Here is a 40758-nt window from a genome sequence, read left to right as displayed (position 1 = left end):
CGCTGGGCCGGTTCACCCGCTTCGGCGAAGAATTTTTCGATACCGCCCGGCGTGTAGGTGATCAGGAGCCGCACCGTGCTGGTGGGCTCGAACCGCTCCAATGTGCCCTCAGGGATATGGATAAAGGACCCGGGGCGGCCTTCGACCGTCTGGTCGCCGATGTGGAAGCGCAGCGTCCCCTCGATGACGTAGACGCTCTCGGTTCCGGGGTGGGTGTGGGGCGGTGGGCCCATCCCCTCCGGAATGGTCAGCTCCATGACGGTCATCGCGCCGTTGGTTTCGTCGCTCGATGCCTTGACCTCGTAGAGGCCGTTCAGCATCCAGAATGCCTTCCCGTCACCGCTGTGGCGCACGTGGGCGTTCTTCGCCATGGGGCCGCTCCTTTTCTGGGTGGACGTCCCAGGTGTTCCCACGGGCGGGCCGGCGGAAGGCCGCTATCCGGGTGCGTGTGACTCCAGTGTCACGAGTCCGGCATGATCGGCCGAACAGGACCTAACTAATCGATGACAGAGGTTGCCGGCCGACGGATTACGAGTCTTGGTCGTCATGGGCAGCCCCACCAGGTCCTTCGCGCTCCAGTTCCCCTGAGAAACTGTCGGGTAACTGATCAACTTCCATTCGTTCTGGCGTCGACCCGACCTCCAGGCTTGGCGATGGCCTCGGAATGATCATGGTGTGTGCCAGTGTGATAACTCCGAGGCCAACAGCGGCCCATGGAGCACAGCAACCAGCCAGCCCGAGGAGCTGTAGCCATCCGGTTACCCGAGATTTCTAAGGGCCGACCGGCCCTGGCGAGACGCCCGTCATCCTCCCTGCGCCTTGATGTGCTCGATGACCTCGTTGAAGTCCTTGGTCGGCGAGAAGTCGATGTACTCGCAGTCTTCGAGCGCCACCGGGACGTGTCCGGGCGACCAGTAGAATGCCTCACGCGCTTCGTAGAGCTCGTCGCCGTCCGGCGTCCGCATCTTCAGCCGTCCCTTGAAGAGGTAGCCCCAGTGCGGGCACGGACAGAGATCACCGGCCAGACCCTTAAGAGCCGGCCCCATGTCGGTGCCCTCGGGCAACCTCACAAAGGCAACGGACATGTCTCCGCCGACCTCCTGAATACGCAGTTCCACTCCGCCACCTTCGATGGCGACAGGAGTGTCCTTCCGCGTCGTTGCCGTCATAGCTCCTCCCTGCTCACATAACCGAGGGACACAGGTCCCTCCCCTCCAGGCTGGACCCGGCAGCTACACAGCGCGATACGGAGTTGGGGTCGAGATCAGAATCGGAGCGCACCTTCAGCTGGCTCGTCCGCAACCGGCGCCTCACCCGCGACTACGAGCGGCTCACCGCGACCTCCGAGGCCATGGTCAAGGTCGCGATGATCCGACTCATGCTTGCCCGGCTGACCTACTCGGCGCCGCACTGGAGCACAGCAACCAGCCAGCCTGAGGAGCTGTAGCCACCCGGTTACCCGACAGTTTCTGAGCTAGGACGGATTGCGAGCGATCCTGGTAGAGCCATGCGGATCACCCTGGTCGTCGCCGTCACCAGCACGGTCAATCACCGGCTGCCGCCGGAGTCGTACGTGCCGCTCTGCGCGGCCGTCGCGGCAGTGCTGGGTGTACGTACCGGTCCCGGGATCGGTACGGGCTGCCTATGGGAGCCAACTGCACCGTTCAATCCCGCCGTTTGTCGCTGCCGGCGCGGTGGCGGAACCCGTCGGCGTGGATGATCTTTCCGTGGGGATGCCTTGGCGGGGGCGTGCGGCGGATGGCGACGAGGGCTGCGTCGTCGGCGAGGCTTCCGCCGGTGTGGGCCAGCAGATCGCGCCGGATGTGCTGGAGCAGGGCGTCGGGAGAAGCTCCGACCCATTGGGCGGTACGTTCCGCGAAAGGATAGAACTCGCCTTTCTGATTGCGGGCCTCGACGATCCCGTCGGTGAAGAGCAGGAGGGTGTCGCCGGCTTCGAAGGTGAACACGTCGAGGGTGTAACCCGCGGGGCCCACGCCGACGCCGAGCGGGGGCGCGGGGTGCAGGCTCGGGACGGTGACGGAGCGGCCGGGGCTGAGGAGCAGGGGCGCCAGGTGGCCGCAGCTGGTCATCCGGGTGACGGGGTCGTGGTCGGGGATTTCCATGAGCAGGGCGGTGACGAAGCGTTCTCCGGCCTCCTCCTCCGGTTCGAAGTCGTCCAGGTAGCGGCCGACGCTCTTTTCCAACGCGCCGGCGAGAGCGGGCAGGGCGGTGTGCTGGTGGGCGGCTTCGCGGAAGGCGCCGAGCAGGAGGGCTGCTTCTCCGATGGCGGCCAGGCCCTTGCCCCTGACGTCGCCGATCATCAGGCGCACCCCGCCCTCGGTGCGGGTCGCGGCGTACAGGTCACCGCCGATCTGGGCCTCGTCCTCCGCTGCCAGATACATGCAGGCGATCCGCAGGGGGCCGATCTGCTCCGGGAGCGGCCACAGCAGGACGTGCTGCGCGGCTTCGGCGACCGAGCGCACCTGCGCCAGCTGGCGTCGGCGTCGTTCGCGCACCACGCAGAAGAAGACGATCAGGCACGAGAGCACTGCGATGGCGAGGATCTGGACCATCACGTTGCGTGAGAACAGCACGCCGAAGTGCCAGCCGATGAACGCCTGGGCCGCCACCGCCATGAGCCCGATGGCCCCGGTTGTGCGGGGGCTGGCGAAGGAGGCGGTGAGGGCGGGGGCGATGACCAGCAGCGGACCGAGGTGTACGTCCTCCGGGACCAGGAGGTCCACGATCGTGATCACGACGATGAGCACGACCGGGATCGCGACCAGCGCGTGGCTCGTCTGCCACGGCTGCCGCGGACCCGCCCGGCGCGGCCACGGCCCCATCTCTCCACCATGCACCGTCTCCGAGCGGTCGACGAGCGCAGACCACGGCTGCCGCGGATCTGCACCAGCGGAGAGCGGCCCGTCGGTCACGGTCGCTGTGAGTGTCAGCGGTGGTGTGGAGGGTGAGGTATGGGTGGGTGAGGTGGCGGTGGCGGGATGTGGACCGTGCCGGGTGCGGATTCGGGCCACAGCAGGACGGGGCAGGGGGCGTGGTCGACGATGAATCGGCTGGCGGGTCCTGGGCTGCAGGGCCCGAGGTGGGTGCGGTCGCCGTCGCGGGGCGCCTTCTGCCCTGACGTTGGTGTGCAGGTAGATGCTGTCGTAGCCGGGGGTGGTGGCGGCGAAGTCGGAGGCGATGCGCACCATGGTGCGTGCCAGGCCGTGCCGTCGGTGCTCTGCCTTGACGTAGACGCGGACGAGCTGTGCGGTGGTCCCGTGGGGGTAGCGCTCGGCGAGCCAGCGGGGGTGTGGCGGGTGGACCGGGCCCGCCGAGCGCACTCCGGTCGTGGCGAGGTGCTGACGGCACGATGACGGCAAGCCCGCGGTCTCAGACCATCGCGACGCAGGAAGTCACCCTCCTCGGGCGCTTCACCCAGCAACGCGCCATGGTGCGGGAAGCCTTCATCGCGGCAGACGAGGCGGAGGGGTTCGTCAGCGCACAGTCCCTGCACGCCCGGCTGCTGACCACCGACTCGCCGGTTGGTCTGTCCACGGTCTACCGCACGCTCAGCGCACTCGCCGAAGCCGGCCGCGCCGACGTCGTACGGTACGGGCATGGCGAGCGACTCTTCCGCTTCCGTCCCGGCTCCGACCACCGTCACTACCTGATCTGCACCGAATGCGGTGTCAGCGTGGCGCTGGACTCGGTGGCGGTGGAGAAAGGGGCTGCTGGTGTAGCCCGGACAAGCGAATTCACCGCCGTCCGACACACCGTCGAACTCACCGGCACGTGCCCCGACTGCGGCCACTCAGCGGGCAGTTCTCCCCGGGGCTGACGCGACTGCCCCGGCACCGCAGCGAGCCAATGGCGGCTTCCGTGCGGCAGCGGGGCAGTGAGCGAACTGCTCGGGAGCGGGCTACTTGGGGGCGTAGGGGAGCAGAGCCATCTCGCGTGCGTTCTTTATCGCGCGTGCCAGCTGTCGCTGCTGTTGCGCGGTGACTCGGGTGACCCGGCGGCTGCGGATCTTGCCGCGGTCCGAGATGAACTTCCGCAGCAGATCGGTGTCCTTGTAGTCGATGTACGTGATGCCGGCCTGGTCCAACGGGTTGGGGCGAGCCTTGGCGGGCTTACGGGGATCGGGGCGGCGGGCCATGGGAATTCCTTGTCTCGGTCGATCGGTAAGCCGGTGGGAAGTCGGCCTGTATGCGGTGAGAAGCTGCGGCCAGGGTTCAGGAGACGGGATCGAGGAGCGCGTCGAAGGAGGCCGGAAGGTGCTTCCATGCCTCGCGCCCGCCGGCGAGTTCGGCTTCGGTCAGCAGGCAGGAATCGAGCAGTCGCTCCAAGCCTTCGCGGTCGAGGCCGGGTGCGGTGAAGACCAGGTGCTGGCAGCAGTCGCCGTGTTCGGGATGCCAGTCGAGGGCGGCGGCCGCTCTGCGCATCGGCGGAACCATGTCCCAGGCGGCGTCCGGGAGCGACGCGAGCCACGGGCCGGCATTCTCCACGCACAGGGCACCGCCCGCGGCATCCCAGGACAGCAGGGTGTCGGGACGGTCGGCGAGCCAGAAGCGGCCACGGCTGCGGGCCGCCGCGCATGCCAGGTCTTCCAGTGCCTGGTAGAGCCGTTCCGGATGGAAGGGGCGGTGGCGGTGCCACACGAGGGTGGCGACTCCTGACTCGTCCGCTTCTTGCGGCAGCAGTGCGCAGGCCGGGTGCTGGGCAGCGCCAGCTGCCTCGACGTCGAATCCGGCGAATGCGACCTCCGCGAGCTGCCTGGAAGCCGCGGACACGCGGCGTGCGGTGGGGTGCAACTGCGCGAGGAGCGCACGGTCCTGGTCGTCCGCCGCCTCCTCCGACCCGTCGACGAGTGCGAGGACGGGGGCGTACTCCAGCTGGCGCGCCCAGGTGTCCCCGATGGTCCGCTGATCGGTTGCGGCCGCCGCGAGGCCCGCCTCCGCCAGGTCGTCCCCGTTGGACAGATACGGCAGTACGAGCGCGGGGTCCACCGCGGTCATCACATTGGAGAGCGTCAGCGTCTCGCCGCCGTACGACGCAATGACCTCGGCCATCGCTCGGGGCTCGACGGAGTCCCAGAGTTCGACCACCGCCAGCCGGTACAGGCCGCTGTCGGCCAGCCGCTGGAGTTCGGGCACCAGGTCCTCGCGCAAGGCGCAGCACGCGCAGTCGTTGACGAGGGGTGTCTCGCCGGAGGACAGCTCGCCCGAGGCGTCCCGCACGGTGCGCCGTACGGTTCCGTCCGCTGCCGTCGAGAGGTCGTGGTGCAGCGCGACACTGCCGCGCACGGTATGCAGTAGCCGCAGCACGACCTCCGCGCGGGCGTCGGAGTGCAGCCCGCCGACGATGACGACGGGGAGCTTGTGGTTCTCCGCCATCACTGTGCCCCGCGCCGTCCGTACCGCCGCTCGAAGCGCTCGACACGGCCGGCCGTGTCAAGGACACGAGCCGTGCCCGTGTAGAAGGGGTGGCTCTGTGACGAGATCTCCACGTCGATGACGGGGTAGGTCTTGCCGTCCTCCCACTCGACCGTCTTGTCGCTGGTCGTGGTCGACCGGGTGAGGAAGGCGAAGTCGGCTGCCTTGTCGCGAAAGACGACGGGCCGGTAGGCGGGGTGGATCCCAGGCTTCATGAAGGTGTCCCTGTCTGCGAGGTCGGTCTGCGAGGTCGGCTCATGGGTCAGCGTTCTTCTCGGAAGTCGACATGCCGGCCGGCCACCGGGTCGTACTTGCGCAGGACCAGGCGGTCGGGGTCATTCCGCCGGTTCTTGCGGGTGACGTAGGTGTAGCCGGTCCCCGCGGTGGAGCGGAGCTTGATGATCGGGCGTAGTTCGTTGCGTGCCATGGGCGCTACTATATGGCAATGAAATCCATTGTCGATAACGTCTCCGAGGAGAGGTAGCCAACACCATGTCCGCCCACTGCCAACTGACCGGCGCCAAGCCGGGCTTCGGCAAGACCATTTCCCACTCGCACCGGCGCACCTCTCGCCGGTTCGACCCGAACATCCAGCGCAAGCGCTACTGGCTGGCGAGCGAGGGGCGCCACATCCGGCTCACCCTCAGCACCAAGGGGATCAAGACGGTCGATGCCATCGGCGTCGAGGCCGCAGTGGCACGTATCCGCGCACGAGGGGTGAAGGTCTGATGGCAAAGCAGAGCAAGATCGCGAAGAATGAGCAGCGCAAGGTGATCGTCGAGCGGTACGCGCCCCGGCGTGCCGAGCTGAAGGAGATCATCCGGCGGCCGTCGTCCACCGACGCCGAACGCGTCGCCGCCCAGGCCGAATTGCGGCGTCAGCCGCGCGACGCCAGTGCCACCCGCGTGCGAAACCGCGACAGTGTGGACGGCCGGCCCCGCGGCCACCTGCGGAAGTTCGGCATGTCCCGAGTGCGCACGCGCGAGCAGGCGCACGCCGGGTTCCTCCCCGGCGTCACCAAGTCATCCTGGTGACGTCCTGCTGTTGATGCCTCGTCGGTCTCGCGCAGTGCCGGCTGGACTCGTGGGTGCGAGCGCGAAGCGCGTGCGACGGTGATGCTGCTGCGGCCCGGGTAATTGCCTGGGCCGCAGTTCTGCTCGGCGAGACGATCACGCCCGCGCGTGGTGAGTCGCCCCGTGAGGCGCCCGAGGTTCAGGCGTGCCTTTCATCAGTGTGTTGAAGGGGCGTACCGATGGGCCACGCAACACCAGACAACCCGAGTCGCCCGTTCACGCTTGTCACCTGCACCAACTGCCAAGGCGCCACAGGTGAACCGTTAATGGGCCGACTGCGCCAGGCCGTCCCTACCTGCCCGTACGACATCATGATCGCCACCGGGTGCCTGAGCGGACTGCTCCGCTGCAGTCCCTCCGTGGGTCTGCATGCCGCGGTGCAGCCGTGCCCGAAGGCCGTATTGGCGCAGACCGCACTGACCCTCTGACGCCGGCCGAGAAGGCCGCCCGCCAGGTGGAAGCTGCAGACGGTCTGGTCATGTTGACGCCGTCGACGTCCGACCGCCGACCGCCGACCGCCGAGCGGGTGGAGTGGCCGCGCTGGCACGCCACCTCAACCCCCCTGCCACGTTCGTCAACGCTTCGCGGCAGTCGGAACCAGGGGTGGAACTGCCGTCGTCGTTTCTGCGTCTCGCTCCGGAGGCTCCTGAGGGTGGCGGGCTCGGCTGGAACCGGTGACCGCGTTGCGGTCGCGCCCCAGAACCGACCCGGGCGTGATGTCGGTGGTGTGGCGGGCCCGGCGACCACTGCACCCTGAGCGGCTGGCGGTTGCACTGGCCACCGTCATGGCCGGAGCGGTGCTCAGCCGAGGGCACCTGCGGCTGTTCAGTCGACCAGGGGCAGTCGTGAGTTTGCGGTTGGCCGGAGCGCACTTGGAACTGCGCGAAGCGGGGCTGCTGGCTGGAGCTCGACGCTGAGAGCGGCTGGCGTGCCGCATCCCCGCAACGGCGCACACTGGCCTCGTGGTTCTGGCGTGACTACTACGGCGAACGCCGCAGGGCGTGGCCGTAAAGTGCCGAAGGACCCAGGGAGTTGAAAGAGCGGGAGCCAGCACGTCTCGGCGGATCCGACACGACTGCAGCACCGCCGGGGCTGGCGGTGTCGAGGGCAGGGCGAGGAGCCCGGGGAACGGCTCGACAGACTGCTGAAGCGCTCATAGCCGTGCCGTCCGACGCGACGGTCTCCCGTCACGAGGTCACACCGCCTGGCGTGTACTTGCTTGCTTTCAGGGTCCCCATCTCCGGCCGTGGAGCAGGCGGGGGAGTGCCGGGTTGGGCAGTGCCGTGGCTGCGACCACTGCCCAACCCGGGGTTTTCAGGACTGCGGTACCAGGGCGGGGTGCTCGTGTTCGCAGACATCGTCGTCGAGACCGTAGGTGTCCCACGCGGGGAACGGGTCGTCGGTGAGCTGTTCCCCGTCGGCGAGGAGACAGTCGGCCAGGGCCGCTCGCAGAGGCTCGGTGCGCAACCCAGTGCCAATGAAGACCAGTTCCTGGCCCTGCCTGTCGTCGGCATCGCGGGCGCCAGAGGGTTCGAAGCGGGCCACGGCCCCGGCCTGCGACCACAACCCGGTGACATTCGGGCGGCTGGCCAGCCAGAAGAAGCCTTTGGAGCGCAGGATCTGGCCGTAGGTGCCGCTGTCGAGTCCTTCGGTGACGAAGGTCCACAGCCGGCCGGGGTGGAAGGGCGCATCGGCGCGGAAGACGGTGCTGGAGATGCCGTATTCCTCGGTCTCCGGTACGTGGTCGCCGTTGAGTTCGCGCACCCAGCCCGGGGCCAGCTGGGCCCGCTCCAGGTCGAACAGACCCGTGCCGAGGACGTCGCCGGCCCGCACCCGCCCGTGCCGCGCGGGCACGATGCGGGCGGCTGGGTTGAGGCGGGCGAGTGCGGCCTGAAGGCGTTCGGCGCTGTGTGTATCGACGAGATCGGTCTTGTTGAGGACGATGACGTCGGCGAACTCGATCTGGTCCATCAGCAGGTCGCTGACGGTGCGTTCGTCTTCCTCGTACTGGTCCAGGCCCCGCTCGGCCAGCCCGTCGCCGCCGTTCAGCTCCGGCAGGAAGTTGGCAGCGTCGACGACGGTGACCATGGTGTCGAGTCTGGCCAGGTCGCCCAGGGTCGCTCCGTCGTCGCGCGGGAAGGCGAAGGTGGCGGCGACGGGCATCGGTTCCGAGATGCCGCTGGATTCGATGAGGAGATAGTCGAAGCGGCCCTCGCGGGCCAGCCGGTCGACCTCTTCGAGGAGGTCGTCGCGCAGGGTGCAGCAGATGCAGCCGTTGGTCATCTCGACCAGGCGTTCCTCGGTGCGGGAGAGCGCCGCTTCACCGCCGCGCACCAGTGTCGCGTCAATGTTGATCTCACTCATGTCATTGACGATGACCGCGACGCGCAGGCCCTCCCGGTTGCCCAGGACGTGATTGAGCAGGGTGGTCTTGCCCGCTCCGAGGAAACCGGACAAGACCGTGACGGGCAGTCGGTTGTGCGTCATGCCGTCGGCTCAGCTCTCCGGGCGCAGCAGGCAGCGTTCGTACGCCTTGGCCAGTCGCTGCGGGACGAGGTAGGGAGTGCCGTCGACGGTGACGGGCACAAGCTGCGGGGTGCTGGCCTTCCACTGAGCGCGGCGGTGGCGCGTGTTGCTGTGGGACATCTTCCGCTTGGGTACAGCCATGGCGACCTCCTGAGTGGCTAGGTGACGGCTCACTCTATATGAAAACGGATTCCATTTCCAAATGTGTTCCCACGTTGAAGGTGCTTGGGGGCTGACGGCTCACTGCCGTGCAGGAGCCGTGGTTCGCCCACCTGTCACGCTGCCTCTGCGTCATTCCAAGGGATGGACGTTGGTGGGGGGTTGATGTTCAGGAGTGCTATGCGGCCTCCTCGCTCTGCTACGGCGAGCATGCGCCGCCCTATCCATGCAAGGGACGTGGCGGGGGAAGTCAGGTGCCATGCGGTGAGGGAAGGGCATCCGTTCCTCTGGCCCCGGATTCCGGCGTGCCAAAGCCGGACGGTGTAGTCGGCCCCGGCCGTCGCGAGCATGTCCCCATCACCGGGGTGCCAGGCCACCGCCGATGCGCATACAGGGAGGACGGCCAATCGCGTCGGCCGCCTGGGGCCGATGGACCAGAGTGACAGGTGTCGCTCAGCCGGTACGGCCAGCCGGTGCCCGCTCTCGCTGAAAACAGGCGCGTGCTGGCCAGAGGTGTCCGCGCACTCGACCGGCCGCACGTTGGGGCGGTGCGTCTGCCGCAGCAGGGTCTTGCGCCGCTGCGTCGAGCAGGCAGCCCAGCGGCCGTCGGCGGACAGCGTGAGATCGTCCGGTGTGCCGCCGTAGACATGGACGGCGACCGGCTCGCGGCGCATGGGCATGAAGCAGCGGACGTGATCTGCCAGAGATACGGCCAACAGGCGTCCGCCCTGCACGCAGGCCATGTCGGTGGCTGCTGCCGGGAGGGGTGCAGCGGACCACTGCACCACGCCGTCGGTGTCGTACGTGGTGACGTTGCACCCTTCCGCAATCGCTACGACGCCCAGCCCCCATCCAGCCGGCGCGGATGCAGGCCATGGAAGTGGTCCGCGTGATCAGCCTGCCGTCTGCGGCACGCCATAGGCCGAATCCGCGGGGGCCGGCAAGGGCCAAGTGGCGCCCATCGGGAGAGAAGGCGAGATTCTAAGGGCCTGTCCGACGGGTTGCGCGCTCGTGAGGCCCAGGTGATGGACACGTGAGGGTGATGGATGGCTGTCAGAACCGTTTGAGCTGGAATGCGCGCCTACTGTGTTTCGCGTCAAGGCATCTGGCTTTCGCCAACGGTCCGTACTCGAAGCCGGGTTGGCGAGCCTTCACAGGAGGAGCTGCCCATGAGTGTCCGCCACCTCATCCCGACTGTCCTGGCCGCCATCTTGATGAGCGCCACCGCCGGTGTCATCACCGCCACACCAGCGGCTGCCGACCCCTGCGGCTTCTACGAGACCGGCTCGGACGCCTTCTACAACCACTGCACTGGCGACGGCTCGAACGTTGTGATCGAGGTGGAGGTGTTCGGCCCGAACTACGACAGGTGTGTCGGTCCCGGCAGGACGTGGCTTGGCTCTTCCAGCAGGATTCAGGGTGCGCACTACGCTGGACGCACCTGCTGATCGCTATCGTGGCCCCGCCCATCCGTCAGACAGGGCCTACGGCCTGTCCGGCGGGTCGTAGCCTTTCGTGTGAGATGAGGCCGGGGGCCGACTGCAACCCGATCAGAGCGGGCAGGGCCGTGGTGTCCACAGCGCACTACTCAGAAAGGCTGATATATGCGCATCCGTGTTGTCCTCTCCGCCACTGCCCTGGCCGCCATCGCTGTCCTCGGTGGCGCAGGAGCCGCCGCCGCCGACGGACACGACGACGGCAACGTCGTCATCAGCAAGCAAACGTGGTCCCCCAACACCATCACCGACAACTTCAATCGAAGTTTCAACAGCGCCTCTTCCTTCGGCGACATGGTGCTGGATTAAGGACTTCCGGGGGATCATCGGCGGAGCCACAGCCGGATCGCGGCGAGGGTGACCGTTCCGTGAAAGACGCACGCTCTCTTGTCGTACCGGTCGCCACGGCACGGAAGCCCTTGAGCGCGTTGATGGTCCGTTCGACTTCGTTCCTGCGCGCATACCGCGCCCGGTCGAAACCAGTGAGGCGACCGCCCCGGCTGCCGCGCCGTCGGCGGTTGGCCCGCTGGTCCCGGCGCTCTGGGATCGTGTGTCGGATCTGCCGTCGCCGCAGGTATCGGCGGTTTCGGCGCGAGCTGTACGCCTTGTCGCCGCACATGTGGTCTGGACGCATCCGCGGATGCCCGCCCGCCTGCCGCGGGACACGGATGCGGTCCAGCACCGGGATCAACTGCGGTGCGTCACCCCACTGTCCGGGCGTGACCCGGATGGCCAGCGGACGGCATCCGCCATCACTCGCCAGGTGAATCTTCGTTGTGAGACCGCCGCGTGAACGGCCGATCGCCTCGTCGGGATGATGCTCGGCAGGGTGAGCGCGTCGCCCCGGTGTCTGGGCCGACTGATGGTGGGCCCCTGCGGCATGCTGGTGGGCACGGCACACCGTGGAATCCACGCTCACCACACTCCAGTCGATCCGGCCCTCTGAGTCGGCGTCGGCTTGGACGGCCCGCAGGACCCTCTCCCATGTACCGTCCGCCGACCATCGCCGGTGTCGATCATGAGTCGTCTTCCACTTGCCGAACCGAGCGGATAAGCCCCCCACGGTATGCCGGTTCGCTGCCGGAAGAGGATGCCGTTGATGACGGTGCGGTGGTTCTTCCACCGCCCGCCCGACCCGCATTCCTCGGAAGGCGCGGCCCCAGCCGGACCACAGCCCAGCCGGTCCCGCAACGCATGGCCGACATCGCCGTCCAGGTCGCGGCCGGCCTCGCCGCGGCCCACCGCGAGGGCGTCGTCCACCGCGACATCAAGCCGAGCAACCTGATGCTGGCCGCCGACGGCACAGTGAAGATCACCGACTTCGGCATCGCGCATTTCACCGAGGAAGCCGGCAGCGTGACCGCCGGGCAGGTCGTGGGCTCCAGTTGGTACCTGGCACCGGAGCGCGGGCTGGGCCGTCCTGCGGGACCTCCGTCCGATGTGTACTCCCTGGGCTGCGTCCTGTACGAGCTGGCGACCGGTCGTCCGCCGTTCCGGGGAGACAACCCGGCGGCGGTGGTTTACCAGCACGTGGACGTGCCGCCTGCACCGCCCGGCCGGCTGCGCCCCGGGCTGCCAGGGGCGTGGGAGGACTATCTGCTGCGGCTGCTGGCAAAGGAGCCCGGCCGGCGTCCCACGATCGAGCAAATAGCCGACTGGTTCGCCGCCTGGCGGGCCGAGCGGCCCCAGCCACCCTTGCAGGCCGACGGCCTCACGAAGACCATCGCGCCCTCCACCGCGCTCACGCCCCTGCCGGCGCGCGGAGTCATGACTGGCCGGACCAAGGCATTGGCCTGCGTGACCGGAGCTGTCGTGTTCGCGGTCGCAGTCGGGGTCGGCATGACCTTGAACTCCGACGGGGCCCGCCCCTCCTCCCGCCCGTCCGCACCGTCCCCCACTGTGACGGGCGCTTCGTCACCGTCGTCGGCCGATTCCTCGGCCCCCACCACCCCTTTGCCCTCCGCCTCCCCTGCCACTTCCCGGCCCGCAAGCAGCAGTGCCGCGCCCTCCACCGGACACGGCACCAGCGCCTCGCCGTCGACCACGCCGACGGCTCACACCACAGCGTCGGCCGAGCAGCCGACCGCCCCGGCTTCCCTTCCGCCGAACAAGCCGGACCGGAAGAAGAAAGGCCCCAAGCACTAATGAGTTGAGTCGAGTTGGCTTGAGCCGAGTCGACTCGGGCCGTGTGCGGAACTCTGTCGACGGCCGGAGATGCGTGAACCCCGGGACGATGGGTCCCGGGGTTCGAGTCGGCCCGTACAGCGTGGTCAGAAGCCGGTGGTCTGCACCGTTACCAAGCCGGTGACCGGGGAGACGGGCAGGGCGGGTGCGAGGGACTGGGCGGTGCCGATGACATCGCCGACGCTCACCGTGCCACCGTGCCCGGCGACCTCGGCCCCGGCGCTGGCGAGTCCACCGGAAATGCCGTCCAGCTCGCTGTCGGAAATCTCGCAGGCGCCTATCTCAGAGGTGAAGCCCTTGTGCATGGCGTGCCCTTCCCTTCAATGCTCTGGGTCCTTGAATTCGCACAGCAGTGCGTCGGAATCATCCATCCGAGCAAGAGTGTTGGTGAATGCGCGAATGTCGTTCTGGAAGCTGATGAAGAGCAGGCCGGGGGTGGGCTCGTCGGTGCTGTAGGAGCGGCGGAGCATGAGGCCAACGCCGACCACGTTGGGGTTGGCCCGGCGGACATGGGCGTCGGCCGGGACGAGGTAGCGCCCGTCCGGTGTTTTGGCGCCGAGGTTCGGGTCCCAGACTGCGGTCCCGCCGGAGAGGGGCACGCCGGTGGCTCTGCGCCGACCGAAGACCGCCTCCTGGTCGGCGACGGAGAGCGCGGTGAACCGCGGCAGGTCGAGTTCCATGCGCCGTACTACGGCGATCGTGCCGCCGACGACGGGAGCCAGCCCGGCCAGCCACAGATGGCGTTGGTGTTCGGCCGCCGTGTGCGGGCCCACGATGCCGTCGATGAAACCGAGCAGGTTTCGTGGCGCGGAGATGTCCTTGTCCACGGGGATGTTCGGACCGCGGCGTCCGGACTGCCGCCAGCGTTCACGTATCCGGTGGCCGGCCTGCTCCAGAAGCGCGGCGGCGGCGACCGGTAACAGCAAGGGGTCGCTGGCGCAGATCTGTATCAACAGGTCCCCGCCGCGGGCCTGCGGGGCGATCTGCTCGCGGGAGAACCTGGGGAGGTCTGCCGCGCCGAGCAGGGAGGGATCGGCCTGCGCACCAGCCGTGGGCCCACCCCCATCGTCACGGTGAGATCGCCCGGCGGCAGGCCCAGCAGTCGTGGATCGGTCCCCGCGGTGAGCGTGTGAACGGCCTGGCCGAGTTCGGCCAGCAGGGGGCCGACGGCCACGGAGTCGCCGAGGTCGGCCACCACCGCCAGGAGGTTCGGCTGGGCCGGTTGTGGGAGCGTGATGCCTGCCTGATAACGGCCGGTTGGCGACACCGGTGGTGAGCCAAGGGCGGAGAGGCGGCCCGCCGGTGAAGACGGCCGCCTCTGTGGCTGCGCCCGGCTCCTCGTCGAGGGGCCGCCCCTTCACCCCTGCGGATACCGGTCCTGCAGCACCGAGTTGACCAGGGCCTGGACGTCCTCGCGATCCAGGCCCTCGCCCTGGGCCCGTGCCATCCAGGAGCGCAGTTCCTCGCGCAGCAGGGAGTCGGCCGCCGACTTGGGGCGGGCGAGGGTGCGGCTGACGAAGGTGCCGAGGCCGGGCCGTGGTTCGACCAGGCCCTCGCGTTCCAGTTCGCGGTACGCCTTCAGTGTCGTATTCGGGTTGACCTTGGTCGTTGCGGCGACCTGCGCGGCGGTCGGCAGGCGGTCGCCCTCCACCAGGATGCCCAGCCGCAGGGCCTGCTGGACCTGTTGGACGATCTGGAGGTAGGTGGCAAGGCCGCTGCGGCGGTCGATGCGGAATTCGATGCTGCTCACCGCCTCTCTGCCGCTTGTACGGTGACGGCTGTCCGTGTCGCTAGCGTTGCTGTTGCTGCTGGTGGCGCTATCGGCACTGGCGCCACGGCCGGTGCGTTCCCCGGCCGCTTGATGATCAGGGCGCCTGCGGCAGGGGTCAAAGCACTGCCTGGACCGGAGTGTGGTCCCAAGGGCGGGCGTGCGCTCAGGCTAATGGGTGCCAAGTGGTTCACAACGGCCGCCGACGGACCCGCCATACGACGAGCGCGAGCACGACCGCCGTCAGCGCCAGCAGGATTCCCGCGCCGAGCCACTGCATTCCCGGCATCTGTCCGTAGTCGAAGTACTGGATCACCTGGTTGGCGATGCCCAGTTTCGCCCGGCAGGCGACGTCGGCGCTGTGGTCGGCGGAGTAGCAGGTGACTTGGTCGAAGCGCTTGCCGTTCGCGGTCGCCGCCCACCAGTCGAGCTGTACGGCGTCGTGGGGGATGCCGCGGGAGGTGCCGCGGCCGCCGCTGTCGTACGGGAACGTTACGGAGCGCGGTGTGCCGAGCCTGCCGCGTATCTGGTCGAACCAGAGCAGGGCGGTCACCAGGGCGAGGGCTGCGGTCGCCGCCATCGCCGCCACCACCCGCTTGCACAGCAGGCCGAGGGCGATGCCTCCGGCCGTCATGAACAGGGTCATGGCGACCGGGACGGGGCCGGTGATCTCGAACGCGCCGCCTTCGAGCCAGTCGCCGTACATCGCATGCTCATGGGCCGGCGACCACAGCCAGGTGAAGGCGGCCGACAGCAGCGTGGTGCACAGCGTCGCAAAAGCCAGCGGCAGGCCGAGTGTGACGGCGATCCAGCGGCCACGGCCGACCGACTGCGTCATCACCAGCTTGATGGTGCCCCGCTGCTGCTCGCCGGCGATCAGCGGCGCCCCGAGGAAGACGCCGACGATGGCAGGCACGAATTCCAGGAATGCGCTATCGCGGCCGAACGTCGAATTGAACCTCTCATCGAATTTGGTGGGCATGCCGAACCCGTCCAGGGAGGCGGCCTTGGTGTTCAGGAAGTCCATCAGGCCGATGCGCTGGTAGGCGAAGAGCGCGCAGCCGGCGACGGTGATCACCAGGCCGACGAGCAGTGCGGCGCGGTGCCGGCGCCAGACCAGCCAGAGGAGGCCGTGCAGGATGCCGCCGGGGGCCGTCGTCGGGCTGCCGGTGGTAGTTGTGTTGCTCATCTGGCTCATGGTCACCGTGCTCGTGTGGCCCGTGCTACGTGTGCTGCTCACGCCGCGACCTCCCCTTCAGCATCTGCCGACCGCCCGGCGATCTGTCCGCCGATCCGGGCGGCGTTCGTGATCAGCGTGGGCGCGTCGGGCGATCGCAGATAGGCCAGGAGGACCTCTTCCATGTTCGGCGTCACCGCCTCCCAGCTGTCGGACAGTGGGCCGCCGGGCCGGATCACGGCGCTGAACTGCCGCCCGGTGACCCGGGATTCGACCACGGTGTGCTGCTGGCGTAGCTCCTCGGGCACACCGCCGTCGCGCCCACCGTCACCGCTCGCCACACCCCTCACCAGCCTGTGCGCGGGCACCAGATCATCGATGTGTCCGGCCATCCGCAGCCGTCCCTCGGCGAGGACGAGCAGGAAGTCGCACATGTCCGCCATCTCGGAGAGGATGTGGGACGACATCAGGACGGTCGTGCCGTGCTCGGCGGCCTCGGCCATCAGCAGCCCCGACATCTCACCTCGGGCGACCGGGTCGAGATTGGCCATCGGCTCGTCGAGGAGCAGCAGTTCGGGCCGCTTGCCGAAGGCGAGCGCGAAGGCGACGCGGGCGCGCTGACCGCCGGTGAGGGCGCCGACCCGGGCCGTGAAGGGGACGTTCCCGGAGCGTACGATCCGCTCCGCCAGCGCCTGGTCCCAGCGTGAGTTCAGCTCGCGGCCCAGGCGCAGGGTCTCGGCCACGGTGAAGCGCGGGTAGAGCGGCTTGTCCTGGGCGAGGAAGGCGACCCGCTCCAGGACGGCGGGGTCGGACACCGGCACACCGAACAGCTTCAGGGTCCCGGTCGTCTGCTGCACCAGCCGGCTCGCGGTGCCCAGGAACGTGCTCTTGCCCGCGCCGTTCGGCCCGACGAGCGCACATACCTGCCCCACCGGGAGCCGGAAGGAGCAGTCCTGCAGTGCCCAGCCGCGGCGGTATTTCTTCCCCAGACCTTCGGCCTCGATCGCCCATGGGCTCGGGTCACGCACCCGAATCCCCCCTTTAGCTAGTTGATTAGTGGAATGAGTATGGTGAGCGGCCCGGAGGCGTGTCAAGCAAACCGCGAGGGGCGGGGATGGTCGCGGCGGCAGTCGTCCCGGCGACGTTCCGACGGCACTGAAGGCGGCGTCGCAGCCGTACCTGCCGGGGCCGGTGACGGAGCTGTTCCCGCATCTGCTGCGGCATTCCAGTGCCACCCACAACTTCGAGCATGGGATGACGTTGTGGGAGGTGCAGCGGTTGCTCGGGCATATCTGGACGGCTCCACCATTAATACTGCAACCGCACTCATTGCGTCACCGCAGGTCAGACGGGCCTCGCCCGCTACTACGAGCGCCGAGTCACCGTGACCGACGCCTTCTTCGACTTCGCCGACACGATCATCACCGTCCGTAGCCCGATCCGGGGGTCATGGACCACCCGCCGATGGGGCGAACGCCCGAACCGCCGCCCATAACAGCCCACCTATCTGTGCGACCTCTACCGCAAGATCCTCAGTGATCAGCTCACGCAGGTCCGGTTCCGCATCCATCGCCACCTGCTGTACCTCCTCTCCGGATCGTACGAAGCGGCGGCCGCCACCCGCCGGGCATCCCGGGCATCCATGATCGCCGACGCGTCAGGCGATCAAGAGCGCAGGCAGCCGCTCACGACCGGCACGAGGCCAAGACCGACGAACCACACCAGGCCCGCGACCAGCCAATTCAGGTTGGTTGGTGGCCTCTCATTTCAGGCAGGGCAGGACCGGCATCCTGACTGGGGTTCCCTTCCGTCACTCGCCCTCTGACTGGCGCTGTTCCGCAGCGCCGCGCGTGCCCGTCACTCGCCGGCTCACTCCGCCGACGGCATCTAAGCGCTTAACATGGCTGATGGCGCGGGTCGGTGAAAGGCGGGGAACGTGGCAAAGGCGGCGACGGTCTACGACGTGGCGCAGCGCGCCGGTGTGTCGATCGCGACTGTGTCGATGACCTTCCGCCGTCCGCACAAGGTGAGGGAGGAGACCCGAAAGATCGTCCTGGCCGCCGCGGAGGCACTGAACTACGTGCCGAGTGCGAGTGCACGTGGGCTGGCGCATGGGCGCACCGGGGCGTTGGGTCTGTACTCGTTCGACTACTTCCGCCCGGAGTCGGTGGAGGAGCCCGGGGACGGGCAACTGGCCGGTCGGAAGCAGTCCGGTGACGGGGTCGCTGTGGTGCGGGACGACGCGGAGGATGATCACCTGCGGTTTCCGCTGTACGTGGATGAGGTGCAGCGCGGTGTCGAGCTGGAGTGCTGGCAGCGTGGTTACGCGCTGCTGATCGGCGGGGGCAGCCGGGCGGACAGCGCGAGGGCGGTGACTGACATCGTGGCGCGGGTCGACGGGCTGGCGGTCTTCCCCCACACCGTTCCGGACGACGTGCTGGAGCGGATCTCGCAGCGGATTCCGGTGGTGGCGTTGTCGGAGGGGCCACAGCACGACGGGCTCAGCACGGTCTCCGTGGATAACCGCGGCGGGATGCGAGTGATCACGGAGCATCTGATCGTCGGGCACGGGCTGCGGGACCTGCTGTTCGTCGGCGACATCAGCACCTTCGACGCGCGGGAGCGGTTCGCCGGGTTCCGGGCTGCGCTGCGGGCGGCGGGGCTGCGGGTTCCGCGCAAGCCTCTGGCGCGGCTGGCCGTGGACGAGACCGACACTGGCGGTGTGATCGCCGGGGTGCTGGCGGAGGGCGGTCTGCCGGAGGCGTTCGTGTGCGTCACCGACGAGGCGGCGCTGAACCTGATGGCTGCGCTGGCCGAGCACGGGGTGCGCGTCCCGGAGCAGGTCGCGGTCACCGGGTTCGACGGGATCGTGGCGGGACGGGTGGTGCGTCCGGCGCTGACGACCGTACGGCAGCCCATGCAGGCGATGGGCCGGGAAGTGGTGGACATCCTCGTGGCGCGGATCGCCGATCCCGCAGGTCCGCCGATCGCGCGCCGGCTGCCCGTGCAGGTGGTGCTGCGGGAGAGCTGCGGCTGCTCGCGGCCCTGACCCCTCCCAGCTCACACCCCTGAAGGCTTGCTGACACTCCCCTCGCGCACACTCCGTTTCCTGATCTTTGAGGGTGGATCGTGCCCGTAACGTAACCGGCACGGACCCTTTACAGCCACGACTCTAAGCGCTTAGATTCCCGGCACGCCACCAAATCTAAGCGCTTAGATCGGTTAGATTGCGGCGCTTTCACCTCATCCCGTCAGGATGGGTTCCAGCCAGGAGAGGAGCAGCGATGGTGCCGAGAAGGGCTTCCGTGGCCGCAGTGTGTATGGCCGCCGCGTTGGTGCTGACGGCGTGCGGGCGGAGCGGCGGGGGCGGCGCGTCAGCGCCCGCGGGCTCGGTCCCCTCGGGCAAGGTGACCGGCACGATCACCCTGTGGGCGCAGGGCGCCGAAGGGGAGAAGCTGCCGAAGCTGATCAAGGGCTTCGAGGCGGCGAACCCCGGGGTGAAGGTGAAGGTCACCGCGATCCCGTGGGATGCGGCGCACGCCAAGTACCAGTCGGCGATCGCGGGCGGTACCACGCCGGACGTGGCGCAGATGGGCACGACGTGGATGGCCGACTTCGCCGACTCCTTCCAGACGGTGGCGCGTGGGATCGACACCGGCGACATCTTCCCGGACGCGAAGGCCGCAGCGGTGGTGAAGGGCGACACGGTGGGTGTGCCGTGGTACGTGGACGCCCCGGTGATCTACTACCGCACCGACCTGGCGAAGAAGGCCGGCTACACCAGTCCGCCGAAGACCTGGCCCGAGTTCAAGGCCATGGCGAAGGCGATGCAGACCAAGGCCGGTGCCAAGTGGGGGGTCGCGCTGCGGCCCGGCGGCGGTGGCTCCTTCCAGACCATGCTGCCGTTCGTGTTCTCGAACGGAGCGTCGCTGATGAACAGCTCCGGCAGCAAGTGGACGCTGGACAGCCCGCAGATGGCCGGCGCGATGAAGTACTACCAGAGCTTCTTCACCGAGGGCATCGCCGACCGCAACCTGTCCATCGCGCCCGGCGCGCAGGAGTCGGCGTTCGTCAAGGGCAGGACACCGATGCTCATCACTGGCGGCGTGGGGATCAGTGCTCTGAACCAGGCCGGGGGAGCCGGTTTCGAGCGCAAATACGCCGTGATGCCGTTCCCGAAGAAGCAGAGCTCCACCTCGTTCGTCGGCGGCTCCAACCTGGTCGTCTTCCGTAACTCCGAGCACTCCGCAGCAGCCTGGAAGCTGGTGCAGTACCTGTCGAAGGCCAAGGCGCAGGCCGACTGGTACAAGACCACCGGCGACCTGCCCGCCGTGCAGTCGGCCTGGAACGAGCCGGGACTGCGCACAGACCCGAAGCTCAAGGTGTTCAAGAAGCAGCTGGACTCCGTCCAGGCGCCGCCGGCGAACACCGCGTGGACGCAGGTCAGCGCCGCCGCCGACAGCCAGTTGGAGCGGATCGTGAAGGGCACGGATCACGGATCCGTCCTCGGCACTGAAGTCCCTGCAGAGCAGCGCGGATTCGATCGGAACAGGGAACTGACCGATGGCACCCAGTACCACCAGCGCCCCGGTCGGCCGCCGCAAGACCGACCGGGCTGCCGGGCCCGGACAGCCCGGCCCGAGCCGCGGCCTGAGTGAACGGCGGTGGCAGGGCCTGAGCCGCGCCCTGAGTGGACGGCGGCGGCAGGGCCGGAGCCGCGCTCCGAGTGACCGGCGGCGGCAGGGCCTGGCGGCGTGGCTGTTCGCGCTGCCGTTCCTCCTGGTCTTCGGGTTCTTCATGCTCGTCCCGCTGGTCTCCTCCTTCCTGATGTCGTTCACCGACTTCCGCGCCACGGACGTACAGAGCCCGTTCGGGGTGAACTTCGTCGGACTGAGCCAGTACGCGGAGTTGTTCGGCGACGCGCAGTTCCGCAAGGCCATGTTCAACACCGCGTTGGTCGTGGTGGTGGGCATCCCGCTGACCATGGCGGTCGCCCTGGCGCTGGCCATGGCCCTCAACAGCGGCATCACCCGGTTCCGCGCCGCCTATCGCGTCGGCTTCTACACCCCGGTTGTGACCAGCATCGTCGCCGTCGCCGTGGTCTGGCGGTTCATCCTGCAGCCCGACGGACTGTTCAACACCCTGCTCGGCTGGGTCGGCATCACCGGCCCGGACTGGCTGCACAGCACCACATGGGCGCTGCCGTCGCTGATCGGTATGACCGCCTGGCGCAACATGGGCACCCTGATGGTCATCTTCCTGGCCGGGTTGCAGAACGTCCCGCCGGAACTGCACGAGGCGGCCATCGTGGACGGCGCCGGCGCCTGGCAGCGCTTCCGCCGGATCACCGTGCCACTGCTGCGCCCGACCCTGCTGCTCGGCGCGATCCTGCTGTCGGTCGCCTATCTGCAGTTCTTCGAGGAGTCCTTCGTGATGACGCAGGGCGGCCCGCTGAACTCGACCCTGTCGGTGAGCTACTTCACCTACAACCAATTCGGCTTCGGCAAGTACGGCTACGCCTCGGCCGCCAGCTACGTGCTGTTCACCGTGATCGCCGCGCTGAGCGTGATCCAGTTCCGTCTGCTGCGGCCCAAGGACTGAGGCGGCCAACCATGACCCACCACACCACCCCTGCCGGCACCTCCCCTGCCTCCGTCCCCTCACGCGGCACCGGCTCCAGCCCGACCGCGATGTCCCGGCGCACCCGCACCCTGAACTACCTGGTGCTCACCTTCGCCCTCGCGGCGACGCTGCTGCCGTTCCTGTGGATGCTGCTGGCCTCGTTCAAGACGCAGGGCGAGCTGCTGCGCGAGCCCAGCGGCTGGCTGCCGACGTCGCCGACCTGGGACAACTACGCCACCTGGCTCGGCCAACTGCACATCGGTCACTTCTTCCTCAACAGCGCGGTGGTCTCGGTCTTCACCGTGCTGGGCAACCTGGTGTTCTGCTCCATGATCGGCTACGCGCTGGCCAAGCTGGACTTCCCCGGCAAGCGCGCACTGTTCGCCCTGGTGATGATCACCCTCATGGTGCCGGGCGTGGTGACCTTCGTACCGCTGTTCGTCATGGTCGCCAAGATGAACCTGGTCGACACCTACCCGGCGCTGATCCTGCCCTACCTGGCCTCGCCGTTCGGCGTGTTCCTCATGCGCCAGTTCATGCTCGGCATCCCCGACTCACTCCTGGAAGCCGCCAGGATCGACGGCGCAGGCCAGGTGCGCATCTTCACCAGGATCGTGCTTCCCCTGTCCGGACCGCCCCTGGCCACTCTGACGATCCTGACGTTCCTCTCCTCGTGGAACAACTTCCTGTGGCCGCTGGTCGCGGCCCAGAGCCAGGACAAGTACACCCTCCCCGTCGCCCTCGCGCTGTACTCCCAGGGCGAGAACGCGACCAATTACAGTCTGCTGCTCGCCGGCTCGGTCCTGGTGATCGCGCCCATGGTCGCCCTGTTCATGGCCCTGCAGCGGTTCTTCGTCCAAGGCGTCGCCACCACCGGCATCAAGTAGCCGTCCCCGCGCCGCCCGACCTCCACCTCCCGATCCAAGGATTTTCCATGCCAGCGAACCAGCTGACCTTCCCTGCCGACTTCCTGTGGGGTGCCGCCACCGCGGCCCACCAGATCGAGGGCAACAACGTCAACAGCGATTGGTGGGCCAAAGAACATGCCCCCGGCACCACCATCCACGAACCCAGCGGCGACGCCTGCGACAGCTACCACCGCTACGGCGAGGACATCGCCCTCCTGGCAAGCCTCGGATTCAACACCTACCGTTTCAGCCTGGAGTGGTCCCGCATCGAACCCGAGCAGGGCTTCATATCCCGGGCTGCGATCGATCACTACCGGCGCATGGTGACCGCCTGCCACGACGCGGGCCTCACGCCGATGGTGACGTTGCATCACTTCACCGTCCCCCGCTGGTTCGACCGACGCGGCGGCTGGCAGGCGCCGGACGCGCCCGACCTGTTCGCCCGCTTCACCCAGGCCGTCCTGCCCATTCTGGCCGAAGGGGTGGAATGGGTGTGCACCATCAACGAGCCCAACGGTGTCGCGCACGATGCCGCCAAGGCCAAGGAGAACCTGCCCAACCACGTCTACGGTCTGCCCGACCCCGACGTCTCGCAGACCCTGGTCCTCGCGCACCGCAGGAGCCGCGCGGTGCTCTCCACCCTCACTGGGGTCAAATCCGGGTGGGCGATCGCCACCCAGGCGTTCCAGCCCGAACCCGGCTGCGAGCAGATCGCCCATGCCCACGGCCACCCCCGGGAGGACTTCTTCCTCGAAGCCGCCCGCGGCGACGACTTCATCGGCGTCCAGGCGTACACCCGCACCGTCATCGGCCCCGACGGCCCCAAGCCGCCCCGTGAGAGCGCCGAGAAGACCCTCATGGGCTGGGAGTACTACCCACCTGCCGTCGGCGACGGCATCCGCAACGCCTGGAAGCTCACCGACGGCGTCCCCGTCATCGTCACCGAGAACGGCATCGCCACCGCCGACGACACCCGTCGGATCGCCTACGCAACCGGCGCCCTGACCGCCGTACACCAGGCCATGACCGAGGGCATCGACGTGCAGGGCTACCTGCACTGGTCGGCCCTGGACAACTACGAGTGGGGCACCTTCCGGCCCACGTTCGGCCTCATCGCCGTAGACCGCCAGACCTTCGCCCGCACCCCCAAGCCCAGCGCCCACTGGCTCGGCGAAGTCGCCAAGTCCGGCCGGCTCACCGTCGGCACGACCCGCCAGTGACGCGGCAGCGAGAGGCCCACCCCAGTGGGGGTGACACCACGAGTACCGGGATTCGCTTGGCGCGCGTCTGCGGTGAGTACGGATGCTGCGTACGACGCCTTGACAGCGATGAAGGCCGATACCACAGCACCCCGATTTGAACGATGAACCATCTCGACTGAGCCGCTTACCCGGAATTGCCCCGCCCCACACGGAACGGCATCTTCACCAAACGCGCCTCCTCTGGTCGCACTCCGCAACAGCGAGGCAGGTGTCCCGCACCGGTGGCTTCGAGGGCGCCCGGACCCCATCCCCGCTGTCCGGGCGCCGTCGCGGCCACCGGTTCTGCCTGCGGCTCACACGCACCGAGGCTCCGAGCGGGCATTGGCCTCCGCTCGCGCGCAGCCAGAACCTCCTCCCTCCCGAACCCGGCAAGCTCCGGCGTCCGCCGGCGTGTGCCGGCTACCTGAAAGGTGTCTGTCCGATGGCGATCCCCGGTGTGCCGTGGTGGCGCGACGCCGTGATGTACCAGATCTATCTGCGCAGTTTCCGCGACGGGAACGGCGACGGTGTGGGCGACCTCCGCGGCGCCAGGGCCGGACTGCCCTACCTGACCATGCTGGGTGTCGACGGGCTGTGGCTCAGCCCCTGCTTCCCGTCCCCGCAGCACGACCACGGCTACGACGTCTCCGACTACTGCGCGATCGATCCGCTCTTCGGTGACCTCGCCGAATTCGACCGGCTGATCACCGACGCACACGCCCTCGGGCTCAAGGTCATCCTCGATGTCGTCCCCAACCACTGCTCCCGCGAGCACCCATGGTTCCGCGAGGCACTTGAGGCCGGACCGGCTAGCGCCACCCGCGCCAGGTTCCACTTCGCCGACGGGCGCGGCGAAGACGGGGAGTTGCCGCCGAACAACTGGCGGGCCATGTTCGGCGGTCCCGCCTGGACCCGGATCCGGGAGGCCGACGGCCGCCTGGGGCAGTGGTACCTGCATCTGTTCACCCCGCACCAGCCGGACTTCAACTGGCGCCACCCGGAGGTCGCGGACTGCTTCGACGACGTACTGCGGTTCTGGCTGGACCGCGGAGTGGACGGCTTCCGCATCGATGTCGCGGTCGGGCTGTTCAAGCATCCGGAGCTGCCCGACTCACCGGACCCCACCGCCGACGAGGACGTGCGCGACGCCGTCAACCCGCTGGCCTGGAACCGGCCGGAGGTGCACGAGGTCTGGCGCCGCTGGCGGGCGATCTGCGACGCCTACACCGCGCGGGACGGCCGGGAGCGCACCCTCGTCGGGGAGGTGGCCGTCCCCACGCCCGCGGACCAGGCCGCTTATCTGCGCCCCGACGAACTCCACCAGGCTTTCTACTTCGACCTGCTTCATAGCCCCTGGGACGCTGCGGCGTTCCGTGCCCGGATAGACGCCGCGCTGAAAGGCATCGCGTCCACCGGTGCACCGGTTACCTGGGTTCTGAACAACCACGATCAGCAGCGCACCCCCACCCGGTACAGCCGGGGGGCGCTGCCCGGCGAGGAACCGGATCCCGAACGCGGCGCGGCCAGGGCACGCGCCGCGGTGCTGCTGATGCTGGCACTGCCTGGCAGCGCCTACCTCTACCAAGGCGAGGAACTCGGCCTGCCCGAAGTAACCGACCTGCCGCCGGAAGCCCTGACCGACCCCATCGTGGCCGCGACCGGCGACCCGGCCAAAGGCCGCGACGGATGCCGCGTACCGCTTCCCTGGACCGGGGAGCAGGCGCCGTTCGGCTTCTCCGACGCGCCGGCGCACCGGTCGTGGCTCCCGCAGCCACCCTCGTTCGCCCGACACTCCGTGCAGCGTCAGCGTGGCGACAGCGGGTCCAGCTGGCACCTCTACCGCGACGCCCTGCAACTGCGCCGCAGCCTGGCCTCGCTCCGCGACACCACGCTCAGCTGGCTGCCGAGTCCTCCCGGCACACTGGTCTTCGGCCGCGGGTCGGGCTTCGTGTGTGCTGTGAACTTCACGGACGCACCTGTCACCGCACCCGTTCCCCGACAACCACTGCTGTCCAGCCTCCCTTGCGATGAAGGAAAGCTCGCGGCCAACAGCGCTGCCTGGTGGCTCGTGGACCGCCTCCCGGACTGACTGTTCGCGCCCGCAGCGCTGGGACATCGAAGGGTTAGCGATGGTGGACGGTGCGCCCCCGGACAGTGGCTCCGCACAGTGATCCGGGCGGTCGGAAATACCGCGCCCCGTGACCTCCGAGCAGTCAGCCGCGGTCATCCTCAACACCGCACACCTGACAGACTTACCTACCGAAATAGTTCTTTTGGAGCTCGTGTTGGAACACTCACCCCGCTCTGCGCTGTACCTCGATCCCGACGCGTCCGTGGAAGCGAGGACCCATGACCTGCTGGCGCGGATGACCCTGCCGGAGAAGGTGGGGCAGTTGCTGCAACTCGACGCCCGCCACGATCTGGTGGACATTGTGTCCGCCAAGCTGGCCGGGTCGGTCCTGCACGCGTCCCCCACGCGGATGCGGGAGGCCATCGCACTGGCCCGGCAAACCCGGCTCGGCATTCCGCTGCTGACCGCCGACGACTGCATCCACGGTCACTCGTTCTGGCCCGGAGCGACCATCTTCCCGACCCAGCTTGCCATGGCCTGCACCTGGGATCCCGCACTGCTCCAGCAAGCCGCCCGCGCCGCCGCCACCGAGATCTCGGCGACGGGAATCCACTGGACGTTCTCACCGGTGCTGTGTATTACCCGGGACCTGCGCTGGGGCCGGGTCAACGAGACATTCGGCGAAGACCCGTTCCTGATCGGCGAGCTGGGGGCCGCGATGGTGCGCGGCTACCAGGGCGAGGGCCTCAACGACCCGACCGCCGTCCTGGCGTGCGCGAAGCACTTCGCCGGCTACTCCGAGACCCAGGGCGGCCGGGACGCGAGCGAGGCCGACCTGACCCCGCGCAAGCTGCGCTCCTGGTTCCTGCCACCGTTCGAACGGGCGGTCCGCGCCGGATGCCGCACTTTCATGCTCGGCTACCAGTCGATGGACGGGGTCCCGATCACCGCGAACCGGTGGCTGCTCAACGACGTGCTCAAGGGCGAATGGGGCTTCACCGGAACGCTGGTGACCGACTGGGACAACGTCGGCCGGATGGTCTGGGAGCAGCAGGTCTGCGCCGACGTCGTCGAGGCAGCGGCCCTCGCCATCAACTCCGGCAACGACCTCATCATGACCACACCCGACTTCTTCCAGGCCGCCCAGACGGCGGTCGCGCGCGGCCTGGCCGACGAGAAGCGGATCGACGACGCCGTTCGACGGGTCCTGCGCCTCAAGTTCGAGCTGGGCCTCTTCGAAGACCCCCGCGCCCCCGACCCCGAGCGGCAAAAGGCGGTGATCGGCTGCCAGGAACACACCGAGCTCAACCTCCGCACCGCACGCCGCTCCCTGGTACTGCTGCGCAACGACGGAACTCTGCCCTTCGAAGGGGGACTGACCGGCGACGAGCTCGGCCGCGCCGTCAGCCAGGGCCCACCGCGCACGATCGCGGTCGTCGGCCCCAACGCCGACACCCCACAGGCCATGCTCGGCGACTGGGCCGGGGCCTCCGGCCAGGTCGACTGGATGCCGGACGGTCAGCCACGCCAGCTGGTGGAGACCGTGCTTGACGGTCTGCGTGCTGTCGCGCCCGCAGACTGGACGGTGACCCACACGGTCGGAGCGGACATCGGGGCTCTTGCCGCCGATCCCCGCGGGCTGTTCTGGCCCGACGGCCAACCGCGGCCGCCCGTCTTCAGCCCCGCCCCGGTCGACCAGGAACAACTCCGGCAGGCCACCGCCGCCGCGAAGGCCGCCGACTACGCCGTGGTAGTCGTGGGCGACACCATCGCCCTCACCGGCGAGGGGTGCTCGACGGCCACACTGGATCTCCAGGGCGGCCAGATCGCCTTGCTCGACGCGATCGCCGCCACCGGCACACCCACGATCGTGGTGCTGATCCAGTCCAAGCCGAGCACCCTCCCGGACTCCGCGCTGAACGCGGCGGCACTCGTCGAGGCGTTCAACCCAGGCATGCGCGGTGGCCGGGCCATCGCCGAACTCCTCTTCGGACTCATCGAGCCCAGCGGCCGACTGCCCCTCTCCTTCGCACGACACGTCGGACAACAGCCCGTCTTCTACAACCAAGTGCGCGGCCAGCACGGAGACCGCTACGCGGACCTCAGCCAGGACCCGTTGTTCGCGTTCGGCGAGGGCCTCAGCTACACCACCGTCACCTACTCCCACCTCGTCCTGCGGGACCAGAACGTACCCGCGGACGGCACGGTCGACGCGACAGTGCGCCTCACGAACACCGGCAGCCGCCCCGCTCTGGAGACCGTTCAGGCTTACGTCAGCGATCTCACCACCAGCGTCACCTGGGCCGAGCAGGAGCTGAAGGCGTTCGTCCAGGCCGAGATCCCCCCGGGTGAGGCCGTCGCCGTCGACATCCGTATCCCCGCCTCGCACTGCTCATTCGTCACGGCCGACAACCGCCGGGTCGTCGAACCCGGCGAATTCGAACTCAGTGTCGGCCCCAGCTCACGGCACGAGCAACAACTGACCGCACGTTTCCGCATCCAGAAATGAAGGCGGCATGAATGCGGTGCGTCCAGGCGCTCGCCGCCAGCCACGCCCACCTCACCGCTCTGGAGCAGGCATGACGACAGGACCCGTGGGCGTCGCCCTGGTCGGCGCCGGAGTCATCAGCACCGAGTACCTGCGCGCTCTGACCGCCTTCCCCGACATACGGGTGCTCGGCGTCGCCGACCTGGACACCCGGCGGGCCGAGGAGGCGGCACGCGAGTACGGCGTGCCGGTGGCCGGTGACGTCGCCACCGTGCTGGCGGTTCCCGAGGTCGAGGTCGTCGTCAATCTGACGGCCCCGGCCGCCCACACCACCGTCGCGCGCGCCGCATTGGAGGCCGACAAGCACGTGTACGGGGAGAAGCCGCTGGCCCTGGAGCCCGCCGACGGTGCGAAGCTGCTCGGCGAGGCCACGGAGCGCGGGCTGCGGGTGGGCAGCGCGCCGGACACCTTCCTCGGCGCCGGAATCCAGTCCGCCATACGGGCGATCCACGCCGGTGTGATCGGCACGCCCATCGCCGCCGCGACCGCGACGCTCGGCCCGGGCCCGGAGAGCTGGCACCACAGCCCGGAGTTCCTCTTCCAGCAGGGTGCGGGCCCGCTCTTCGACATCGGCCCGTACTATCTGACGGCGCTGGTCGCCCTCCTCGGGCCGGTCCGGCAGGTGGCGGCAACCGCGCGTACGGGGCGCGCGGAACGCGTGATCGGTTCGGGGCCGAAGGCGGGAAAGCGCTTCCCCGTCGAAGTCCCCACGCATGTCACGGCGTTGATCGATTTCGGCCGGGGCGCGAGCGCGTCCTCGACGTTCAGCTTCGACTCGCCAATCGAGCGCACTGTCATCGAGATCACCGGCACCGACGGCACGTTGAGAGTGCCGGACCCCAACTCCTTCAGCGGCCCGTTGCGAGTGCGGGGAGCCGGCGACGAGAAGTGGCGCGAGCTTGCCGTGGAGGGCACGACCGCGGGCCGCGGCATCGGCGTACTGGAGGATGGCACGGTCGCTGCGGGACGGACGCCCGCACCGTGCGTCCGGCGCGATGGCGCAGCACGTACTCGACACCACGGCGGCGATCGGGGAGTCGGCGCACAACGCCGAGTTCCGCCGGGTCACCACCGACTGCCCCGACGCCGAACCGCTCCCCGAGCCCTGGGATCCGTACGCAGCGACGCTGGAGTGAGCCCGACACCGGGGTGAACCCAACGGACTGACTGTCACCCCGACGCCCCGAATGCCCGACGGCGGCCAGCGGCGGGAACTGGGCGTGCTGGCCTCGGCCGCGAAATGTCCGGCGGTGTTCGCAAGTGCATCGTTGCTGACGACCCGGCATCATGTGGGGCAGATCACATAAATCGCGTCTCGCGATTCGAGATGACAGCTGATCAAGTCGCTCGGAAAGGGGCTTGTGGCGTCAATTCGGCGCGGTAATCGATATGTTATGGCACGCGAATGGCACGCGGCCACGAAATGGTCTAGACAACAAGCAAGCCCCAGGCCGCTGACCTGGGGCTTCTGCATGGAGCGGGTGACGGGAATCGAACCCACGCTCTGAGCTTGGGAATCAACGGGGCATGCATGGATCATTGTGGTCCTGACCTGTACAAACGCGGGCTGCGGGGCAGGGTGAAGAGGGTCAGTGGGGACCCGTGTTGACCGTCATTTACCGCTCGTTGAGGCACGTGGAGGGCACGGACTCGTCAGGCGGGTACTGATTGACGCCAGGATTCCATCGAGGGCAGGTGGAAGGAGGGGGACGCGCGGGTACCCGAGGTGGGGTTGCTGGTGCAAGTGCTCAGGGCCGGCATGCTGCCAACCCGCATTACCGAGTTCGTCGGGAGCAGGTCATGCCGGGCCGGGCCGGCGCCCTGCTTCAGGGGCATGGGGAAAGGAGCCCGGCCCGCTCAGTGGGCGCGACGGCCGAGGCGTCGGCGCTCCAGTCCGCGTCAAGCTCGGTCAGGCACAAAACGGGCATGGGGCTTCCTTAGCTGTCCGTCTCGGTCGTCTAGCTTGCCTTCCTCCAGATCGCTATGCGCGGCTGCATGTTCAGCCTGTCAGTCGCCGGGGCTACCTGCCTGCTCAGGTCGGTCCCAGACGCCCCGGTGCCAGGGAATGCAGCCGGGGCCTGCTGATCGCGGTGCTAACGAGAGCGCTCGGAGTCGCTGCTGTCGGTGCCAGCCGCTGAGGTCACCGGCGGTCCGGTGAAGGGCGCCCCTACCCGTCAGTCCTACCGAGTCGCTCCTGAGGGAAGAGCGGCGCAGGTATCAGCGCGGCAAATGCGATCTGAGCCATGACCTGGCACTCGATTTCGGGCGAGCCTGTGTACAGGAGGGGCCAAGCACAGAGGATCAGCGGGAGGGCAAGCAGCACACGGAACCGGACCGCGCCCATGCGCTTGTGGACCGATACCGCGAGAACCGCGATGAGCAGGGTAGGAATGCCTATGATCGGCAGCACGTCCAGCCCCAGAATCATGCTCTCCAGGAACCTGTCTTCCTGCCGATCCGTCTGCGAGATAGCCACCCAGGCTGCGGTGTGGATGAGCACGTACATGAGCACGCACCACCCCATCCGTCCCAGAACGGGCCCCAGCTGTACTTCTCACTCTCCGACGCGACGCGTGAGCAACTCGGCCTGCGCCGCTACCCCGATCACGACCGCGGCTTCGAGGCCGCCTACGCCGTTGTCCGCCGCCGCATCCACAGCATCCTCGACGCGCTCGACCCCTCCCCACTACCCAAGAACCACCGTCTGGCCCGCCGCCACGCCGAGAAGCTCCTGGTCAACGCCAACCCGGACGAACTCGCCCACAAGCGCACGCTCATGCTCCGCGTGACCAACATGATCCTCGCCATGTCCCTGCGCGAGGCCCTCCCCCTCCTGGAAGACCACTGGAACGGCTCGATCAGCATCGACGCCACCGTCATCGGCACCTACGCCAAGGGCCTGTCCCCCGACAGCCCTGTCACCTCCACCGACCCCGATGCCGCCTGGTACGTCCGCACCACCAAGCACAAGGACCCCCTCGCCCTCGACGACCTCACCCCCGCACAACAGAACAAGAAGGGCGCCAAGCTCCAGAAGAAGAAGGACCGGATCAAAAAGCGCCTGTTCGGCTACGACGCCTCCCTCGTCGTAGCCCGCGACCCCCACCACGACGGCGCCCCGCTGCCCGACGGCTCCGCGAACCCCGACGTCGTCCCCGCCCTGGTCATCGCCTTCTCCGTCGACAAGCCCAGCCACCGCCCCGGCCACGTCGCCACCGAAGCCCTCCAGCAGGTCCACGACAGCCTCCCGCGCGGCTACCTGGCCGGCGACCGTGCCTACAACGGCCAGAAGCCGGAGAACTTCCAGCTCCCCATCCGCGCCATGGGCTACGAACCCGTCTACGATTACGCCCAGGACCAACTTGGTGTCCAGGCAGGCTTCGCCGGAGCCGGACTCGTCGAGGGCAACTGGTACTGCCCTCCATGCCCCAGGAACTCAAGGACACCACCAAGGACCTGATCGCCGAGAAAATCGACAAGCAGACCTGGATCGAACGCATCCGCGCCCGCGCCGCCTACCTCTTCATGCCCAAGCAGCGCCCCGACGCCGAAGGCCACCGCCGCATGATGTGCCCCGCCGAAGCAGGCCGCACCCAGTGCCCGCTCAAGAAGTACACCCTCGGCCGCGGCATCCACCTGCCCCTCGTCGACCCCACCCCCAGCCCCGCCGGCTCACCCCCGTGCTGCAGCCAGAAGACCGTCACCGTCCCGCCCGAAGCCGGCGCCAACCTCTGGCAACCCCCCCCAGTACGGCTCACAAACCTGGCAGCGCGTCTACTTCCGCCTCCGCAACAGCATCGAAGGCATCAACGGCTACGCCAAGGACACCCTCTACGAGCGCCTCGAAGAAGCCGGCACCCGCCGCATCCGCGGCATCGCCGCCCAGACCCTCCTACTCGCCTTCCAACTCGCCCACGCCAACCGCCGCAAACTCACCGCCTGGGCCAACTCCGTCGTTCTGGGCGACAAACGCCCCCGCCGCCGACCCACCCGCCGCCGCAAGACCAAGCCCCTGGGCACCTGGACCCCCAAGGGCTACATCAACCAGCCCTGAGACCTTCCCCACAACGCCCAGCTAGCCACCAAGCCCTCCGAGAGCTGAACAACCGAAGATCACTAAGCAAACGCGGACAGCCAACGGCCTCACGCCGTTGGCTGTCCGCGTTCTCATGCCCAGAAACACCACAGACGGCACCGCTATCGCGATGCCGCCCGTTCCGTCGGTGCGATCGGACACCTTTCGTCGGTGTCCCTCCAAGCCCGGTGCCGCAGCCAGGTCCCTGGCCCGCATCCCGCCCCGGCCCTTCGCCGCTTCGGTTCGGCCAGAACCTCCACCACCGCTTCACGGGCGATGACCAGCCGTTGAAGAGCCCGCTCGGCCTCATCGAGCTCGGTGGCCATCTGGGCTGATTCCTCCCGCGCCCCCTCGACCGCCTCCCGCGCGGCCGACTCCTTCGCCTCCAGTAGACCCAGCACCGACGGCACCGGCCACCTCCACCCGATCAAGAAGCTAACACGACGCCCCAGCACTCCCTCACCGAAGGCGACTTCACTCCTCACCTGCGGAAACTCAACAGCCGTGATCGCAATGACAACGCCTTCTGAGACCAGAAGAGGTGCGTCTTGTCACGGCAGCAGGACGCTCCTTGGCCTCGCGAGATCAGTCAGACACGCCATCGGGCTCACCCTTCTGCGGCGTCAGGCGGACTGATCGGTGGTGCGAGCACAGGTCGAGGCAGCGTCGAGCTCGAAGGACGCTACCGCGTGCTGGGACGGTGAGAGGTCTTGGCCTGCCGGGGGTATCCGGGTGAGGACGACGACCCGCAGGTCGGGGCGCTGGATAGGCAGCAGGACGTGGCAGGCCACCTCGACTGTCTTGTAGTCGTGGATGGGCAGGCGCAGGGTGTAGCGGTGTCCGTCGCGGTGTTCGACTACCTCGTGCTCCTGGTCCCAGATGCGCCGACAGTCCGGGTCTTGGGAGAGGATCTCCTCCAGCAGGGTTCCGACTGGGGAGTCCCAGCCGTCTCGGTTGACCGCTACGCGGAGCATGGCGAGGAAGACGCGCGCGCAGTTGTCCTCCCAGTCGAGCGTTTGCTCACGGGCTTCGGGCGCCAGGAGCGCCCAGCGCATCAGGTTCGCGCGGGGACCGACCAACCAGGGAAACCACTCGGTCATCGGCTTATTGGCCGCGACGATGTTCCAGGCGCTGTCGGACAGGTAGGCCGGATGTGGTGCCTGGTGTTCCAGCAGTCCCTGAACCTCGGGGTTGAGCTGCTGCCGTTCCGCCATGTCGGCCGGGGGTCTGCGGCCGGTGACGCCGAGGAAGAGCGTGAGAGTCTCGGCGTCATTGAGCTGCAGGACCTGGGCGACGCGGGTCAGGAACTGGTCGGAGAAGTTTCGGCACTGTCCTGATTCGAGTGCTCTGTACCAGCCCTCACTGACCCCTGTGAGGCGCCCCATGTCCGCTTGTGTCAGCCGGGGGCTGGAGCGGCGGGCCGCGTCACGCAGTTCACGGATGGTGCGGCGATCGATGCGTGCACGCCAAGCTCGAAGTAGCCGGCCCACAGATCTGTCATCGACAGTGGACGTCTCTTCGGCGAGGAAAGACCCTTGAGCCCGATTTTCCCCGTTCGCGGCAATATCCCACATATGTGGAATGTGGCGTATTTCTGCGACCGTCCTCTTCATTGCGAACACCCCCCTGGCATTGATTGGACGCGGTCTTGGCAATTGCCGAGTTGCCGAGACCGACGTTTCGAGGGTATCCGGATCCGAGGCGCTGGCCGTGATTCCTTAAATGATCACGTGGCGTGAGGCTCCGGGCGGGGGCGGTGACTGGCCCAGGCAGCCAGGCGGGACCCGGTCACCGTCTACCTCTTCCGCTGGCTTGCCGAGGAATTCACGAGATTGCGGTCAGGGTAATGGCCGGGAGCACCGCCACTCGCAGTATCGGAACCGCAAGTGACGGTCCATCTCATGCATACTCCTGCATGAGGCGTTTCCCCCACCTGCCAGAACGGCAGACCGCTATCAAATTCCTTGTAGACAAGGGCATTTGCTGCGCTAATCCCCCCAGGGATCAGAAGGAGTGATGCATGCGTGTACAACCGGCGCCAGGCCCAGTTCCCCGCAGGGGTCATCCCGCTACCCAACGACCACGGCACCGCTTGGGGAGCCCACATCCCCGCCTTCGGCCGGCATCTCCTCCTGTTGCCCGGACCACCCAAGGAGTGCCTGCCCATGCAGGAACACACCTTGGGCGCGGCCTCGGATGGCGCACCCCCCAGACGGCAGACCCGCTGCGCTGGCGCATCCTGGGCCTGTACGAACCGGACGTCGCTGCTCGCGTCGACATCATCCTGGCCGCCTGCCCCGGCGACACCTCGGTCGGCTACTGCTGGACCTACCCCTACGTCGACATCGCCCTGCACGCCGACCCCGACCAGCACACCGCACTGACGGCCGAGATCACCCAGGCGCTCGACGGCCACATCGTCAGCACCGGCCACACCGGCGCCCTCCAACAGCTCAAGGCCCTCGTTCCCCGCCCTCAGCTGGTGCTCCATGACGGCCTGTCCCTCAGGCAGTTCGCACAAGCGCTCGCCCTCCCCGCGCCATCTGGCCCTCGGCAGGACCAAGATCTGACGATCCGGGCCGCCGGCCAGTGGCGCGGCGGCTCACCCCACGAGCACTCCGGCCTGGTCACCATGCGCTGCGGCATCATCACTGCACAGGACACCAGCCACAGCTACGAAATGGAACAACCCAACCGCGGTTCCGAAATCCTCGACTGTGCCGCCGAGTTCATCGCCTGGTCCACTCTGCGCGCCTTCGCGGCCTCGGCACGGGGATAACGCCTCAGGCAGTCCCCGGATTGCTTGTCCGGGGGCGGTGGCGTAGCCCCTTCCACGTTCAACCCGGTTCTCTCGGGGTTGAGAAGCCGGGGCGTGTGGAAACAGCGCCGTCAATACGTGCCGGTAATTTTACGCCGCGTCACCACTTTGAGGCGACGCCCGCATCCGGCAACTCAATAACCCTGTTCGAGGGGAATGAACGACCCGTCAGTAACCGCTTCTAGCGGCGGCTGAACGCACCCAGACGTTGAAGTCCGAAGCTGCCCTACTTCTCTGACGGGCATTGCCCACACGTAACCCACTCAGGGATGCGGTGTGCCGTGTCCTGCCTCAGGGCGCAACTGCGGCCTTCATCGGTGCAGCCGCCGTCAGTGGGTTCCCGGATCTGAAATCAAGGAGCATGATGCACAGGCTTCGCGTATCCAAGCGCATGAAAGCGCTCATAGCCGCCGTTACCGCTACGCTCGGTGTGGTCATCGGTTTGACCGTCGTCGTCCCGGCCCAGGCCGCGACCACCGGCACCCTGAACGGGGGGCAGGGCAATTACGGCTACATAAATAAGCGTTCCCAGCCTTCGACCTCGTCCGATTCCGCCGACTACTCGCACGCCGGCGACGATATTTCGATGACCTGCCGGACCACCGGTACCACCGTCGAGAACAACTCCCGGTGGATTTATTCCGGGTCGTACTACGTCGCCGACGCCTTCGTCGTCGAGAACACCGACAGCCTGCCGTCCTGCAGCGACACCACCGGCCCGGACACCTCCACCGGCCCGGACACCCCCACCGCCGGCCAGAAGACCGTCGGCATCAAGATGGTGAAGCAGGTCCAGAACCAGTGGTGCTGGGATGCCTCCGGCCTGACCATCGCCAAGTTCTGGGGCTTCACCGACTACGACCAGCACGACTTCTGCCGACTGGCCGCATCCGGCCGCGGGGTGGACTGCAACAACCAGCCCGCCACGCTCGAGGACATGGCCAACGGCCTGGCCAAGATGGGCATCGCCAGCAGCGGCGACAGCATCAACCGCGCCTCCTTCTCCCAGATCGCTCAGCAGATCGACGCCGGCCGTCCGTTCGGCGTCCGGTTCGGCTGGCACAGCGGCGGCGGCCACATGAACGTCATCTACGGCTACGACAGCGGCAGCAACATGATCGCCGTTGGTGACCCGTGGCCCACCACCCAGACGTACACCTGGTGGGACTACAACAACTACGCGAACAACAGCCGGTTCGAGTGGACCAACTCCCGTATCAACATACACAACTGAGGAGGACGACCGACCATGCAGATCACGCGACGCTCCACACACACGGCCGCTCGGGCTGGCGTCCTCGCCGCAGCCGCGCTCACCGCGCTGGCCATCACCCCGGCGCACGCCGCCGACGCAGGTGATGGTGACGGCATTGCCGGCTACCAGTCGGCCCAGAAGGCCCTCAAGACCGACAAGGTCAAGGACACCGTCTCGCGCTTCCTGGTCGCGGCCAAGCAGGGCGGGAACGCCGGCGCCGCGGACGGTGGGATGGGAGGCGGGCCCAAGGACGAGCCCGCCACCGCCAAGGCCGCACCCCGGTTCGACCTCAAGGACCCGGTGCCGATGTACGAGATCAGCCCCGGGTTCGTCACGGGGAAGACCAAGGGGAACCCTCAGGAAGCGCTGCAGCTCACCTTCCTCGCGTCCCGGGTCAACGCCTCGGACGGCCACAAAGCCTCCGTGCTGCTCACGCCGAAGGGCGATGCCAAGGGCGGCGGTGACCCGACCGTCGGCACCGAGGGCTGGCAGCTGTCCGGCATCCGGGACGGCGACGAAGAGCTCGCCCACGCCGAAGCCGGCACCCCGCAAGCCCGCACCTTCACCGAGCCGCAGATCCACGCCTGGTACCGGCTCACCGACAAGGGCCTGGTCGAGCCGCTCAACAAGGAGGCCCGCACCAGCCTCCAGGGCAAGGGCAGCCTTCCGCTCGCCGAGTACCAGAAGCTGGTCAACAAGCGGTACGGCGACAAGTTGCCGGGCTCGGAGTACGACCGCAAGGGAATGGCCGGCGGATACGCGGACCTCACCGGCGCGGGTAAGGCCGCGCGGCCAAAGACGGCTGAACCCGCACCGCTCAACGAGGTGCGTAAGGGCTCGCAGTCCAAGGCGGCCGCACCCGCGCCGTCTACCGACGAGTCGTGGCATCTGGCCGCCGTGGCCGGGGCCGCGGGCCTGACGGCGGTCGGCGGCGCGATGTACGTGCGCCGGCGGCGAACAGCCACCGAGCACTGATGTGCCCCTGGTTGCCGGTCCACCTGGGGACCGGCAACCAGGCACCACGACGCGTCGGCGCGATCGTTGGACGTGGACCCAGGCGCCGTCAGGGTTTCCTGATTGGGTGATCTCGGGGCCGCCGGTGCACGAGGCCCGGGACGCCGTCGTGATCGGCTGCTGCCAGGGCTACCGCAGCAGCACCAGCAGCTGACAAACTCCCAGGCGCCCCACTGTCTGACGCGGTTTCTTCGCCGCGGTTCAGGCTCTGGAGGTGGGCAGTGGCCCGGCACTGGAGGGGCCATTGCCTCGTGGGTGTCAGCCCGGCAGCCGCGGCGGGGCCGGCCCCCTCGCCGCGGCACAGAACGGAACAGGACGAGCCATGCCTCAAGGTGTCAAGAGAACCGTCACTGCGTTGATATGCCTGCTCGCAGTGGGCCTGACCGGCCTCGTTGCCGCGACGGCCGGTGCGGCTCCGGAAGCCCGTGCTCCGGCAGCCCCAAGACCGCAGCAACTCGGCACCGACGCCTACCGATCGAGCCCTGGGCCCGTCGAGGGCGGCAGCCCGGCATATGACTACGCGCCCAGCGTGATGGTGGACGGCGTGTACAAGATGTGGTGGTGCGGCCAGGCACCAGGGGGCAGCGTTGCGGGCGATGACATCCTGTACGCCGAGTCGAACAGCCTGAACGGGCCGTTCCACGCCCGTGGCAGCTCGGCACCGTACCAGAGGGTCTTCGACGGAACCGGCACCGGAACCTTCGACAACGAGCACACCTGTGACCCCTCGGTCGTGCGCGCCAACGGCACGTACTACATGTACTACGGCGCCTTGCGGCACGACCATGGCGGTGAGAAGACCACGATCGGCGTCGCCTCCAGCCGCGACGGGATCAACTGGACCAGACTCAACAAGAGCCAGGCCATCATCACCGCGGCCAACCAGCAGGACACGCACAACACCTACGGAGCCGGTCAGCCGAGCGCGGTCTACCTCAACGGCCGCTTCTATCTGCTGTTCACCGACACCACGGGCGCCGGGGCACTGAGCAACGGAGCCGGCCAGTTCGTCTGGCGCTCGGCCGATCCCACCTTCCAGTCAGGTGTCGAGGTGTTCACCGCATCGGGTTGGCAGGTCAAGACCAGTGCCAACTCCCGCAGCTTCTCGGTCGCCAACGCATTCTCGGCCGACTGGCAGTACTCGGATGCCCTGGGCGCCTTCGTCATCGCCCATGACAGCACCCCGGGCCACACCACGTTGGTCTTCCTCGATCCCCGCAACCTCAAGAAACACCCGTATTCCGAGGCGGCCATCCCGGGGCAGTGGTCGGAGGGACCGGGCATCGTTTCCCGTCCGGACAAGCACTCCGTCGTCTCGGAAACCGGCGACTGCGGGCGGCTACCCATTGATGTGATCCGCGCCACCACGGGGTCGCCGCCACGGGAGTTGAGCCACAACGGCATCGACCTGCTCAGCGGCAGTAAATGTACGTCGATGCCGCGCAGTAAGATCGCCGCGATGTACGAGGGTTACGGACTGCAGTCCCCCGGCCTGCCCGCCGCGCTCGTAGTCAGTGGCCGACGGCTGCAGATCCAGAACGCCTCTGTCTACACCGACCTCACCCGCAACCGGATCTCGGTACCTCCGTCGATCTACCACGCCGTACCGTACGGCGCATCGCTGCACGACCACGCGGAGGTGCTTGGTGCTCCCGGCCTGCCGGCGGCGTTCCGGCTCGACCACGACACCCTTTGGCCGGTCGATTCTCCACAACTGGTGACGGACAACCATTCATCGATCACCATGATGAACCGGCAGAAGTGGCTGTCACATCCGCGCGGGCCGAACTTGTACCAGCTCAACTAGCCTGCCCGACCGGCTCGTGGGCCTCCGCCCAGTTCCGCTGGGCGCCGGCCCCGGCCGCTGCCGGAGCTGCCCGCCGCGCGGCCGGCACAAGACGCCCGTCGGTGGCTTTGGGCTGCGGCAGCGCAGCCGGGCCTCCGCAGCCGCCAGGCATCGACGCGGCTGCGCTGATTGCTCTGTCATTCGAGCCGGTAGCCGAGGCCAGTCTCGCCGCTGTCCTGCCCGTACCTGAACTCCGCCCAGGCCGTCCACCCCGCTTACCGGCTGAGTCTCGGCCGGTTGCGCGAGATGGGCGTCCTGATCGGGGTGTACGAACCGCACAAGCCAAGGCCGGGTGGTGGGGCTGACCGCTTCCGCTGGGGGGAGGCGTTGGGGTTGATCACGCCCCAGCTGTCCAGACGGATGTGATCCTCGCAGCTGATGTCGGCCGGAGCCCGTCCTGTCGGCGCCGTGTGATCCGCTGGACGGCGCTTGCTGGCCGCCGTGCGGGCGGCCGTCGAACACACCCTCGCGCACCACAGGAACTGGCGCAGCATCACCAAGCTCCGTCTGTCTGCGCGTTACGCGACCAGGCTTCTGCACGCCTCTCGTGCTGACCAACACCGAAGTTGCCGGATGGCAGACGATCGTGAACGCGGACAACCGCCCTTGGCTAGCACGAGCAGAAGATCAACGGCTCACACTTAGGCGTTTAACCTCCGCCCGTGGGCAGCTCAACGAGCTGACCACGGGCGGAGGTTAAACGCCAAGCTTAGACGAGTTCGAGGGACCCAGCTGAAAGGCCGTCGAAGAACTCCGGTTGCTATCTCTACGTTTGGGACCCCGGGTGTAGCTGTACTCTGGTGCCACAACTAGCACCGGGTCTCAAGCCTGGAGGCTGCGGAGGTCTGGACCACGGCGTGCCGCATGGCCCCGGGTAGCCGTCCCGTTTCCCGGCGTGACGCCGACGATGCTGACTTTGTGCTGACTTGCTGACCTCGAAATGCCCCTGACCTGCAACGATGCCTTGCTATACCTCTTCGGCTTCCATTGGCACCGGGTTTGGGGCAACGTTGCTGGTGTAGCGGGTTGGCCAGCATCTATGCAGCTCAGAGGTGGTGCAGAGCGGATTGGCGCACGTGCATGTGTCGCCACCTGTCACCACCTCTGGCAGGGTGCATGCTGACTCAACGCTGACTTTGCTAACGCTTCGTCAGCTAAATTTGATGATGTGTCACTTCGATGGGCCGTGTGCCTTGAATCGGGGAGCGCGCAGCTTCGGAGGCCCCGAGCGGTTGAGCGGGCTCGATTTTTACAGTTGACCCCGATGTAAACGTCTTCCCTGAGAATGTCGTCTGAGGCGCGATGGCTGAGGGCGACGTGCTGGGGTGGCGCAATAGAAGCGTCGTGCTTGCGGAGGGGCTTGCATGCTCATCTCGATCGAGGTCCCCGCTCTCGATGAGGGTGGCGGCAGCGATTAGTGGATGGCGGGCACCGTTGGGCGACGAGGCTGGATACTGCTGAACTTGCAGGTGGTCTGCGGCGGTCTCCGAGGTGACATTGCCGACCGGATCCTCCTCGCATCGACGTCATTGACGCTGATCCCAG

At 68.0% G+C, this 40758-nt stretch carries 36 protein-coding genes and 8 pseudogenes; 25 read left to right on the top strand and 19 right to left on the bottom strand.

All coding sequences use genetic code 11. The features are described from left to right. A partial coding sequence (locus AB0D04_RS29975; RefSeq protein ID WP_362709528.1) for a cupin domain-containing protein occupies positions 1-371 on the bottom strand: 371 nt, incomplete at its 3' end. Between the two features lie 432 nt (positions 372-803). Then, positions 804-1169 carry a hypothetical protein gene (locus AB0D04_RS29970; RefSeq protein WP_362709525.1) on the bottom strand — a complete coding sequence of 122 codons (366 nt, stop codon included), beginning with the start codon at positions 1167-1169 and terminating at the stop codon, positions 804-806. A 101-nt stretch (positions 1170-1270) separates the two neighbouring features. On the opposite strand from AB0D04_RS29970, the pseudogene AB0D04_RS29965 reads away from it, so the two are divergent. Beyond that, positions 1271-1447, top strand: a pseudogene (locus tag AB0D04_RS29965) (IS5/IS1182 family transposase); the annotation flags it as partial. Between the two features lie 217 nt (positions 1448-1664). Here the strand turns inward: AB0D04_RS29965 and AB0D04_RS29960 are convergent. From AB0D04_RS29960 to AB0D04_RS29950, 3 genes and pseudogenes are all read right to left on the bottom strand, one after another. Continuing rightward, positions 1665-2843, bottom strand: a complete 1179-nt coding sequence (locus AB0D04_RS29960) for a PP2C family protein-serine/threonine phosphatase (protein ID WP_362709532.1) — start codon at positions 2841-2843, stop codon at positions 1665-1667. Between the two features lie 104 nt (positions 2844-2947). After that, positions 2948-3121, bottom strand: a pseudogene (locus AB0D04_RS29955) (universal stress protein); the annotation flags it as partial. A 25-nt stretch (positions 3122-3146) separates the two neighbouring features. Continuing rightward, positions 3147-3341 (bottom strand): annotated as a pseudogene (locus AB0D04_RS29950) (GNAT family N-acetyltransferase); the annotation flags it as partial. 29 nt (positions 3342-3370) lie between these two features. Here AB0D04_RS29950 and AB0D04_RS29945 point away from each other — a divergent pair. After that, complete coding sequence (locus AB0D04_RS29945) at positions 3371-3838, top strand: Fur family transcriptional regulator (RefSeq protein ID WP_362709522.1); 468 nt, start codon at positions 3371-3373, stop codon at positions 3836-3838. Positions 3839-3919: 81 nt separating this feature from the next. Here the strand turns inward: AB0D04_RS29945 and rpsR are convergent, their stop codons facing one another. The 4 genes from rpsR to rpmG form a co-directional block, all read right to left on the bottom strand. After that, the gene (gene rpsR / locus AB0D04_RS29940) at positions 3920-4156 is read right to left on the bottom strand and encodes a 30S ribosomal protein S18 (protein WP_362709520.1); all 237 of its coding nucleotides are present in this window, start codon (positions 4154-4156) and stop codon (positions 3920-3922) included. A gap of 76 nt (positions 4157-4232) precedes the next feature. Further along, complete coding sequence (locus AB0D04_RS29935; RefSeq protein WP_362709517.1) at positions 4233-5393, bottom strand: GTP-binding protein; 1161 nt, start codon at positions 5391-5393, stop codon at positions 4233-4235. Next, positions 5393-5647: a type B 50S ribosomal protein L31 gene (locus AB0D04_RS29930; RefSeq protein WP_362709515.1), complete on the bottom strand. Its 255-nt coding sequence runs from the start codon at positions 5645-5647 to the stop codon at positions 5393-5395. The genes AB0D04_RS29935 and AB0D04_RS29930 overlap by 1 nt, the downstream gene beginning before the upstream one ends. Positions 5648-5694: 47 nt before the next feature. Then, on the bottom strand, positions 5695-5859 hold the full coding sequence (gene rpmG, locus AB0D04_RS29925) for a 50S ribosomal protein L33 (RefSeq protein ID WP_362709513.1): 165 nt from the start codon (positions 5857-5859) through the stop codon (positions 5695-5697). Between the two features lie 65 nt (positions 5860-5924). Here rpmG and rpmB point away from each other — a divergent pair, with 65 nt between their 5' ends. From rpmB to AB0D04_RS29905, 4 genes are all read left to right on the top strand, one after another. Then, positions 5925-6161, top strand: coding sequence for a 50S ribosomal protein L28 (rpmB, locus tag AB0D04_RS29920; protein ID WP_362709512.1), 237 nt, complete (start codon positions 5925-5927; stop codon positions 6159-6161). After that, positions 6161-6466 carry a 30S ribosomal protein S14 gene (gene rpsN, locus AB0D04_RS29915; RefSeq protein ID WP_362709510.1) on the top strand — a complete coding sequence of 102 codons (306 nt, stop codon included), beginning with the start codon at positions 6161-6163 and terminating at the stop codon, positions 6464-6466. The genes rpmB and rpsN overlap by 1 nt, the downstream gene beginning before the upstream one ends. 305 nt (positions 6467-6771) lie before the next feature. Then, entirely contained in the window at positions 6772-6933 is a 162-nt protein-coding gene (locus AB0D04_RS29910) for a hypothetical protein (protein ID WP_362709507.1), read from the top strand. Between the two features lie 288 nt (positions 6934-7221). After that, complete coding sequence (locus AB0D04_RS29905; RefSeq protein WP_362709530.1) at positions 7222-7422, top strand: GTP-binding protein; 201 nt, start codon at positions 7222-7224, stop codon at positions 7420-7422. Between the two features lie 397 nt (positions 7423-7819). Here the strand turns inward: AB0D04_RS29905 and AB0D04_RS29900 are convergent, their stop codons facing one another. Continuing rightward, positions 7820-8992: a GTP-binding protein gene (locus AB0D04_RS29900; protein WP_362709505.1), complete on the bottom strand. Its 1173-nt coding sequence runs from the start codon at positions 8990-8992 to the stop codon at positions 7820-7822. Between the two features lie 9 nt (positions 8993-9001). Continuing rightward, positions 9002-9172 carry a 50S ribosomal protein L32 gene (gene rpmF / locus AB0D04_RS29895; RefSeq protein WP_362709502.1) on the bottom strand — a complete coding sequence of 57 codons (171 nt, stop codon included), beginning with the start codon at positions 9170-9172 and terminating at the stop codon, positions 9002-9004. A 1187-nt stretch (positions 9173-10359) separates the two neighbouring features. Here rpmF and AB0D04_RS29890 point away from each other — a divergent pair. Together AB0D04_RS29890 and AB0D04_RS29885 are read left to right on the top strand one after the other, a co-directional pair. Beyond that, the gene (locus AB0D04_RS29890) at positions 10360-10638 is read left to right on the top strand and encodes a DUF6355 family natural product biosynthesis protein (RefSeq protein WP_362709500.1); all 279 of its coding nucleotides are present in this window, start codon (positions 10360-10362) and stop codon (positions 10636-10638) included. 156 nt (positions 10639-10794) lie between these two features. Next, positions 10795-10995 carry a hypothetical protein gene (locus tag AB0D04_RS29885; RefSeq protein ID WP_362709498.1) on the top strand — a complete coding sequence of 67 codons (201 nt, stop codon included), beginning with the start codon at positions 10795-10797 and terminating at the stop codon, positions 10993-10995. A gap of 14 nt (positions 10996-11009) precedes the next feature. On the opposite strand, the pseudogene AB0D04_RS29880 reads toward AB0D04_RS29885, so the two are convergent. Beyond that, positions 11010-11882 (bottom strand): annotated as a pseudogene (locus AB0D04_RS29880) (IS5 family transposase). Here AB0D04_RS29880 and AB0D04_RS29875 point away from each other — a divergent pair. Next, on the top strand, positions 11881-12831 hold the full coding sequence (locus AB0D04_RS29875; RefSeq protein WP_362709495.1) for a protein kinase: 951 nt from the start codon (positions 11881-11883) through the stop codon (positions 12829-12831). The pseudogene AB0D04_RS29880 and the gene AB0D04_RS29875 overlap by 2 nt on opposite strands. Positions 12832-12956: 125 nt before the next feature. Here the strand turns inward: AB0D04_RS29875 and AB0D04_RS29870 are convergent, their stop codons facing one another. From AB0D04_RS29870 to AB0D04_RS29850, 5 genes and pseudogenes are all read right to left on the bottom strand, one after another. After that, positions 12957-13175, bottom strand: coding sequence for a hypothetical protein (locus AB0D04_RS29870; protein ID WP_362709493.1), 219 nt, complete (start codon positions 13173-13175; stop codon positions 12957-12959). 42 nt (positions 13176-13217) lie between these two features. Then, a pseudogene (locus AB0D04_RS29865) lies at positions 13218-14140 on the bottom strand (Dyp-type peroxidase); the annotation flags it as partial. A gap of 87 nt (positions 14141-14227) precedes the next feature. Continuing rightward, positions 14228-14620, bottom strand: a complete 393-nt coding sequence (locus AB0D04_RS29860; RefSeq protein WP_362709491.1) for a GntR family transcriptional regulator — start codon at positions 14618-14620, stop codon at positions 14228-14230. A gap of 208 nt (positions 14621-14828) precedes the next feature. Next, on the bottom strand, positions 14829-15827 hold the full coding sequence (locus tag AB0D04_RS29855; protein WP_362709489.1) for an ABC transporter permease subunit: 999 nt from the start codon (positions 15825-15827) through the stop codon (positions 14829-14831). A 47-nt stretch (positions 15828-15874) separates the two neighbouring features. Then, positions 15875-16843 (bottom strand): ABC transporter ATP-binding protein, encoded by a 969-nt coding sequence (locus AB0D04_RS29850; RefSeq protein ID WP_362709486.1) that lies wholly within the window; start codon positions 16841-16843, stop codon positions 15875-15877. Between the two features lie 89 nt (positions 16844-16932). Between AB0D04_RS29850 and AB0D04_RS29845 the strand changes: the two are divergent. The 10 genes and pseudogenes from AB0D04_RS29845 to AB0D04_RS29800 form a co-directional block, all read left to right on the top strand. Next, positions 16933-17111, top strand: a pseudogene (locus tag AB0D04_RS29845) (tyrosine-type recombinase/integrase); the annotation flags it as partial. A gap of 58 nt (positions 17112-17169) precedes the next feature. Further along, positions 17170-17310 (top strand): annotated as a pseudogene (locus AB0D04_RS29840) (IS5/IS1182 family transposase); the annotation flags it as partial. A gap of 441 nt (positions 17311-17751) precedes the next feature. Beyond that, positions 17752-18864, top strand: coding sequence for a LacI family DNA-binding transcriptional regulator (locus AB0D04_RS29835; protein ID WP_362709483.1), 1113 nt, complete (start codon positions 17752-17754; stop codon positions 18862-18864). A gap of 256 nt (positions 18865-19120) precedes the next feature. Then, complete coding sequence (locus tag AB0D04_RS29830) at positions 19121-20473, top strand: extracellular solute-binding protein (RefSeq protein ID WP_362709480.1); 1353 nt, start codon at positions 19121-19123, stop codon at positions 20471-20473. Next, positions 20379-21416 (top strand): sugar ABC transporter permease, encoded by a 1038-nt coding sequence (locus tag AB0D04_RS29825; RefSeq protein ID WP_362709477.1) that lies wholly within the window; start codon positions 20379-20381, stop codon positions 21414-21416. The genes AB0D04_RS29830 and AB0D04_RS29825 overlap by 95 nt, the downstream gene beginning before the upstream one ends. Positions 21417-21427: 11 nt before the next feature. Continuing rightward, positions 21428-22324 carry a carbohydrate ABC transporter permease gene (locus tag AB0D04_RS29820; protein WP_362709474.1) on the top strand — a complete coding sequence of 299 codons (897 nt, stop codon included), beginning with the start codon at positions 21428-21430 and terminating at the stop codon, positions 22322-22324. Positions 22325-22371: 47 nt separating this feature from the next. Next, entirely contained in the window at positions 22372-23565 is a 1194-nt protein-coding gene (locus AB0D04_RS29815) for a family 1 glycosylhydrolase (protein WP_362709472.1), read from the top strand. 463 nt (positions 23566-24028) lie between these two features. Then, positions 24029-25675 (top strand): alpha-amylase family glycosyl hydrolase, encoded by a 1647-nt coding sequence (locus AB0D04_RS29810; protein ID WP_362709470.1) that lies wholly within the window; start codon positions 24029-24031, stop codon positions 25673-25675. 196 nt (positions 25676-25871) lie between these two features. Beyond that, positions 25872-28166 (top strand): glycoside hydrolase family 3 N-terminal domain-containing protein, encoded by a 2295-nt coding sequence (locus AB0D04_RS29805; RefSeq protein WP_362709467.1) that lies wholly within the window; start codon positions 25872-25874, stop codon positions 28164-28166. Positions 28167-28236: 70 nt separating this feature from the next. Further along, entirely contained in the window at positions 28237-29358 is a 1122-nt protein-coding gene (locus AB0D04_RS29800; protein ID WP_362709464.1) for a Gfo/Idh/MocA family oxidoreductase, read from the top strand. 1014 nt (positions 29359-30372) lie between these two features. On the opposite strand, the gene AB0D04_RS29795 is transcribed toward AB0D04_RS29800, so the two are convergent. Continuing rightward, positions 30373-30711, bottom strand: coding sequence for a hypothetical protein (locus AB0D04_RS29795; RefSeq protein ID WP_362709462.1), 339 nt, complete (start codon positions 30709-30711; stop codon positions 30373-30375). Between AB0D04_RS29795 and AB0D04_RS29790 the strand changes: the two genes are divergently transcribed. Beyond that, on the top strand, positions 30694-31665 hold the full coding sequence (locus tag AB0D04_RS29790; protein WP_362709460.1) for a hypothetical protein: 972 nt from the start codon (positions 30694-30696) through the stop codon (positions 31663-31665). The two genes, AB0D04_RS29795 and AB0D04_RS29790, sit on opposite strands and share 18 nt — an antisense overlap. Before the next feature lie 1238 nt (positions 31666-32903). Here AB0D04_RS29790 and AB0D04_RS29785 read toward each other — a convergent pair. Beyond that, positions 32904-33854 carry a helix-turn-helix transcriptional regulator gene (locus AB0D04_RS29785; RefSeq protein ID WP_362709458.1) on the bottom strand — a complete coding sequence of 317 codons (951 nt, stop codon included), beginning with the start codon at positions 33852-33854 and terminating at the stop codon, positions 32904-32906. 581 nt (positions 33855-34435) lie between these two features. On the opposite strand from AB0D04_RS29785, the gene AB0D04_RS29780 reads away from it, so the two are divergent. From AB0D04_RS29780 to AB0D04_RS29760, 5 genes and pseudogenes are all read left to right on the top strand, one after another. Next, positions 34436-35059, top strand: a complete 624-nt coding sequence (locus tag AB0D04_RS29780) for a hypothetical protein (RefSeq protein WP_362709456.1) — start codon at positions 34436-34438, stop codon at positions 35057-35059. 430 nt (positions 35060-35489) lie between these two features. Continuing rightward, positions 35490-36332: a papain-like cysteine protease family protein gene (locus AB0D04_RS29775; protein WP_362709454.1), complete on the top strand. Its 843-nt coding sequence runs from the start codon at positions 35490-35492 to the stop codon at positions 36330-36332. A gap of 15 nt (positions 36333-36347) precedes the next feature. Further along, positions 36348-37328, top strand: coding sequence for a hypothetical protein (locus tag AB0D04_RS29770; RefSeq protein ID WP_362709452.1), 981 nt, complete (start codon positions 36348-36350; stop codon positions 37326-37328). A 772-nt stretch (positions 37329-38100) separates the two neighbouring features. Beyond that, the gene (locus AB0D04_RS29765; RefSeq protein ID WP_362709449.1) at positions 38101-39174 is read left to right on the top strand and encodes a hypothetical protein; all 1074 of its coding nucleotides are present in this window, start codon (positions 38101-38103) and stop codon (positions 39172-39174) included. A gap of 198 nt (positions 39175-39372) precedes the next feature. After that, a pseudogene (locus tag AB0D04_RS29760) lies at positions 39373-39579 on the top strand (flavoprotein); the annotation flags it as partial. Positions 39580-40758: the final 1179 nt, after the last annotated feature.

Origin of the sequence: Streptomyces sp. NPDC048483, from assembly GCF_040651455.1 — a bacterium.
GTDB lineage: Bacteria > Actinomycetota > Actinomycetes > Streptomycetales > Streptomycetaceae > Streptomyces.
The sequence above is the reverse complement of the archived record's forward strand: the minus strand, read 5'-3'. Positions and strand labels throughout refer to the sequence as shown.

Coding starts and splice junctions, on each gene's coding strand:
- rpmB (WP_362709512.1), top strand. CDS start 5,925: ATGTCCGCCCACTGCCAACTGACCGGCGCCAAGCCGGGCTTCGGCAAG.
- AB0D04_RS29770 (WP_362709452.1), top strand. CDS start 36,348: ATGCAGATCACGCGACGCTCCACACACACGGCCGCTCGGGCTGGCGTC.
- AB0D04_RS29800 (WP_362709464.1), top strand. CDS start 28,237: ATGACGACAGGACCCGTGGGCGTCGCCCTGGTCGGCGCCGGAGTCATC.
- rpsR (WP_362709520.1), bottom strand. CDS start 4,156: ATGGCCCGCCGCCCCGATCCCCGTAAGCCCGCCAAGGCTCGCCCCAAC.
- AB0D04_RS29785 (WP_362709458.1), bottom strand. CDS start 33,854: ATGTGGGATATTGCCGCGAACGGGGAAAATCGGGCTCAAGGGTCTTTC.
- AB0D04_RS29945 (WP_362709522.1), top strand. CDS start 3,371: ATGACGGCAAGCCCGCGGTCTCAGACCATCGCGACGCAGGAAGTCACC.
- AB0D04_RS29825 (WP_362709477.1), top strand. CDS start 20,379: ATGGCACCCAGTACCACCAGCGCCCCGGTCGGCCGCCGCAAGACCGAC.
- AB0D04_RS29820 (WP_362709474.1), top strand. CDS start 21,428: ATGACCCACCACACCACCCCTGCCGGCACCTCCCCTGCCTCCGTCCCC.
- AB0D04_RS29775 (WP_362709454.1), top strand. CDS start 35,490: ATGAAAGCGCTCATAGCCGCCGTTACCGCTACGCTCGGTGTGGTCATC.
- rpsN (WP_362709510.1), top strand. CDS start 6,161: ATGGCAAAGCAGAGCAAGATCGCGAAGAATGAGCAGCGCAAGGTGATC.
- AB0D04_RS29935 (WP_362709517.1), bottom strand. CDS start 5,393: ATGGCGGAGAACCACAAGCTCCCCGTCGTCATCGTCGGCGGGCTGCAC.
- rpmG (WP_362709513.1), bottom strand. CDS start 5,859: ATGGCACGCAACGAACTACGCCCGATCATCAAGCTCCGCTCCACCGCG.
- AB0D04_RS29960 (WP_362709532.1), bottom strand. CDS start 2,843: ATGGGGCCGTGGCCGCGCCGGGCGGGTCCGCGGCAGCCGTGGCAGACG.
- AB0D04_RS29875 (WP_362709495.1), top strand. CDS start 11,881: ATGGCCGACATCGCCGTCCAGGTCGCGGCCGGCCTCGCCGCGGCCCAC.
- AB0D04_RS29905 (WP_362709530.1), top strand. CDS start 7,222: ATGTCGGTGGTGTGGCGGGCCCGGCGACCACTGCACCCTGAGCGGCTG.
- AB0D04_RS29815 (WP_362709472.1), top strand. CDS start 22,372: ATGCCAGCGAACCAGCTGACCTTCCCTGCCGACTTCCTGTGGGGTGCC.
- AB0D04_RS29795 (WP_362709462.1), bottom strand. CDS start 30,711: ATGTACGTGCTCATCCACACCGCAGCCTGGGTGGCTATCTCGCAGACG.
- AB0D04_RS29855 (WP_362709489.1), bottom strand. CDS start 15,827: ATGAGCAACACAACTACCACCGGCAGCCCGACGACGGCCCCCGGCGGC.
- rpmF (WP_362709502.1), bottom strand. CDS start 9,172: ATGGCTGTACCCAAGCGGAAGATGTCCCACAGCAACACGCGCCACCGC.
- AB0D04_RS29885 (WP_362709498.1), top strand. CDS start 10,795: ATGCGCATCCGTGTTGTCCTCTCCGCCACTGCCCTGGCCGCCATCGCT.
- AB0D04_RS29930 (WP_362709515.1), bottom strand. CDS start 5,647: ATGAAGCCTGGGATCCACCCCGCCTACCGGCCCGTCGTCTTTCGCGAC.
- AB0D04_RS29810 (WP_362709470.1), top strand. CDS start 24,029: ATGGCGATCCCCGGTGTGCCGTGGTGGCGCGACGCCGTGATGTACCAG.
- AB0D04_RS29870 (WP_362709493.1), bottom strand. CDS start 13,175: ATGCACAAGGGCTTCACCTCTGAGATAGGCGCCTGCGAGATTTCCGAC.
- AB0D04_RS29910 (WP_362709507.1), top strand. CDS start 6,772: ATGGGCCGACTGCGCCAGGCCGTCCCTACCTGCCCGTACGACATCATG.
- AB0D04_RS29890 (WP_362709500.1), top strand. CDS start 10,360: ATGAGTGTCCGCCACCTCATCCCGACTGTCCTGGCCGCCATCTTGATG.
- AB0D04_RS29900 (WP_362709505.1), bottom strand. CDS start 8,992: ATGACGCACAACCGACTGCCCGTCACGGTCTTGTCCGGTTTCCTCGGA.
- AB0D04_RS29970 (WP_362709525.1), bottom strand. CDS start 1,169: ATGACGGCAACGACGCGGAAGGACACTCCTGTCGCCATCGAAGGTGGC.